At 59.0% G+C, this 41,970-nt stretch carries 32 protein-coding genes and 1 rRNA gene; 29 read left to right on the top strand and 4 right to left on the bottom strand.

Going from position 1 to position 41,970, the window contains the following annotated elements; translation table 11 throughout:
* Positions 1–199: 199 nt before the first annotated feature.
* From rrf to uvrB, 4 genes are all read left to right on the top strand, one after another.
* Positions 200–315, top strand: a 5S ribosomal RNA gene (gene rrf, locus ABCP74_RS07965).
* Positions 316–506: 191 nt separating this feature from the next.
* Entirely contained in the window at positions 507–1,148 is a 642-nt protein-coding gene (gene coaE, locus ABCP74_RS07960; protein WP_343001480.1) for a dephospho-CoA kinase, read from the top strand.
* Positions 1,141–1,722: a lytic transglycosylase domain-containing protein gene (locus ABCP74_RS07955; RefSeq protein WP_343001479.1), complete on the top strand. Its 582-nt coding sequence runs from the start codon at positions 1,141–1,143 to the stop codon at positions 1,720–1,722. The genes coaE and ABCP74_RS07955 overlap by 8 nt, the downstream gene beginning before the upstream one ends.
* Positions 1,723–1,773: 51 nt before the next feature.
* Positions 1,774–4,014 (top strand): excinuclease ABC subunit UvrB, encoded by a 2,241-nt coding sequence (uvrB, locus tag ABCP74_RS07950; RefSeq protein ID WP_343001478.1) that lies wholly within the window; start codon positions 1,774–1,776, stop codon positions 4,012–4,014.
* A gap of 65 nt (positions 4,015–4,079) precedes the next feature.
* On the opposite strand, the gene ABCP74_RS07945 is transcribed toward uvrB, so the two are convergent.
* The 4 genes from ABCP74_RS07945 to ABCP74_RS07930 all read right to left on the bottom strand — a co-directional run bounded on the left by ABCP74_RS07945 (position 4,080) and on the right by ABCP74_RS07930 (position 10,202).
* The gene (locus ABCP74_RS07945) at positions 4,080–5,720 is read right to left on the bottom strand and encodes an NAD(P)/FAD-dependent oxidoreductase (RefSeq protein WP_343001477.1); all 1,641 of its coding nucleotides are present in this window, start codon (positions 5,718–5,720) and stop codon (positions 4,080–4,082) included.
* A gap of 80 nt (positions 5,721–5,800) precedes the next feature.
* Complete coding sequence (locus ABCP74_RS07940) at positions 5,801–7,072, bottom strand: NAD(P)/FAD-dependent oxidoreductase (RefSeq protein WP_343001476.1); 1,272 nt, start codon at positions 7,070–7,072, stop codon at positions 5,801–5,803.
* Positions 7,073–7,903: an Mrp/NBP35 family ATP-binding protein gene (locus ABCP74_RS07935; protein ID WP_022094864.1), complete on the bottom strand. Its 831-nt coding sequence runs from the start codon at positions 7,901–7,903 to the stop codon at positions 7,073–7,075.
* Positions 7,904–8,048: 145 nt separating this feature from the next.
* Positions 8,049–10,202, bottom strand: coding sequence for an LTA synthase family protein (locus ABCP74_RS07930; RefSeq protein ID WP_343001475.1), 2,154 nt, complete (start codon positions 10,200–10,202; stop codon positions 8,049–8,051).
* Positions 10,203–10,395: 193 nt separating this feature from the next.
* Between ABCP74_RS07930 and uvrA the strand changes: the two genes are divergently transcribed.
* The 25 genes from uvrA to ABCP74_RS07805 all read left to right on the top strand — a co-directional run bounded on the left by uvrA (position 10,396) and on the right by ABCP74_RS07805 (position 41,813).
* Positions 10,396–13,275 (top strand): excinuclease ABC subunit UvrA, encoded by a 2,880-nt coding sequence (gene uvrA / locus ABCP74_RS07925; RefSeq protein WP_343001474.1) that lies wholly within the window; start codon positions 10,396–10,398, stop codon positions 13,273–13,275.
* Between the two features lie 132 nt (positions 13,276–13,407).
* Entirely contained in the window at positions 13,408–13,908 is a 501-nt protein-coding gene (gene ybaK / locus ABCP74_RS07920) for a Cys-tRNA(Pro) deacylase (RefSeq protein ID WP_006236166.1), read from the top strand.
* 105 nt (positions 13,909–14,013) lie between these two features.
* Entirely contained in the window at positions 14,014–15,594 is a 1,581-nt protein-coding gene (gene murJ, locus ABCP74_RS07915) for a murein biosynthesis integral membrane protein MurJ (RefSeq protein ID WP_117766040.1), read from the top strand.
* 6 nt (positions 15,595–15,600) lie between these two features.
* The gene (gene uvrC, locus ABCP74_RS07910) at positions 15,601–17,541 is read left to right on the top strand and encodes an excinuclease ABC subunit UvrC (protein ID WP_343001473.1); all 1,941 of its coding nucleotides are present in this window, start codon (positions 15,601–15,603) and stop codon (positions 17,539–17,541) included.
* Positions 17,542–17,905: 364 nt separating this feature from the next.
* On the top strand, positions 17,906–19,519 hold the full coding sequence (locus ABCP74_RS07905; protein ID WP_035138897.1) for an ABC transporter substrate-binding protein: 1,614 nt from the start codon (positions 17,906–17,908) through the stop codon (positions 19,517–19,519).
* A gap of 157 nt (positions 19,520–19,676) precedes the next feature.
* The gene (locus tag ABCP74_RS07900) at positions 19,677–20,633 is read left to right on the top strand and encodes an ABC transporter permease (protein WP_035138896.1); all 957 of its coding nucleotides are present in this window, start codon (positions 19,677–19,679) and stop codon (positions 20,631–20,633) included.
* 3 nt (positions 20,634–20,636) lie between these two features.
* Positions 20,637–22,652, top strand: coding sequence for a dipeptide/oligopeptide/nickel ABC transporter permease/ATP-binding protein (locus ABCP74_RS07895; protein WP_343001471.1), 2,016 nt, complete (start codon positions 20,637–20,639; stop codon positions 22,650–22,652).
* Complete coding sequence (locus ABCP74_RS07890; protein ID WP_006236159.1) at positions 22,653–23,480, top strand: ABC transporter ATP-binding protein; 828 nt, start codon at positions 22,653–22,655, stop codon at positions 23,478–23,480.
* A gap of 80 nt (positions 23,481–23,560) precedes the next feature.
* Positions 23,561–24,538 (top strand): acetylxylan esterase, encoded by a 978-nt coding sequence (locus tag ABCP74_RS07885; protein WP_343001470.1) that lies wholly within the window; start codon positions 23,561–23,563, stop codon positions 24,536–24,538.
* Positions 24,539–24,593: 55 nt separating this feature from the next.
* Positions 24,594–25,382 (top strand): acetylxylan esterase, encoded by a 789-nt coding sequence (locus tag ABCP74_RS07880; protein WP_343001469.1) that lies wholly within the window; start codon positions 24,594–24,596, stop codon positions 25,380–25,382.
* Between the two features lie 68 nt (positions 25,383–25,450).
* The gene (locus ABCP74_RS07875; RefSeq protein WP_196025586.1) at positions 25,451–26,371 is read left to right on the top strand and encodes a dihydrodipicolinate synthase family protein; all 921 of its coding nucleotides are present in this window, start codon (positions 25,451–25,453) and stop codon (positions 26,369–26,371) included.
* Positions 26,372–26,543: 172 nt separating this feature from the next.
* Positions 26,544–27,509 (top strand): ROK family protein, encoded by a 966-nt coding sequence (locus ABCP74_RS07870; protein WP_006236155.1) that lies wholly within the window; start codon positions 26,544–26,546, stop codon positions 27,507–27,509.
* A 140-nt stretch (positions 27,510–27,649) separates the two neighbouring features.
* A complete protein-coding gene (locus ABCP74_RS07865) occupies positions 27,650–28,336 on the top strand; it encodes an N-acetylmannosamine-6-phosphate 2-epimerase (protein ID WP_022094877.1) in 687 nt (228 codons plus the stop codon).
* Between the two features lie 98 nt (positions 28,337–28,434).
* The gene (gene rapZ, locus ABCP74_RS07860) at positions 28,435–29,355 is read left to right on the top strand and encodes an RNase adapter RapZ (RefSeq protein WP_022094878.1); all 921 of its coding nucleotides are present in this window, start codon (positions 28,435–28,437) and stop codon (positions 29,353–29,355) included.
* A 6-nt stretch (positions 29,356–29,361) separates the two neighbouring features.
* Positions 29,362–30,291, top strand: coding sequence for a DNA-binding protein WhiA (whiA, locus tag ABCP74_RS07855; protein ID WP_343001467.1), 930 nt, complete (start codon positions 29,362–29,364; stop codon positions 30,289–30,291).
* Between the two features lie 193 nt (positions 30,292–30,484).
* On the top strand, positions 30,485–31,510 hold the full coding sequence (gap, locus tag ABCP74_RS07850; protein WP_006236151.1) for a type I glyceraldehyde-3-phosphate dehydrogenase: 1,026 nt from the start codon (positions 30,485–30,487) through the stop codon (positions 31,508–31,510).
* 138 nt (positions 31,511–31,648) lie between these two features.
* Positions 31,649–32,839 (top strand): phosphoglycerate kinase, encoded by a 1,191-nt coding sequence (locus ABCP74_RS07845; protein ID WP_343001466.1) that lies wholly within the window; start codon positions 31,649–31,651, stop codon positions 32,837–32,839.
* Positions 32,832–33,599: a triose-phosphate isomerase gene (tpiA, locus tag ABCP74_RS07840; RefSeq protein ID WP_022094882.1), complete on the top strand. Its 768-nt coding sequence runs from the start codon at positions 32,832–32,834 to the stop codon at positions 33,597–33,599. Before ABCP74_RS07845 ends, tpiA begins: the two co-directional genes overlap by 8 nt.
* Before the next feature lie 5 nt (positions 33,600–33,604).
* A complete protein-coding gene (gpmI, locus tag ABCP74_RS07835; protein WP_055251837.1) occupies positions 33,605–35,158 on the top strand; it encodes a 2,3-bisphosphoglycerate-independent phosphoglycerate mutase in 1,554 nt (517 codons plus the stop codon).
* A gap of 162 nt (positions 35,159–35,320) precedes the next feature.
* Complete coding sequence (secG, locus tag ABCP74_RS07830) at positions 35,321–35,575, top strand: preprotein translocase subunit SecG (protein WP_343001464.1); 255 nt, start codon at positions 35,321–35,323, stop codon at positions 35,573–35,575.
* 294 nt (positions 35,576–35,869) lie between these two features.
* The gene (locus tag ABCP74_RS07825) at positions 35,870–37,546 is read left to right on the top strand and encodes a peptide ABC transporter substrate-binding protein (protein ID WP_343001463.1); all 1,677 of its coding nucleotides are present in this window, start codon (positions 35,870–35,872) and stop codon (positions 37,544–37,546) included.
* Positions 37,547–37,702: 156 nt separating this feature from the next.
* Entirely contained in the window at positions 37,703–38,740 is a 1,038-nt protein-coding gene (locus ABCP74_RS07820; protein ID WP_022094885.1) for an ABC transporter permease, read from the top strand.
* Positions 38,741–38,754: 14 nt separating this feature from the next.
* Positions 38,755–39,690: an ABC transporter permease gene (locus ABCP74_RS07815; RefSeq protein WP_343001462.1), complete on the top strand. Its 936-nt coding sequence runs from the start codon at positions 38,755–38,757 to the stop codon at positions 39,688–39,690.
* 2 nt (positions 39,691–39,692) lie between these two features.
* A complete protein-coding gene (locus tag ABCP74_RS07810; protein ID WP_117564867.1) occupies positions 39,693–40,784 on the top strand; it encodes an ABC transporter ATP-binding protein in 1,092 nt (363 codons plus the stop codon).
* Complete coding sequence (locus ABCP74_RS07805; RefSeq protein ID WP_006236139.1) at positions 40,785–41,813, top strand: ABC transporter ATP-binding protein; 1,029 nt, start codon at positions 40,785–40,787, stop codon at positions 41,811–41,813.
* Positions 41,814–41,970: the final 157 nt, after the last annotated feature.

The following is a 41,970-nucleotide window of genomic DNA, read 5'->3' as shown; positions in this document are numbered from 1 at the left end:
AAGGGCGGCGACGTCCTCAGCCGAGCCGCACTAATCGCCCGAGCTCTTCCGGAACCGCACCTCGCGGCCCGCGGGACATGCGCTCTGAAGCGCGGTCCGGGCACGAGGATGCCCCCGAGTCATCTCCCCTATGCGCCATGCGGCCCCCAGGGCACGTAGATGTGACACCGGACACCGTAACGGTGGGCGCCGCCCACCGGTCAGCGGCCAGAGCATGGGGGGCACGCCCGGTCCCGTTCCGAACCCGGAAGCTAAGCCCCATCGCGCCGAGAGTACTGCGGGGTCAGCCCGTGGGAGGCCAGGGCGCCGCTGACCGGTGGACGGCACCGAGCCGTCATCGAACTGAGAAGGGGGAGGCCTCGCGGCCTCCCCCTTTTTTGCGTTTGATAGAGAGTTGTAATACAAGAACTCGCCTTCGTTTAGCTTGTCTTACTGTTTGGCTGTATTTTGAGTCCTTCTTTTGTATTTGCGCGATAATAACTCCCATTGGCGTTAGGGAGGACTTGATGTTTACCGTTTTTGTCTTGGGCAATATTGCTTCGGGAAAGTCGACTGCCTGCCGCTATCTCGAATCTCATGGCGCCATGCTTATCGATCTGGATGAGCTTGCCAAATCGCTGTATGTGCCAGGCTCCGATATCGTCAATGCCCTCGCCGAAGAATTCGGTTGGGACATTCTGGACGGGGAGGGCGGCATTCGCCGCAATGTTCTCGCTGCTCGAGCTTTCGCCTCTCCTGATACAGTTGCGCGGCTCAACGACATCGTTCATCCGGTTCTCATCGAACAGCTGTCATTGAGGATTCTTGATCCGGTTTGCTGCACGGTTTCGTCCCCCCGTTTCCCCTTTGCGGTTGTTGAGGTTTCTGCCCCGACTGGTTTTGAGGATGCTTTTGGCCTGGCAGATGAAATCCTGGTTATCAGCGCTCCTTTAGCAGTTCGTCGCGAGCGTGCCATTCATCGTGGTATGGAGTCCTCTGATTTTGATGCGCGCTCTGCATGCCAGCCTGATGAGGCTTCGCTTTGCAATCTCGCTACAACGGTGATTGATAATGCGGCAGGCGATAACTCGCTCTTTGAACAACTTGACGCATGGCTTGCGCGCCATGGCTTCGGGGATGTCGTGGATAAGGAGGAGGCCGATGCCTAAGACACGTTTCTTTACGTGGTATCGCGTGGCGCCACTTGCCGTTGTGTTCGTCTTCGGCCTTATTTCGCTCGTCTACTCGTGTGCTCCTGCCGCTTTCTTTAAGCCGCTGTATCCGATTGACTACGAGGCGTATGTAAAACAATCCAGTATTTCGCATAATCTGGATCCGTATCTGGTGTGCGCTGTCATTAAGTCGGAATCGAATTGGGATTCCGAGGCCGAGTCGAATCAGGGTGCTCAGGGATTGATGCAGCTGATGCCCGAGACTGCCCAGGATATGATCGCCAAGGGTCTTGTCGACGGAGGGGAGTATTCGGCCGACAATCTTAACGATCCGGCTACGAATATCGAGTTTGGCTGCGCATACCTCTCGTATCTTCTAACCTATTTCAACGGGTCGACGGATAGTGCCATTGCCGCCTATAACGCCGGTATGGGCAATGTCGACGGATGGGCGCAGCAGAACACGTCACTCCATAATGCGATTACCTTCCCTGAAACTCAGGCTTATCTGATTCGCGTCAATAATGCCTGGGTTCGATATAAGACTCTCTATCCCGATCGGTTCGTATAGGACTAAGCCCACCGCCTGCGTATACTGCAGATGTATGAGTTAGGAGTATCCATGGCGGAATTTGAAGTAGAACGCGTTGGTGGTGAACTTAAGCGCTTTGGCGTTGAGGGCGTTGAGGTGCCGTTTGAAGTCGTCTCTCCCTATGAGCCTGCCGGTTCCCAGCCTAAGGCCATTGAGTCGCTTGTGCAGGGCGTGAGGGACGGAGACCGCTATCAGGTTTTGCTGGGTGTGACTGGTTCGGGCAAGACCTTCACGATGGCAAAGACTATTGAGGCCCTGGGAAAGCCGACGCTGGTCATGGCTCCGAATAAAACGCTCGCCGCTCAGCTTGCGAGCGAGCTCAAAGAGTTTTTTCCCAATAATGCTGTGGTCTACTTCGTCTCGTACTACGACTACTATCAGCCCGAGGCGTATGTGCCGCAAAGCGATACATATATCGAGAAAGACTCCTCGATTAACGAAGAGGTCGAGATGCTGCGCCATCAAGCGACCGCGTCACTGCTCTCTCGACGCGATGTGATCGTTGTCGCATCGGTCTCGTGTATCTATGGCATTGGCTCTCCTGAGGACTATGCGGGTCTGGCTCCAAACGTCGACAAGAAGGTGCCGCTCGAGCGCGATGACTTTATCCATGCACTTATCGACATTCAATATGATCGCAATGACTATGACCTGGCACGTGGCACGTTCCGCGTGCGCGGCGATGTTGTCGACGTGTATCCGCCTTATGCCGAGCATCCGTTGCGGTTTGAGTTCTTTGGCGACGAGGTCGAGCTGATTGCCGAGATCGATGAGGTCACCGGTGAGATGCTTCGTGAGTACGAGGCCATCCCCGTATGGCCGGCATCGCACTACGTGACCGAGAAGCCGAAAGTCAAGGCAGCTCTGAAATCGATCAGCGAAGAGTGCGAGAAGCGCGTGGCGGAGCTCAAGGCGACCGACAAGTTGCTCGAGGCGCAGCGTCTGCAGCAGCGCACCGATTATGATCTTGAGATGCTCGAGACGATGGGCTTTTGCAACGGCATCGAGAACTACTCGCGTCATCTGGACGGTCGCAAGCCGGGTGAGCCGCCGTTTACCCTAATCGATTACTTTCCCAAGGATATGCTCTGCATCATCGATGAGAGCCATGTGACGGTGCCGCAGATTCGCGGCATGCACGAAGGTGACCGCTCGCGTAAGGTGACGCTGGTGGAACACGGTTTTCGCCTGCCCTCGGCGCTCGATAACCGTCCGCTTCGTTTCGATGAGTTTGAGGCGAGGATACCCCAGTTTATCTATGTTTCGGCCACTCCGGGCGACTACGAGCTGCGGGTGAGCCAAAACGACGTGGAGCAGATTATTCGTCCGACCGGCCTGCTCGACCCCAAGATTGACGTGCGTCCAGTTCGCGGCCAGATTGACGATCTTGAGGACGAGATTCGCGAGCGCGTTGCCCGCAAGGAGCGCGTGCTGGTGACCACGCTGACCAAACGCATGGCTGAGGACCTGACCGACCATCTACTCGACGCCGGCATTAAGGTCAACTACATGCACTCTGATACGGCGACAATGGACCGTGTCGAGATCCTGCGAACGCTGCGCGAGGGCAAGATCGATGTTCTCGTTGGCATCAACCTGCTTCGCGAGGGCTTGGATCTTCCCGAGGTCTCACTGGTGGCAATTCTCGATGCCGATAAGGAAGGCTTCTTGCGCAACCGCCGTTCGCTGATTCAGACGATTGGCCGTGCGGCCCGTAACGCCGATGGCGAAGTCATCATGTATGCAGACGTTGTGACCGATTCGATGAAAGAAGCCATCGAGGAGACGCAGCGCCGTCGTGAGATTCAGATGGCATATAACGAAGAGCATGGCATTGTGCCCAAGACGGTCCGCAAGGCCATCAACGACATCTCAAGTTTTATTGCCGAGGCTGAAAAAACTGTGGGTTCCAAGGGGCGCTCGAAGGGCGACTCTCTTGGCCATGGCGCATTCTATACGCCCGATGAGTCGGGTGAGGGCGGCGTGCCGGAAACGGTGGCGCCCGAGCAGACACTTGCGGAGCAGCTGGAAGAACTGCCGCATGACGAGCTTGTGCGGATCGTCGAAACCATGGAAGAGGACATGCGTAACGCTTCTGCCGCCATGGACTTTGAGGAGGCGGCGCGCCTGCGCGATGCCGTCGTTCAGATTCGGGCGATGCTCGAGGGTGCGTCTGAGGACGAGACGATCGAGCGCTTACGTTCGCAGGCCCGCAAGGGTTCCACGTTCGCATCGGGCAGAAAACGCCAGGGTGCACGGTTTAAGAAATAGCGAACAGGCCCCGAGTTCCCTGTGGAGCTCGGGGCCTATGTCTTTTGCGTGCTGGAATTCGTGCGTTAGAGGTCTGCGATCAGGGCTTCGGCACAACGGATGCCGTCGGTGGCCGCGCTCATGATGCCGCCGGCATATCCAGCTCCCTCACCACAAGGGTAGAGGCCCGGGGTCGACACGGCATGGCACGTTCGGTCTCGGGTGACAGTGACCGGTGAGCTCGAACGAGTCTCCACGCCGGTAAGAACGGCATCGGGACGGTCGTAGCCTCGTAGCTTTTTTCCGAGTAGGGGAAGTCCCAGGCGGAGCGACTCGACGATATGCTGCGGTAGGGCTTCGTCAATTGCCGTCCAGGTCACACCGAGCGGATAGGTGGGCTTTACCTTTCCGGGCGCCTTGCTGGCGCGTCCTGCGAGGAAATCTCCGACGAGTTGTGCCGGTGCGTTCCAGTTGGAACCGCCCAGGCGATAGGCGGCCGCCTCGCAGGCACGCTGGAGCTCGATGCCGGCGAGCGGGTCATCGTTGGGAAGGTCCTCAGGCGTGACGTTAACGAGCAGGGCGGCATTTGCGTTACGGCCGTCGCGGGCATTGAGGCTGGCGCCGTTGACGCACAGGTGGCCCTGCTCGGAAGAGGCGGCGACAACCTGCCCGCCGGGGCACATGCAAAACGAGAACACGCTGCGGCCGTTGGGAAGATGGGCAACAAGTTTGTAGGGGGCCGCCCCGAGCGCTGGATGTCCCGCCGAGGCTCCATATTGGGCTCGGTCGATGTCGCGTTGCGGATGCTCGATGCGAACGCCCATGGCAAAGGTCTTTTGTGCGAGGGCCACGTTGTGGTCCTTAAGGAGCTCAAAAATATCGCGAGCAGAATGCCCGCAGGCGAGGATGAGGTGCTTTGTCTCGATTGGCTCGTAAGCGGCGTCTTGGGACGATTGGACATCAATACCGGTGATGGCGCCAGACGCGTCGATGCGAATGTCGATGAGCTTCGTTCGATAGAGGACGACACCTCCGAGCTGCTCGATGCGCTGGGATATAGCGTTGACAACCGTGGGAAGGATGTCGGAGCCAATGTGCGGCTTGGCATCCCACAGAATATCGCGGGGCGCACCCGCCTCGACGAAGGTTTCGAGGATAAGGCGATGGGCGGGATTTTTTGTTCCCGTATTGAGCTTGCCGTCCGAGAAGGTCCCCGCGCCGCCCAGACCAAACTGGATATTGCTCTCGGGGTCGAGGATGCGCTCCTTTAGAAAGAGGTCGATCGCATGCGAGCGGCGAAATGCCGGGTCGCCGCGCTCGATGAGCAAGGGCTTAAGACCTGCTTCGGCGAGCGTGAGCGCAGCGAAAAGGCCGGCGCATCCGGCGCCGACAACGACAGGGCGTTCTTGAGGTGCGTCGGAGACGGGGGAGGGGAATGAAGGCTCATAGTCTTCTATCGCGCGTACGCGCGAGCGGTCACGCTCGGCAACGCTGTCGACCGCTTCTCGCTCGAGGTGGGGACTAGTCAGCTCAACACGAAAGCTCAGGATAAAATGGACGTCTCGTTTTTTGCGAGCGTCGATTGACTTGCGGTGGAGCTCGATGGACTTGATCTCGGAGTCCTTGCAACGTAGGACGCGCTTGGCGACTCGCTTGCCAACAACGAGGCAGGCATTTTCATCGCCGGCTTCATCGAGCGATGCGTTGACTTGGGTGATTTCGATCATCGAGGTCTCCTTAGAGGCAAGAAAGAGGCCGTCCGGTATCCCAGACGGCCCGAATGCGTTTTTGATTATAGACTGCGCGGCTACAGGCTGCTTGCAGCGCGAATGCCCGAGAGCCAGGCCCACGCAAGGTTAAAGCCCCCGCAATCGGCGTCGATGTCGAGCGCTTCGCCGCAGACGTAAAGCGGGGCGTCGACAGCGCTGCGCGCGCGCAGACTGGGTGTTGAGATGCTCTCGACAGATACGCCACCACGCGTGACCTGCGCCGAGCGCTCCTCGGCTGTTCCCTCGACGAGTAACTTAAAGTGCTTGAGGATCGAGACCAGGTGGATGACATCGTTGGAACCTGGATGGCACTGCTCGAACGCTGTGCAGACGACGCGGGAGAGTTGCGGGGCGAGCATGCCGTCGAGCCAACGGGGATCGCGGGGCGAAAAGCCGCCGAGTAGCTCAACGCGCCGATTAAGCATATCGAGCAACTCGTCTTTGGAGAGGTCGGGGAAAACGTCGAGCAGGATCGTATCGCCGTGCTGGATACGACGAGAGAGGTTGAAGACAGCGACGCCCGAGATACCGAAGGGTCGAAACAGCACTTCACCGTCTTCGTGCCAGAGCTCATTATGATTACGGGCGAGCGTCAAGCGGGCGTGGACGCGCAGACCATCCAAGGTCTTGAGGGCCGTCTGGTCGCCAACGACCGATGCCGACACGGGGCAGAGGACGGGGCGCTGCGAAGTGAGGGGGAGGCGAAACGTATCGGCGATACCGGTGGGGTTGCCGCCCGTGGCGATAATTACGGTATGTGCCTGCGGGGCCTCGTTCTTGCGAGGAACATCGGCGAGCGCTTTCCGAAGCGAGCGGAGCTCCGATTTTCGGTCGTCGTGCTTTTTTGCCTTGAGCGCCCGCGCTGGACGGTCTATTTGGAGTGCCCAGCCTCCGGAAGCTTTGTGCGCCGAGACAACGTTGGCTCCGCAGATTAAGGTGATATCTAGGCGGTCGCAAACGTTGAGAAGCGCGTTGCGCACCGATTCGGCGCGAAGGGAGCGCGGGTACAGCCGGCCTTCCTCGGAGGTTGTCATGATGCCCAGCGAGGAGAAGAAACTCATAAGCTCTTGTTCGGGCTGGGGCCCGATGACGGATTCGACGAATGCAGGGTGGTTATACCGCTGAGCATCAATCGATTCGTTGGAGAGGTTGCAGCGGCCGTTGCCGGTCGCAAGGAGCTTAAGGCCGCAGGCGACATCGCGCTCAACGATGCAGACGCTTTTGCCAGCGCGCGCGGCCGTAATGGCGGCGGCGAGGCCTGAAGCCCCGCCGCCGATTACCAGGACGTCATAGAAGGCGCTCGTGTTCACTTAGGCCTCGTCGGTCTCGTGCGGGGTAATGGCCTCGACGGCAGAGACTGCCTTGGGCAACATGCCATCGGGCAGCGCGGTCTCGACCTCGCCCTTATCGCAGGCCTCGGCGAGTGCCGGATTAATGGGAAGCTGGCCCAAGATGTCGAGGTTATAGCGCTCTGCGACCTCGGGGAGCTTGCTCTTGCCAAAGACCTCGATCTTCTTGCCGCAGTCGGGGCACTCAATATAGCTCATGTTCTCGACAATGCCCAGAATGGGGACGTTCATCTTCTCGGCCATGTTGACCGCCTTGGCGACGATCATCGAGACTAGATCCTGCGGGCTCGTGACGATGACGATGCCATCGACGGGCAGCGACTGGAAGACGGTGAGCGCGACGTCGCCTGTTCCCGGAGGCATGTCGACCAGCAGGTAGTCGATGGGGCCCCACGAGGTCTCGCTCCAGAACTGCCTAATGGCGCCTGCGATGACCGGACCGCGCCAAAGGACGGGGTCGGTCTCGTTTTGGAGCAGCAGGTTGGAGCTCATGACCTTGACACCGTGCTCGGAGATTTCGGGCAGCATAAGGTTGCCAAGGGCATGGACGTGGCGTCCGCTCATACCGAACATCTTGGGGATAGAGGGACCGGTGATGTCGGCATCGAGGACGCCGACCTTGTGGCCGTGACGGGCGAGCTCGGTGGCGATGGCGCCGGTGACAAACGACTTGCCGACGCCGCCCTTGCCGGAAAGCACGGCAATGACGCGCTTGACCTCGGACAACGTATTTTCCTCAAATTGCGACGGCGACGTTTGTCCGCCGGCGGCCTGTGCGTGCTCGCAACCCATGTATGACTCCTTTGTATATGTTGGGGCCGGGGCCCCGCGATGTGACACGAGCGTCATTGTACCCTCGTTTGCGAGCGGGAGTCATTTGCGATGCATTTGGGCCGAGCGTGCTTGCAATACGATGGGCCCAAGCGAATGGGCGGGCTTACTGAACTTTGCTGGCGAACTCGAGGTATTGCATGCGCTGCAGCTTGTCGATCGTCGAGGTGTATGGGCTGTCTTCAGATTCCAAGTCGTAGCGCAGCCCGTCGGCACCAAGATAGCCGGCGACATTGATGGTGGGCACATCTGACCTTGTTGCAAGCAGAGCCTTTTGATAGTCGGTGAGCGGGGCGCCGATCTTATTAAGGGTAATGGCTGCAATCTCGTTTGCCCCGACGGTGTCGTAGACGTTGAGCTCGGTATTGCCGGCGATTTCATAGTTGGCCCAGACGAAATAGGTCGACTGATGGATACGGAAAGCGTGGCTTGCCGTATCTTCCTGAGGGTACAGCTCGTCGTTGAGAGTCGTTGCGGCGCTCGGCTGATGGTCGCCAAAAAAGACAAGAACAACCGGTCTGCCGATATTGCGGAGCTCGTTGATAAAGTACTCGAGGTCCCGGTCGGATGCGTTGATGCAGGTGAGATAGGTGTTGAGCGCGCTATTGGCGCCCTCGCTGGCTCCCTCGACCCAATAGTTTGTCAGCTCTTCGGCGGGAACGGTGCCGACATCGTATCCGCCATGGTTTTGCATCGTGACATCGAAGATGAACTGCGGAGCGTCGTCGGTCCTCAGCAGGTCGAGTATCTTGTCATAGGTGGCGTAGTCGCATACGCCGGCATGGTAATAGGGTGCACCTTCGAAATCGGCGATAGATAGGAAATCTCCAAAGCCCAGCTGCTGATAGATTTTATCTCGATGGTAGTTAACGGGGTTTTGCGGGTGCATGGCAGTGGCGGTGTATCCAAGTTCTTTAAGGTCCTTTGCCAAGCTGCTGACATCATTCATCTGATAAAGCTGATAGGGAATCTTGCCCACTCCGACAAAGGCGGTCGTAGCTCCGGTCAAAAACTCAAATTCGGAGTTCGCTGTTCCGCCGCCTGCGACCGAGGCGAGCATAGTGCCGCGTACGAGCGTGTCGGGAAGCGAGTTATAAAACGCAGGGCCGGTATACCCGGCCGCCTGGAGCTGCTCAAAGCACGAAAGGTCGCTAAAGCTTTCGTTCATGACGGCGACGATTGTCGGCTTGATTTCATTGAATTGAGCAACGGCGGCGGCACGCTGCTCGCTCGAGCCATACGTGCTGTCATAGGCGGCGGCGAGCTCCCGCTCGATGTCCTGGGCTTCATCAGACGTATAGCCTGCGGGCTTTTCTATGGGCAGTTCGTTGACCATTTCGGTGAACGAGGTGAGAAAGCCCTGAGACACATACGTCGTAATAGGCTGCCAACGGTCAAATCCAAAGTCGAGCGCCTGTTCCAAGTCGATGCTGGAAAAGCTAGAGAGACCCACGGCAGTCACCAGCAGGAAGGCACAGAGATTGCCGGCAATGACGGGAAAGACGCGAGAGGGCGTACGGAGTTTTCGCGGCCGGATGAGCGAAAGAAGCCCAAAGGAGATTTCGAGCAGCGCGAGCGATGTGACGATACCGGCGGTAAAGGCGAACTCGTATCCTTCGCTTACCTCCGCTGCGGTGCCCAGGGCCAAAATATCGCTCGGCAGGATGGCTTCGCCTTTAAATGTCACGACGAAGTGCTCGGCAATGCCAAGGATGCAGCAGACGATGGGCACAAGGGTCATGACCCCTCCGTGCCGTTGTCCTAGCAAATAAAGAGAGAGCAGGATCGTCGCGAGCAGCCCGACGGAAAAACCAAATGAGTTTGCTGGAATGCGATAGAACGTGTCGTTGCAGGCGATTTCGAGCGAAACGAACGAGAGCACCGAAACCGCGGCGATGACGAGAACGTCGCGACAGGTGCAAGCAATCGTTCCCGTTGCGAAATCGGATTGGTCGATGAATCTCGATACCAAGGGCTCGACAAGGAGCATGACGGCAGCGGCACTGAGCGCTGAATAGGAAAGGATCCATAGGGAACTGTCCTCGTTTACAAGCACTTGATTCGTAATCCAGGCAGCCACCACACCGAGCGGAATGAGGAGCGTCGCGCACCAAAAGGCGCGGGCAATGGGCGGCTTTTCATTGCGTTTGATTGAAAAATACACGCGCACGACGACGGCGGCTACGATAAGGGCGGCGATGAATATGGGCAGATTGGCCATGTCACTCGAAGTGATTTCAAGGGGGATATCTTCGGTCATGGACGTTCCTCTGTTACAGCAAATTAAGTTCAGTATTAGATTACTGTAACCTTTCCACGGCATTTCGAGAAACAAAGCGCCCGATACGCAAAGCTAAAGGTCTGCGAATCTTGTATTACGAACATCTGTGCGCGTCGAGTGCGCTAAACTCATCGGCAGTATGATTCGATACAATAGGAGGCAAGGAGCTTCCATGTCTGATTCTTCTATCGTTATTCGCGGCGCTCGTGAGCACAACCTCCGCGATATCGATGTTTCCATTCCGCGTGACCAACTCGTGGTCATTACCGGTCTTTCTGGCTCGGGCAAGAGCTCGCTGGCATTTGACACTATCTATGCCGAGGGCCAGCGTCGATACGTCGAGAGCCTTTCGAGCTATGCGCGCCAGTTCTTGGGCCAGATGGACAAACCCGACTTGGATTCAATCGACGGCCTTTCGCCGGCGGTGTCGATCGACCAAAAGACGACGTCTAAAAACCCTCGCTCGACGGTTGGCACCGTAACCGAGATTTATGACTATCTGCGCCTGCTGTTCGCCCGTGTGGGCACCCCGCACTGTCCCGAATGCGGCCGCGTCATTGAGCGCCAGACGACCGACCAGGTTGCCGACAAGGTCTTGGCGGCGGGGGAGGGCCGTCGCGCGTTTGTGCTGGCACCGGTGGTGCGCGGGCGAAAAGGCGAGTACACCAAGCTGTTTGAGGACCTTCGCGCCGAGGGCTTTAGCCGCGTGCGTGTCGACGGTGAAGTGCGCTCGCTCGACGATCCGATCGATCTGGATAAGAAATTCAAGCACGATATCGAGGTCGTGGTCGACCGCATCGTGATTCGCGAGAACTCGCTGGGCCGTATCGCCGAGTCCGTTGAACAGGCGACTGCGCTGGCGCACGGCAATGTGAACGTATACTTGCTGCCCGACCGCGACGCTCCCGAGGGGACCGAAGGCGAGTTGCTGGAGTATTCGCTGGCGTTAGCGTGCCCGGAGCATGGACACTCCATCGATGACCTGCAGCCGCGTGATTTTTCGTTCAACGCTCCCTATGGCGCATGTCCTGAGTGCGACGGCCTGGGCTTTAAGAAAACCGTTGATGCCGAGGCGCTGATCGAGGACCCCTCGAAGTCCATTGCCGACGGAGTCTTTGGTAGCCTGTTTGGCAATTCGAACTACTATCCGCAGATTTTTGCTGCGGTCTGCAAACACTTTAAGGTGAGCACCGATACGCCGTGGGAGGACTTGTCCCCTCGCGTGCGTCGTGCATTCTTGGATGGCCTGGGCGATACGAAGATCTCGGTCGACTACCAAAAGCTCGACGGACGTCGCAGCCAGTGGGATACCAAGTTTTCGGGCGTTCGCAACATCCTGTACGAACGCTATACCGAGACGACGAACGAGAACACCAAGGCGCGCTTGGAGAAGTACATTCGCGAGGAACCGTGCTCGAGCTGCCACGGCGCTCGTTTGCGCCCTGAGATGCTCGCCGTCACCGTGGGCGGCAAGTCCATTTACGAGGTTTGTTGCCTGTCGTGCCGTGAGTCGCTCGAGTTTTTTGAGGGCCTGGAGCTCACCGAGCGCCAACAGTTTATCGGCGGGCGCATCGTCAAGGAAATCCTGGAGCGCTTGCGTTTTCTGGTCGATGTTGGACTCGACTATCTGACGCTCGATCGTGCCTCGGCGACGCTTTCCGGTGGCGAGGCGCAGCGTATTCGCCTGGCAACGCAGATCGGCGCGGGTCTCATGGGCGTGCTCTATATTCTGGATGAGCCCTCGATCGGTCTTCATCAGCGTGACAACGAGCGCCTGATCAAGACGCTCGAGCGCCTGCGCGATATCGGCAATACCGTTATCGTCGTCGAACACGACGAGGATACAATCCGTGCCGCCGACTACGTGATCGACATGGGGCCCGGCGCCGGCGTCAACGGCGGACACGTAGTCGCGGCGGGAACGCCTGCCGATATCATGGCTTGTCCTGAGTCGATGACGGGCGCTTATCTGACCGGCAAACGAATGATCCGGGTGCCTGATGAACGGCGCAAGCCCGGTCGCGGCTGCCTTAAAATTACGGGCGCTCGAGCCAACAACCTCAAAAACGTTACCGCCAAGATCGAGTTTGGTACGCTTACGGTTGTTACCGGCGTGTCGGGATCGGGCAAGAGCTCCCTGGTTACCGACACCATTGCGCCTGCCCTTACGAATGCCATTCACCGTTCGACGCGCCCTGTGGGTCCGTATAAGAAAATCGAGGGCATCGAGTGTATCGATAAGGTTATCGATATCGACCAGTCGCCGATTGGCCGCACGCCGCGTTCCAACCCTGCTACCTATATCGGCCTGTGGGATGATCTTCGCGCGCTGTTTGCGAGTACGCCGGAGTCGAAGGCGCGCGGCTACTCGCCGGGTCGTTTCTCCTTTAATGTGAGTGGCGGGCGCTGTGAGGCGTGCAAGGGCGACGGACAGATCAAGATCGAGATGCACTTCCTTCCCGATATCTACGTTCCTTGCGAAGTTTGCGGCGGTAAACGCTACAACCGCGAGACACTCGAGGTCACCTACCGTGGCAAGACCATCTCGGACGTGCTAGACATGAGCGTCACCGAGGCGCTGGCCTTCTTTGGGAATATCCCGCAGATTAAGCGCAAACTCCAGACGCTGTACGATGTAGGCTTGGGCTACGTGAGCCTAGGCCAGCCCGCCACGACGCTCTCGGGCGGCGAGGCGCAGCGTGTGAAGCTCGCTAAGGAGCTTCATCGACGCCAGACGGGCAAGACGTTCTATATTTTGGACGAGCCGACGACCGGCCTTCATTTTGAGGACGTCCGCCAGCTGCTCGATGTGCTACAGCGCTTGGTCGATGCGGGCAACACGGTGCTGGTGATTGAACACAACCTTGATGTCATCAAGGTTGCCGACCGCCTGATCGATATGGGTCCCGAGGGCGGTAACGGCGGCGGAACCGTCGTGGTTTCGGGCACACCGGAGCAGGTTGCGGACTGTCCGCAGAGTTATACGGGCAAGTTTTTGGCGCCGTTGCTCAGGCGCGACCGGGAGCGTCAGGCTCAACTTGATGCTCAATAAATAGGCGATTCAGTTTATGGGCGCCATCGACTCCTTGTGATTCGATGGCGCTTGCTGTGCCGAAGTGACGTATGCAGCCGAATTGGACATATACTTAATCTTTGCGTCCGAATGCGAGGGAAAGGATATGTCATGGCAAAGGCTGTAAAGACGCCAAAAACCAATGCGATGCGCGAGCTGGAAAGCGCCGGCATTTCCTATGTTCTACATACGTACGAAGACGATGGCGATGAGTCGGTGGGCCTGGGTGTCGCGATTTCGGAGCAGCTTGGCGAGGAGCCCGGTCAAGGATTTAAGACTTTGGTCTGTGTGACACCGTCCAACGACTATGTCGTGTGCTGCATCCCTGTTGCCGACGAGCTCGATCTAAAGTCCGCCGCGCGTGCCGCGGGGGAGAAGTCCTTGGCCATGATGCATGTGAAGGATTTGCTTGCGGCGACTGGCTACGTTCGCGGCGGCTGCAGCCCGGTCGGTATGAAAAAACGCTACCGGACGCTCATTGATGAGACGTGTGTCCTTTGGGATACCATTTTTATTTCGGGAGGCAAGCGTGGTTATCAGCTCGAGCTTGCACCCGATGATTTAATTGCATTTTGCGGGGCGACGGTTGCCGCGATTACGAGAGAGGACTGAGCGATGCCGCAGGAAGAATTGAAGCGCGGAGCTCATTTTGCAAGAAAATCTGCGCCTCAGACACCCTCGTCCGAAGCTTCTTCGTCGCGAGATGACACTGACGACATGGGCTCGTCGGACTACTCCACGGTTGGTCGTTCCGCCGGGCTTATGACCATCCTGACCATCGTGTCTCGCGTCACCGGTTTTATCCGCACGTGGGCAATGGCGGCCGCTATCGGCATGTCGCTACTCTCGTCCTCCTATCAGGTCGCCAACAACCTGCCCAATATGCTCTACGAACTCGTGATGGGCGGCATGCTCGTGACGGCGTTTTTGCCCGTGTACATGGGCGTGAGGCGTGAGCAGGGTCGCGAGGCCTCGAACGAGTACGTGGGCAACCTGCTTGGCATTCTGCTTTTGGTGCTGGGTGGCATTTCGTTGCTGGGGACCGTGTTCGCCCCGGGCTTTATCTGGACGCAATCGTTCCTTTCGGGTGACGGCGGCAGCATGGATACCGCTGCGTTCATGTTCCGTTTCTTTGCCATCCAGATTCTGTTTTATGGTTTGGGTTCGGTGTTCTCGGGCGTTCTCAACGCGCATCGCGACTACTTCTGGTCGACGTTTGCCCCGGTCCTCAACAATGTGATCGTCATTGCGAGCTTTATGGGTTTTGCGCCCGTGTCCGCACAGTTTGGCGAACGTGCCGGCATCATCTTGATTGCGGCCGGTACGACCCTCGGTGTCTTTGTTCAGATGGCATGTCAGATCCCCGCGCTTGGCAAGCACGGCGTGCATCCCCATATCCATATCGACTTTAAGGACCCCGCGCTGCGCCAGACGATTGCGCTCGGTATCCCGACGCTGCTCGCCACGGTGTGCATGTTTGTCTCGACTTCTATCACCAACGCTGCCGCGCTGGTGGTCCAGCCCGAGACTGGCCCTTCCGTCATCGCCTATGCGCGCCTGTGGTACACGCTGCCCTACGCGCTGATTGCCGCCTCGCTTTCGACGGCGCTCTATACCGAGCTCTCTCACGACGCACAGGAGAAGGATTACGACAGCGTTCGCACGGGCATTTCGCGTGGCGTCGCCCAGATGCTGTTCTTCCTGATTCCGTTCGCGCTGTACCTGATTGTCTTCGCGCGTCCGCTCAACATGATTTACTGTGCCGGCAAGTTCGATGAATCCGGCGTGGCGCTGGTGTCCGAGTTCCTTGTCTACCTGGCGTTCTCGCTGCCGCTCTACGGTGTGGTCGTGTTGATGCAGAAGAGCTTCTCTGCCTTGCTCGACATGAAGCCCTATAGCCGCTATTGCCTGTATTCTGCCATCGGCCAGGCCGGCTCGGTTCTGCTGTTTGGCGTTGTGCTGGGCTTCGGCATGCCGGCAATCGCGCTTTCGTATGTCGTCGACTACGTGATCTTGGTCGGTTGTTCGCTGTGGTGGCTGCGTCGTCGTCTGCGTGGCCTTCAGGTCAAATCTATCCTGCATGGCGGTTTCTTTGGCCTTTTGCTCGGTGGCCTGGGTGCTGCCGCAGGCGCCGGCGTCATGTGGGCGCTTGAGCACTTTGTCGGGGCACTTGGCGGCTCGATTCTGATTACTCTTGGCTATGTTTGCGTTGCGGGTGTCGTCTCGCTTGCTGTTACCTTTGGCCTTGCCGCCGTCCTTAAGATGCCCGAGGTCTCGGCGCTGCTTCGTCGCAAGTAGGTGCGCGTGGCCGGTCACGACAACATTCCAACGCTTGCCGAACAGGTTTCGCGCGTTCCCACACAACCCGGTTGCTACCTTTGGAAGGATGCCAAGGGCGATGTCATCTACGTGGGCAAGGCGAAAAACCTGCGCGCCCGTATGCGCCAATACGTGACACTGCAGGATGAGCGTCAAAAGATCCCGCTGATGATGCAGCTGGTGGCGAGCTTTGACTATATCGTGGTGGAGACCGAGCATGAGGCGTTGGTGCTCGAGCGCAATTTGATTGGTCAGTACCATCCGTACTTTAACGTCGACCTCAAGGATGACAAGAGCTACCCCTTTATCGCCATTACAAAGGGCGACCTGTATCCCGCTATCAAATATACGCGTGAGCGTCATAAGCCGGGAACGCGCTATTTTGGACCCTATACCGATAGCCGTGCGGCACGTGAGACGATAGATACGCTGCGCAAGGTTATCCCCATCTGCTCCGTATCCTGTGCGGAGTGGCGTCGTTGTCGTCGTATCGTCGAGTCCCACAAGGGCGAGGAAGACATCGTCAATATGATTTGCGCGCAAAACGGGCGTCCCTGCTTTGACTACCATGTCGGGCGCGGCCCGGGTGCATGTGTCGGCGCGATTTCCCCGGCAGACTATGCCAAGAACGTCAAGCGTGTCGAGCGCTTTTTGTCGGGCCATCGCAAGGATGTCGTCGATGAGCTGACCTCCGAGATGACGGATGCCGCCGAGGCGCTCGACTTTGAGCGCGCGGCACGCGTCAAACGTCGTTTGGAGGTCATCAGGGGTCTGGACGATCGTCAGCAAGTCGTTTTTCCCTCCAGTGTCGATATCGATGTCATCGGGTTCTATCGCGAGGAGACCATCTCCGCCGCTTGCGTCTTCGTCGTTCGCGAGGGCCGAACAGTTCGCACCTGCGAGTTCATTCTCGACAAGGGTCTTGATGTTGACGAGGAAGAGCTCCAGTCGGGCTTTCTTAAGCGTTATTACGACGAGACGGCTGATATTCCAGCTGAGGTCAACCTTTCCGTCGAGCTTGAGGATGCGGAGGCGCTGGGGGAGTGGCTTGCGGGCAAGCGTGAGCGTTCCTGCCATCTCCATAGGCCGCAGCGTGGCGAAAAGCACCGTCTGCTCGATATGGCATCCAAAAATGCGCGCCATGCCCTCATGCGCTACATGATGCGAACGGGGTACGCTGACGACCGCACCAATCAAGCGCTCCTGGAGCTCGAAAGTGCGTTGGCGCTGCCATCGCCGCCGTTGCGTATCGAGTGCTTCGATATCTCGACGCTGCATGGCACCTTTACGGTCGCCTCGATGGTGGTGTTTACCAACGGGCGCGCCGACAAGAGCCAGTACCGTCGTTTTAAAATTCAGGCCGAATTGGACGAGGCAAACGACTTCGTGTCGATGTCCGAGGTTTTGGGACGACGCTATGCTCCCGAGCGCATGGCCGACGAGCGCTTTGGCTCGCGCCCCGATTTGCTCGTTGTCGATGGCGGTAAGCCGCAATTGACCGCTGCGATCAAGCAACTTGAGGCTCTTGGGCTCGATATACCAGTTTGTGGCTTGGCGAAGGCCGACGAGGAAGTTTTTGTGCCCTGGGACGAGACTCCTGTCGTGCTGCCGACCGGGTCTGCTTCGCTCTATCTAATTAAACAGGTACGCGATGAGTCCCACCGATTTGCCATTACGTTCCACCGCGAGTTGCGCGATAAAGCCATGACGGTTTCGGTACTCGATGACGTTCCAGGCGTGGGACCCACCAGAAAACGTGCCCTTATGCGCCATTTTGGCTCGATGAAGCGTTTGCGCGCGGCGAGCGAGCAAGAGATCGCGGAAGTTCGCGGCATACCTGCCGATGTTGCCAAGGCGGTCCACGAGGCGCTCGTTGCATGGAATGCCGAGCGCGCCGAGGCGGCGGCTGGCCATTCCGATAGCTAAACACGAGTCTAAACAACTGATATACATGATTGCGCGATTTTCAACCATTTATTTCGCCATGATTGCCTGCTGGTTTCGGGTTTTATTAACGCTAAAACGTTTGACTAACCCAAGCGAAAACCCTGCTATCCTGCGGGTTGACGAAGACTGATATCTCACCTCGCCGATACATACTGTCTGGCGAATCGTTTGTCAATGAATTCGGTGAACGGTAGTAAATACCGTTCAAGCGTATGTATGTATCGGTCGCCGAGCGCGGCACCTCAGTTGGGTACGTCGGTAGGTAAGGTATATATCGTCCGCAAGTTGCGCGGGGGCAAGTCTAGGTGCTCCCGAGTAAGATTCTCTATTGATAGGAGAAGACATGGCCATCATCAACAAGGGTATGTCCAGGCGTTCGTTCCTCGGCCTCACCGGCAGCGTCGCTGCTGTCGCAGGGCTTGGTCTCACCGGCTGCGGTGGCAGCTCTAGCGACGAGGGTTCCGCTTCCGGTTCCACCGATTCCGCCAACCGTGGCGGCGGCGTGATCACCGCTGGTTCCGCTTACGCTCCGTCCAGCTTCGATCCCGCCAGCACCGGCTCCGCTGTGGGCCTGGGTGCTAACTGGCACGTCGTCGAGGGCCTCTACGGCATCGATTACCACGACTACAGCACCTTCAACGAGCTCGCCACCGACGATCCCAAGTCTGTGGACGACACCACTTTCGAGGTCACCATCCGCAAGGGCGCCAAGTTCTCCGATGGCACCGAGGTCACCGCTGACGATGTCGTTGCCTCCTACACCGCTTGCGCCGCTTCCGCTACCTATGCTCCGTTCTTCCAGCCCTTCGAGTCCATCGAGGCCAAGGACGCCAGCACCGTGACGGTCAAGACCAAGGTCCCCAACTTCTCCCTGCTCAAGGATCGTCTGGCCATCGTCCGCGTTACCCCGGCCACCCAGACCGAGGAGGATCGCGCCAAGCAGCCGATCGGCTCCGGCCCCTGGATGTACGACTCTATCTCCGATACCGAGATTACCCTGGTTCCCAACCCCGAGTACAACGGTGAGTATGCTGCCGAGGATAAGAAGATCCAGTACAGCATCCTGACCGACCCCACCGCTCGCGTTACCGCTCAGCAGGAGGGCTCCACGCTCGTTATGGAGCTCGTTACCGCTGACGCCGTCGACCAGCTCGAGAGCGCCGGCTGCAAGATCGATAACGTTCAGGGTTTCGGCACCCGCTTCATCATGTTCAACGTCGCCAAGGAGCCTTGGAACAACGTCAAGGTCCGTCAGGCTGTCATGTATGCGCTCGACACCGAGAAGATGGTCAGCAACACCTTCGCCGGCCTTGCCACCGCTGCCAGCTGCTACCTGCCCAAGAGCTTCACCAACTATCATGAGGCTTCCACGGTGTACAAGACCGACGCCAAGAAGGCTAAGAAGCTCATCGAGGAGTCTGGCATCACCCCGGGTGCCATCACCCTGCGCACCACCGACAACGAGCAGATTAAGGGCATGGCCGCCCAGGTCAAGAACGACCTCGACGCTCTCGGCTTCGATGTGACCATCCAGACCGATACCTCGCCGGCTACCTACGCTGCCATCGACGGCGGCGAGGCCTACGATATCCTCCTTGCCCCTGGCGATCCTTCCTGCTTCGGCGCCGACCCCGACCTGCTGCTCAACTGGTGGTACGGCGACAACGTCTGGATGCAGACCCGTTGCCCGTGGAAGGAGTCCGCTGAGTGGCAGAAGCTCCACGGTCTCATGGACGAGGCTCTTGCCGCCGAGGGCGACGAGCAGCAGAAGAAGTGGAACGAGTGCTTCGACATCATTGCCGACAACGCCGTTCTGTACCCCGTTGTCCACGTCAAGACCGTCTCCGCTTCCTGGGACGATCCGTCCACTGCGCCCAACGGCGAGGCCCTCGATGGCTTCAAGGGCATCGGCACGACGAGCATGTCCTTCAGGGGCGTTGCGACCGTCAAGGCGTAAGACTCGCTTGAGTCTGTATGCAGGATGTCGGTCGTTGGGACCGTATCCTCATAGTTGAAACAAAGACCCGGGCGGCAACGATGTCGCTCGGGTCTTGTAATGAGTATCCGTACTCATATACCAGTTGGTCCTACCGACAAAAGAAAGGGGAGAGAACGTGAACAACTTGCTACGTTTGATTGGAAGGCGTCTTGTGGCGCTGCCGATCATGGCATTGGGCGTCACCGTCCTGGTGTTCTTCCTTATGTCGTTCTCCAAGACCGACCCCGCCTACACGGCGTTGGGTGACGGTGCCTCGCCCGAGGCGGTTGCCGAGTACCATGAGAAGTATGGTCTGGACGACCCCTGGCCCGTGCGCTACGTGCGCTATATGGGCGATCTGATCCATGGCGACATGGGCACCTATGGTGCTGCTCGCAACTCCGTTGCCAAGCGCATCTCCACGGCCCTGCCCGTCACGATGCAGCTGACCTTCATCGGTCTTGCCATCGGTGCGGTCGTTTCGTTTTTGCTCGGCGTCATCGCGGCACTGTATCGCGACAAATGGCCGGACCAAGTGATCCGCGTCTTTTCCATCGCCGGCTTGGCAACCCCGTCGTTCTGGCTTGCCGTTCTGTTGATCCTGCTGTTCTCTTCCTACCTTAAGGTGCTCCCGGCATCGGGTGCTCTGCCTCACTTCACCACGAATCCGGTTGGCTATCTGGGACGTATGATCATGCCCGCTATCGCCTTGGCATTTCCGCTGACGGGCCAGATGACTCGTATCGTGCGTACCGCCATGGTCGAGGAGCTCGATAAGGATTATGTCCGTATGGCTCGCGGCGCCGGCGTTCCCGAGAAGGTCGTCGTCGGCATCAACGTTCTTCGCAATGCGCTGATCACCCCGGTCACCACCCTCGGTCTTAAGATCGGTTACCTCATGGGCGGCGCCGTCGTCATCGAGGTTATCTTCAACCTCCCCGGCATGGGCACCGCGATTCTGCAGGGCGTTCAGGGCAACGAGGCGAACCTGGTTCAGGGCGTCGTTATCGTCGTTGCTCTTGCCTTCATCATCATCAACATCGTGGTTGACATGCTCTACCTGCTCATCAACCCGCGCATCAGGACGGTGTAGATTATGGTAAAGATTCGAGAGAAGCAAACCGAGCAGCTCGAGAAGGCTGCCTCTAAGGGGCTCAGGCTCGGTGGCTGGAAGAAGATGACGCTGTCTTCTAAGATTGCAGCCGTCGTGCTGGTGCTGGTCGCCCTGACTGCGATTCTGGCGCCCCTTCTTGCCCCCTATAGCCCGGTCGAGATCTTTACGGCTCGCCAGGCTCCCGGCAACGGATTTATTTTCGGTACCGACGATAAGGGCCGCGACATTCTGTCGCGTATGCTCTACGGTGGTCGTTACTCGCTGATCATCGGCTTTGGCGCCACTGCCATGGCTCTGGTCTGCGGCTCGGTCGTGGGCGCCCTTGCAGCGGTTTCGCGCAAGGCCGTCTCCGAGACGATCATGCGTATCTTAGACATCATCATGTCCATCCCCGGCATCGCCCTCGCGGCCGTCTTCGTCTCCATCCTGGGCAACTCCGTGCCGTCGATCATCTTCGCCATCGGCTTTATGTACACTCCGCAGATTGCCCGTATCGTGCGCGCCAACATCGTGTCCGAGTACGGCGAGGACTATGTCCGCGCGGTCATCGTTTCCGGCGCCAAGGCTCCGTGGATTTTGATCAAGCATGTTCTGCGTAACTGCATCGCCCCGATTATGGTCTTCACCGTTACCCTGGTCGCCGACGCCATCATCTTCGAGGCCTCGCTGACCTTCATCGGCGCTGGTATCCAGGAGCCCACCGCTACCTGGGGCAACATCCTCGCCGACGCCCGCGGCGGCGTGCTCGCTGGCCGTTGGTGGCAGGCGCTGTTCCCGGGCCTGGCCATCATGATCACCTGCCTGGCGCTCAACATCCTCTCCGAGGGCATTACTGACGCCATGGCCGCTGCTCCCTCCGCTGCCCTGGATCCGACCGACTCCTCCAAGCGCCGTGAGGCCGACCTGCTGGTCTCCGACCCCGTTCGCGCTTACAAGGAGCAGGCTCAGTCCCTGTCCGCCCGTCTTGGCGCTCTGCGTGATGTCGAACTCAAGCGTAACGACCGCCATGTGCCCGATGAGTCCGTCGAGCCGATCCTTTCGGTCCGCGATTTCTGCATCCAGTTTGAGCACCACGGTGACATCAACGTCGTCGACCACGTCAACTTTGACGTCCGTCCTGGCCAGACCATGGGCCTGGTCGGTGAGTCCGGCTGCGGTAAGTCCATCACCACGCTGGCCATCATGGGCCTGACCGACGATGACGAGCATCTTTCCGGTGAGGTTCTCTGGGAGGGCCGCGACCTGCTCAAGATGAGCAAGAAGGAGTGGTTCGGCCTGCGCGGTACCGATATCGCCATGGTCTATCAGGACGCCCTGTCCTCGCTCAACCCCTCCATGCTCATTTCCGCTCAGATGAAGCAGCTCACCAAGCGTGGCGGCACCCGTAGCGCCGAGGAGCTCCTGGAGCTCGTGGGCCTCGACCCCAAGCGTACGCTCGAGAGCTATCCGCATGAGCTTTCCGGTGGTCAGCGTCAGCGCGTTCTGATCGCTATGGCCCTTACCCGCGACCCCAAGCTGGTCATCTGCGACGAGCCCACGACCGCTCTGGACGTTACCGTCCAGAAGCAGGTCATCAAGCTGCTTAACGACCTTCAGGCCAAGCTCGGCTTTGCCATGATCTTCGTTTCGCACGACCTGGCACTGGTCGCCGAGGTCGCTCATAACATCACGGTTATGTACGCCGGTCAGGTTATCGAGCAGGCGCCCACCAAGGAGCTGCTCACCAACCCGATTCACGAGTACACCCGCGGCCTTCTGGGTTCCGTCCTGTCCATCGAGAGCGGTTCGGGCCGCCTGCACCAGGTTCCCGGCGCCGTTCCGAGCCCGCGCGATTTCCCCAAGGGCGACCGCTTCGCGCCCCGCTCGAGCCATCCGCGCATCGGCCTGGACACCCGTCCGGTCTTCAAGCGCGTGCCCGGCACCGAGCACTTCTATTCCGAGCTCCCCGACGAGGTGCTCAAGGCAAATGGTTTGACCCCTCACGCGGAGGTGATGTAGATGAGCGAGACCGCAGTCAACGGCGTCGAGCCGATCATCTTCCTTGATGACGTCCACGTCACCTTTAGGACCCGTACCGGCTCGATTCTGCACCCCAACCTGGTTCACGCCGTCCAGGGTGTAACGATTAAGCTCATGCCCGGACAGACCATCGGCATCGTCGGCGAGTCCGGTTGCGGAAAGTCCACCACGGCTAACGTCATGTGCGGCCTGCAAGCCCCCACGAGCGGCAAGGTCTACTTTAAGGGCAAGGACGTCACCAAGCGTACCGCCGAGGACCGTCGTCACATGGGCCGCGTCATCTCGGTCGTGTTCCAGAACCCCGCGACGGCACTCAACCCCCGCATGGTCGTTCGCGAGCAGCTGCTCGATCCCATGCGCGTCCACAACCTGGGCACCGAGGCCGAGCAGGAGAAGCGCGTCAAGGAACTCTTGGAGCTCACCGGTCTGCCCAGTTCTGCCGCCGAGGTTCTTCCCGGCCAGCTTTCGGGCGGCCAGCGCCAGCGCGTCGCAATTGCCCGTGCCCTGTCGTTGAACCCTGACGCCATCATCGCCGACGAGCCCACCTCGGCTTTGGACGTTTCGGTCCGCGCGCAGATCCTCAACCTGCTGACCGATCTTAAGAAGGAGCTCGGCCTGGCCATGGTGTTCATTAGCCATGACATCCAGACGGTCCGCTACATCTCCGACGACATTATCGTCATGAATGGCGGCAAGATCGTCGAGCAGGGCGAGGCCAAGCAGGTCTTCCAGCACCCCCAGGACCCCTACACCAAGATGCTGCTCGGCGCTGCGCCGTCGCTGCTGCATCCCAAGCTCGGCGAGTAGCCTCGCTTTCCCTCCCGTGCGCCCGGTTCCCTTGCCGGGCGCACCTCCGTTGCGATTTCGAAAGGTTGGGTTCACGAGCCATGCCAAGTGCTCAGGAGCTACAACAGCAATTTGGTGAATATCGAGGCGCTATGCCCCGTCCATCGGATTTCGATCTCTTTTGGAAGGACCGCATGGCCGAGGCCGACGCCGTCGAGCTCGACTACGCGATTGAGGCGGCTTCGGTTGCGGATTCCGCGACCTGTCGGTTTTTCGACCTCTGGTATACCGGCATGTGTCGTGCACGCCTGCATGCCAAGTACCTTAAACCCGTCTCGGACGAGCTTGTGCCATTGGTACTTCAGTTCCATGGGTATCCGGGTGCGAGCCGCAGCTGGTTTGAGCAGGCGTCGTTTGCGGGCATGGGCATGGCGCTCATTGCTCTCGATTGTCCTGGCCAAGGAGGCCCCTCCGAGGACATTGGTGGATTTGAGGGCACGACGGTCGCGGGCCATATCGTCGCCGGTATCGACGGCGACCCGGCCAACCTCTACTATGTCCGCCTACACCAGGATATCCGCATTCTGTGCCGTATCGTTCGCGAGCTCGAGGGCATCGATCTTACCCGCGTGTATGTGAATGGCGCATCGCAGGGCGGCGGTTTGGGTATTGCAACCTGCGCGCTTAACAGCGAGCTTATCAATCGCGCCGCCATCCTCTATCCCTTCTTATCGGACTTCCGCCTGGTTTGGGATCTGGACGCCGACGATATTGCCTACGAGGGTCTGCGCTATTGGTCGCGTTGGTTTGACGAGGACTCGACTCGTATCGAGGAAGCCTATGCCAAGCTGGCGTACTTCGATTCCAAGAATTTTGCCCCCATGGTCAAGTGCCCCGTGCTGTTTGGCACGGGCACGGCCGATATCGTCTGCCCTCCGGCGACGCAGTTTGCGGTCTACAACAACCTGACCTGTGAGAAGCGTCATGAGTTCTTTGAAGGCTTTGGCCACGAGGAGATTCAGGATTTTGACGATCTGATCATTCCGTTTTTCTGTGAGGGAGGGGAGGCTCATGTCTAAGTGCGAGAGCAATGTTGACGAGCTGATAGTCCCCGGGCTCGTGGGAATTCCTGGAATGGTTTCGTCAAGGCTCACAGAATATCGGGACTGGCACGGTGATGTCCAAGCAGATGTTTCTGATTTAGAGACATGCGCTTCGAGCCTTGAGATTCAAGGCCTGGCCATTACGGCAATTGACTTTGTTAACCCCTGCGCCCGTTACTCGGAGGTTTCCTTTAAGCTCGGTGACGATGCGGTCCACGCTCGTTTGATTGAGCCTGTCGGTCGTGCCCGAGTATCTGAGCGCGTGCCGCTGTGCCTGATGTTCCATGACATCGATCGGCCTGTGCGCGGCTGGCATCACATGACGAGATTTGCCGCCATGGGGTATGCCGTCCTCGCGCTGGATGACGATGTTGCTGGTACGGACGACCTGCAGCGGGGGATTGCTTCGCCCGCTTTTGTCGAGCGCGTCCGTTGGGGTTGCGCGATGGCGAAGGTTGCGCGCAATCTTGATGGCGTGGACTCCGATCGCATTTTTGCGTGGGGCGAGGGCCTTGGCGGCGGTGTCGCGCTGGCGGTTTCTGCTCTGGACGAGCGGGGCCTCGCTTGCACGGCGGTTGCCAATCCGCTTCCCGGCGGTCTCGAGGTGCTGTCGTCTCGGGTGCGCGGATCGGTGCTCATGGGCACATCGCTTATGGACGCCGTGAGCGATCCCAAGGGTCAGTTTGCCGTATTCAACGGTCTTGAGTGTGACCGGAGGCATATCATCTATGCCAAATACGCTCACGAGCGCATCAATGCGTTCGAAAACGAAGTCGTCGACTTCTTTAACCAAACGTTCTACCCGTGTTCTTTGGCCTAGACGGCCTGGACACTGCTAACAAGAGTGGGCGGCATAGGGCCGCTCGCCAGACAACTAAGGAGATTCTTGTGGCAACTCAGAAATTCACCGGCGTTATCCCTCCCGTCGTTGTTCCCGATACCGAAGACCACCAGCTCGATGTTGCCTCCTTTGAGCGCAGCATCAACCGCATGATCGATGCCGGCGTCGATGGCCTGTTCTTCCTGGGATCCTCGGGCGAGGTCGTCTTCTCCACCGACGAGCGCCGTCGCCAGATTGTCGCCGAGGCCGTGCGCATCGTCGACCACCGCGTGCCTGTTCTGGTCGGCATCATCGACACCGAGACCGAGCGCATGATCGAGCACGGCAAGGTCGCTCAGGAGCTGGGTGCCGATGCGCTTGTCGCCACCTGCCCGTTCTATGCCCTGCAGGGCATGACCGAGGTCGAGGAGCACTTCCGCATCCTGCACGAGGAGCTCGACCTGCCCATCTTTGCCTATGACATTCCCGTGTGTGTTCACACCAAGCTCCCCTGGAAGCTCCTTGCTAAGCTCGGCGCCGAGGGCGTCCTGGCTGGCGTCAAGGATTCCTCGGGCGATGACATCTCGTTCCGCTACCTCATTCAGGAGAACGAGAAGAACGGCCATCCGATGAGCATCCTTACCGGCCATGAGGTCGTCGTCGACGGTGCCTATCTCGGTGGCGCCGACGGCTCTGTCCCGGGTCTCGCCAACGTTGAGCCCGAGGGCTACGTTCGTCAGTGGAAGGCCGCTCAGGCTGGTGACTGGGCTACCGTCAAGGCCGAGCAGGATCGCCTCAACGAGATTTCGCACATCTGGGATGTCACCTCGGGCGTCCAGGGCTATGCCGGTGGCGTCGGCGCCTTCAAGACCGCTATGAACCTCATGGGCATCTTCGACAGCCCGACCATGCCGCGCCCGGTGAAGGCCATGACCGGTGAAAACGTCGAGGCGATTCGCAAGGTCCTCCAGGACAACGGTCTCCTTTAAAGCTTTCCCAGGCACCCGACCTCGCCGTTCAACCGTGCGGCCATGACCCATTAGGTCAATGGCCGCACGGTTTCTCGGCGATCTCGGGCACCTGGAAAACCTTTACCGCGCTGTGACGGCTAGCCTGACGGCGCATTTCCTGTAGTTGTTTTTGTCTCCGAAGGAGAACGACATGGAGAACAAGTACGTCTGCTCTGTCGATATCGGCGGAACTAAGATCGCGACTGCCATCATGGAGTACCCGGCTGACGGCGGTGTGCCCCATCCCGTTTTTGAGGCTGAGGTTCCCACCGAGGCCCAGGAGGGTGGCGAAGCGGTCTTCCAGCGTATCGAGGCGTCCATCAAGGCTGCTCTTGAGGCGAATCCCGATGTCGAGGTCCTCGGAGTTGGCATCGGCGCTGCCGGTGTCGTCGACCCCAAGACGGGCGCCATCGCGTATGCCAACGAGATCATGCCCGGCTGGTCCGGCGTTCAGTTGGGGCCGCGTCTGCGCGAGGACCTCGGCCTTCCCGTTGCCGTTGTAGGCGACGTGCAGGCTCATGCTCTGGGCGAGGCCCACTGGGGCGTCGGCAAGGGCAAGTTCTCCGTCTTGTGTTTGGGCATCGGTACGGGCATCGGCGGCGCATATGTCGAGAACGGCCGCGTGATGCAGGGCTTCCATGGTGCTGCCGGCCATATGGGCCACATCGAGTGCTCGGCTGCCGCCGGCATTCCCTGCGCCTGCGGGCGTTCCGGCCATCTGGAGTCGGTTGCTTCCGGAACATCAATCGGGCGCATGTACGATGAGCGTTTTGGCCGCGTCGACCCCAGCCGTCCTTCGGTCGGCCGTGACGTGAACGACCTGTGCCGCGCAGGCGACGCGAAGGCGACCGAGGTCATTCATGACGCCGGCTTTGCGTTGGGCGCCAGCCTGGGCTCGCTCGCTAACATCCTGGACCCTGAGGTCATCGTGCTTTCGGGCGGCGTGATTCACCAAGGTCCCGATTGGCGTTCACAGACGTGGAAGGACTCGGTGCACGAGGGCTATGCCAGCCAGGCGCTCGACCCGCTTCAGGACACGCCGATTCTCATCGGCTCTCTGGAGGGCGACGCGCCGCTCATCGGTGCCGCCGAACACCTTCTTGCATCGTTGAAGTAAACATAACTACCAAGTGCGCCTTCTGAGGTGCCGCAGATTGACGTGAAAGAGGAGCGAAGCGTACTTCGGTACGTGAGCGACGGTTTGAACGTCAAGGTGCGGTGTCTCAGAAGGCTGTTTTGAGAAAGGTTGAGTCGAACATGACCGTTGATCCTTTGATCCAGTCCCTGAAGGGCAAGCTCGTCGTGAGCGTTCAGGCGTATATGGGCGAGCCGCTTCGTACGCCCGAGACCATGGCTCAAATGTCTCGCGCCTGCGAGCTTGGCGGCGCCGCCGCTATTCGTTGCCAGGGTCTTGCCGACATTGCCGCCATTAAGGGTCGCTGTGAGGTTCCTGTTATCGGCTTGTGGAAGGATGGACACGAGGGCGTCTACATCACGCCGACGCTGCGTCATGCTCGCGCCTGCGTTGCCGCGGGTGCTGACATCGTGGCAATTGATGCCACTGATCGCCCGCGCCCCGATGGCAAGACCGTCGAGGACACCTTCCGCCCGCTGCACGAGGAGGGTGTGCTCCTGATGGCCGACTGTGCCACCATCGAGGACATTCGCCGTGCGGTTGATATGGGCTTTGACCTGGTATCCACTACGCTTTCTCACGGTGTTGCCGCCATCGACTGCACCATGGCCGATGGCCCCGATCTGCCGCTTCTGCGTCAGGCGACCGAGGAATTCCCCGGTCTTCCCATCATCTGCGAGGGCCGCGTGCACACGCCCGAGGAGGCCCGCGCCGCGATCGATGCGGGCGCCTGGGCCGTTGTCGTCGGCACCGCCATCACGCACCCCACGAGTATTACAAGTTGGTTCAAGGCTGCGCTTGAGGCGTAAGACAGGCCTCGTATCCGCTTGGGGCGGTATACTCAATAAAGGCAATTGATCGCGCGGGATCCGCTGGCCGGGTCCCGCGCTTGTTTTAGGAGGCACACATGCAAAAGGGAGATGCCATGGATGCGGCGGAGCGCTCGGAGCGCATCCCCGATATCGTCATCATCACCGGAATGTCCGGATCGGGCCGAACGCAGGCCATGCATGTGTTCGAGGACATGGGCTATTTTTGCATCGACAACTTGCCTCCGCGTCTGATCGCCCAGCTTGCCGAACTCGTCGGCATCAATACGGGCGTGGGCAGGCATCTTGCCGTCACCTGCGACCTGCGCAGCCAGGGCTTGTTCGATGAGCTGCTCGATGCCGTTGCCGCGCTCGAGGAGCGCGAGATGAGCTGTGACATCGTGTTTCTCGAGGCCTCTGACGAGGTGCTGATCCGTCGTTATAGCGAAAACCGCCGCCGCCACCCCATTGCCAAGCCGGGGGAGACTACGGCCGATGCGATTCAGCGCGAGCGCCTGCAGCTGCAGGGCGTGCGCGATCGAGCCGATATGATCATCGACACGAGCCGCCTGCGCACCTCTGCCCTGCGCAACAAATTGCGCATGGCGTTCTCCGAGCTGTCCGACCAGCAGCTCATGGACGTTCACGTGTTCTCGTTTGGCTTTAAGCACGGCATGCCCGTCGAGGCGGACATTATGATCGACGTCCGCTTCCTGCCCAATCCGTTCTACGATCCCGAGATGCGCACCATGACCGGTCTCGATAAAAAGGTCTCCGACTTTGTTCTGGACCATCCCAAGACCCAGGAGTTCTGGAAGGCCTGGACGCAGCTGCTCGATACGGTCATGCCCGGCTATATCGCGGAGGGCAAGCCACAGCTTTCTATTGCCATCGGCTGCACGGGCGGTCAACACCGCAGCGTTGCCATCGCCGAGGCCACGGCACGTTATTTAGAAGGTGCCCAATATCATGTGAGCATTTCCCATCGCGACCTGTCGCGCGCCAACACGAAAGCATAGGCCTGCATGTCGTTTACCGCCGAGGTGCGTGACGAGCTCGCGCGCTGCGAACCCGAATGTGAATACTGCGATTTGTCGACGCTTGCCGCCCTGACGCGTGTGAGCGGTACACTTTCGCTGGCCGGCTCCGGGCGGTATCGTTTGACGGTCGCGACCGAGACGGGCGCCGTCGCGCGCACGATGATCACGCTGACGCATCGCATCCTTAAGCTCAAAACGGAATTCACCGTTCGTAAATCGGTCTTGCATAAGGTCCGTAACTATCTCATTACCCTGCCCGATCAGCCCGACCTGGACAAGGCTCTGGTGCTGCTGGGCATTCTCGACCGCAGGGGAGGGCTCGTCGCTGGTGTTCCCCGGCACATCGTTGCCCGTCCCTGCTGCAGGCTTGCCTACATCCGCGGCGCGCTCATCGCCGGCGGTTTCGTGGCCGATCCCCGCGGCGACTTTCATTTGGAGATCGCGGTGCAGGGCGAGCAGTATGCTCGGGGACTTTGCGATCTATTGGAGCAGATTGGGGTCCATGCGCGCGTTAACGCGCGGCGCGGATCCTTTGCTGTCTACATTAAGAGCGCCGAGGAGATCGAGCAGCTCCTAAAGCTGATTGGTGCCAAGCGCAGCGTTGCCGAGATTGAGGAGGCGCGCGCGGTCAAATTGGTTAAGAACGACGTAAACCGTCGCGTGAATGCCGAACTGGCCAATCAGACCAGAAGTGCGGGTGCCGCCCAGCATCAGCTTGCGTTGATCGATGAGCTCGAACAGCGGGGTTTGCGCGACACGCTTCCGGACGCCTTGGCAGTCTTTTGCGACCTGCGCGAGCGCTATCCCGATCTGTCGCTGCGCGATCTGGGCGAGATGGCTGACCCTCCCTTGTCGAAGTCTGCCCTGTACCATCGCGTTTTGAGGCTTGAAAAGCTCATTGAAGCAAACAAGTAGTTTGAAGTATCGACTTATATACGGATTTAGCTGCTATTTTATTCTTTAAAACGTTTTAACGTAAATTTGATTTTCAATTTCGAGCATTCTCGTGAAATTCAAGTCAAAAAAAAGGTATATTAGGCGAGTGGTTAGTTTGTGGGCCTCAACGGCGGGCGCTGTAGCTTGCGGGGGCCTTACGAAAGGAGACACAATGGCAGTAAAGGTTGCTATTAACGGCTTCGGTCGCATCGGTCGTCTGGCCTTCCGCCAGATGTTCGGTCATGAGGGCTCCGAGATCGTCGCTATCAACGACCTCACCTCTCCCGATATGCTCGCTTACCTGCTGAAGTACGACTCCACGCAGGGCAACTATGCTCGCGATCACGAGGTCGTCGCTGGCGAGGATTCCATCACCGTTGACGGCAAGGAGATCAAGATCTACAAGGAGGCCGACGCCAACAACCTGCCTTGGGGCGACCTCGACGTCGACGTCGTTCTCGAGTGCACCGGCTTCTACACCAGCAAGGCTAAGGCTCAGGCCCACATCAACGCTGGCGCCAAGAAGGTCGTCATCTCCGCTCCGGCCGGCAGCGATCTGCCCACCATCGTGTACAACGTCAACCATGAGACGCTGACCGCTGAGGACAACATCATCTCCGCTGCTTCCTGCACCACCAACTGCCTCGCCCCGATGGCCAAGGGCCTGAACGACTTCGCTCCCATCGTCTCCGGCATCATGACCACCATCCACGCCTTCACCGGCGACCAGATGCCGCTCGACGGCCCGCAGCGCAAGGGCAACTTCCGTCGCTCCCGCGCCTGCTCCGAGAACATCGTCCCGAACACCACGGGCGCTGCCAAGGCCATCGGCCTGGTTCTCCCCGAGCTCAACGGCAAGCTCATCGGTGCCGCCCAGCGCGTCCCGACGCCGACCGGCTCGCTGACCAACCTCTACGCCGTCGTTGACAAGAAGGTCACCGTCGACGAGGTCAACGCTGCCATGAAGGCCTACGCCGAGACCATCCCCGATACCTTCGCTTACAACGAGGACCAGATCGTCTCCCGCGACATCGTCGGCGAGACCCACGGCTCCATCTTCGACGCCACTCAGACCATGTGCTCTGATCTCGGCAACGGCCAGACCCTCGTTCAGGTCACCTCTTGGTACGACAACGAGAACTCCTACACCTCTCAGATGGTCCGCACCATCAAGTACTTCGAGAAGTTCGTTGCTTAATTTAGCTTTTAGCGAATAGCTCGTTGAGCGTCTAAAGAAGGGCGCGGCCTTTAAGGGCTTATGCTCTGGGGTCGCGTCCTTTTTTATTGGAAACCGTGCGCACATACGTGCACACATGTACGAAAGGTAGAAGCAAACATGGCCTTTACCAAGAAGACCGTCCGCGACATCGATGTCGACGGCAAGCGCGTTCTCGTTCGCGTTGACTTCAATGTGCCTATCAAGGACGGCGTCGTGGGCGATACCACCCGCATCAAGGCTGCCCTTCCCACCATCAAGTATCTCGTCGAGCACAACGCTCGCGTCATCCTCATGAGCCACCTTGGCCGTCCTGCCGGCACTGGTTTCGAGCCCGAGCTTTCGCTCAAGCCGGTTGCCGCCAAGCTCGCCGAGCTTTCCGGTCTCGACGTCAGCTTCGTCCAGGACACCTACGGCGAGGAGGCCGCCAAGGCCGTCGAGGCTGTCGAGCCGGGCAAGGTCCTCGTTCTCGAGAACGTCCGTTTCGATAAGCGCGAGAAGAAGAACGATCCCGAGATCGCCAAGAAGCTCGCTTCCTACGGCGACATCTTCGTTCTCGACGCCTTCGGCACCGCTCACCGCGCCCAGGGTTCCGTCGTGGGCCCCGCCGCTTACCTGCCTGCCGTCGCTGGCTTCCTGCTCGAGAAGGAGGTCGACACGCTGACCGGCATCTTCGCCGAGCCCGAGCGCCCCTTCGTCGCCATCGTCGGCGGTTCCAAGGTTTCCTCCAAGATCGGCGTTCTCGATCACCTTATCGACTCTGCTGACACCCTGATCATCGGTGGCGGTATGGCCTACACCTTCTTCCTGGCTCAGGGCCTGTCCGTCGGTCAGTCTCTCAAGGAAGAGGACTGGGTCGAGCGCGCTGGCGAAATGCTCAAGAAGGCCGAGGAGAAGGGCGTCAAGATCCTGCTCCCCATCGACAACCGTGTTGCCGATCACTTTGGTGAGGACGCTGTCCCCGAGGTTGTCGCTTCCGACGCTATCCCTGACGACCGTGAGGGCATGGACATCGGTCCTAAGACCGAGGAACTTTACGCCGAGGCTGTCAAGGGCGCCAAGACTGTGTTCTGGAACGGCCCCATGGGCGTCTTCGAGTTCGATAACTTCGCTCACGGCACCCAGGCTATCGCCGAGGCTGTCGCCGAGGCCGACTGCACCTCGATTATCGGCGGTGGCGACTCCGTCGCAGCTGTCAACAAGTTCAACCTGGCCGACAAGATGAGCTGGATCTCCACCGGTGGTGGCGCTTCCATGGAGCTCGTCGAGGGTAAGGCCCTGCCCGGAGTGGAGGCGCTTCTCGATGCCTAATCGCACCCTTCTTATCGCTGGTAACTGGAAGATGAACAACGACGTCGCCGAGGCTGCCAAGCTCGCCGACGAGCTGGCCCAGGCTCTGCCCGAGGTTCCGGCTGGCGTCGAGGTGCTCGTCTGCCCTCCGACCATCGACATCACTACGGTCCATGACCGTATTCAGGCTGCCCCCATCGCCCTCGGTGCACAGAACGTGTACTGGGAGGCCAAGGGTGCCTTCACCGGTGAGTCCTCTTGCGACATGCTCAAGTCCGCTGGCTGCACCTACTGCATCATCGGTCACTCCGAGCGTCGCGACTACTTCCACGAGACCGACGAGGACCAAAACAAGAAGGCCAAGGCCCTCGTTGCCGCCGGTCTTGTTCCCGTCTTCTGCTGCGGCGAGTCCCTTGAGGTTCGCGAGGCCGGCACCTATGTCGAGCACGTCGTGAACCAGGTCAAGGCTGGCCTTGCTGGTCTTGAGATCACCTGCCCCAAGCAGGTCGTCGTCGCCTACGAGCCCATCTGGGCCATCGGCACCGGCAAGACCGCTACCGCCGAGGACGCTCAGGAGGTCTGCGGCGCTATCCGTGAGACCCTCAAGGAGATGTTCGGCGAGGAGCTCGCTAACGGCATCCGTGTCCTGTACGGTGGTTCCGCTAAGCCCGGCAACATTGCCGAGCTCGTCGCCAAGCCCGACGTTGACGGCGCCCTCGTGGGCGGCGCTTCGCTCAAGGCTGCCGACTTCGCCTCTATGGTCGTCAAGGCAGGCGAGTAGGACATATGGCACAGCGTCATCTTCCTGCACTCCTGATCATCATGGATGGTTGCGGCCTGGCTCCGGCCGATGGCGAGAACGCCGTCGCCGCTGCCAAGACGCCCTTCCTCGATAGCCTGTACGAGAAGTACCCCCACACCACGCTCGGCGCTTCGGGCGAGGACGTGGGTCTTCCCGATGGCCAGATGGGCAACTCCGAGGTGGGTCACCTCAACATCGGTGCCGGCCGCATCGTGTTCCAGGAGCTTTCGCGCATCAACAATGCCATCAAGGACGGCTCCATCGCCAAGAACGAGGTCTTCGTCAAGGCTATGGACGACGTCAAGGCTGACGGCAAGACTCTCCACCTCATGGGCCTTATGAGCCCTGGCGGTGTTCATTCTCATATGAGCCACGTCGAGGCTCTGGTCAAGATGGCTGCCGAGCACGGTGTCAAGACCGTTCGCGTCCACGCCTTCATGGATGGTCGCGACGTTGACCCGCAGTCCGGTGCCGGTTACATGAGTGAGTTCTGCGCCTTCCTGGCTAAGATCTCCGAGGAGACCGGTTGCGACGCTCGCGTTGCCACCGTCTCGGGCCGTTATTGGGCCATGGACCGCGACAACCGTTGGGAGCGCATCCAGCGCGCCTACGACGTCATGGTCAACGCATCCGATGCCGATACCGACCCTGTTGCCGGTATCAAGGCCTACTACGAGAAGGATCCGCGCGGCGACGAGTTCGTCGAGCCCTTCGCTGCCCACAACGAGGGCATCCACGAGGGCGACGCGGCCATCTTCTTCAACTTCCGTCCCGACCGCGCCCGTCAGATGACCCGCGTGTTCACGGACAAGGAGTTCGACGGCTTTGAGCGCGAGCAGATCAAGCTTTCGCACTTTGTGACGATGACCGAGTACGATCCGACGTTTGACGTCGAGGTCGCCTTCCCCAAGACGTTCCCCGAGAACGTCCTGGCCGACGTTATCGCCGCCAACGGCCTGAAGCAGCTGCACACCGCCGAGACCGAGAAGTACGCCCACGTGACGTTCTTCCTCAACGGCGGCATCGAGGAGCCCAAGGAGGGTGAGGAGCGCGTGCTCGTCGCTTCCCCCAAGGTCGCTACCTACGACCTGCAACCTGAGATGAGCGCTCCCGAGGTTACCGAGAAGCTTGTCGCCGCCATCAACGAGGATCGCGCTGATTTCTACATCGTGAACTTCGCAAACTGCGACATGGTTGGTCACACCGGTGTCTTCGACGCTGCCGTTAAGGCCGTCGAGGCTGTTGACGATGCCCTGTCCAAGGTTGTCCCGGCGATTCTCGCTAAGGGCGGCTTTGCGCTGATTACCGCCGATCACGGCAACGCCGATCACATGTTTGACGTTGCTTCCGACGGTTCCAAGCATCCGTTCACGGCTCACACCACCAACCGCGTGCCGTTCATCATCGTTGATGAGAAGGCACAGCTCACCGGTATCGAGGACGGCCGTCTTTCCGATATCGCTCCGACCATGCTCACCATGGCTGGTATTGAGCCTTCCGCCGAGATGACGGGTCGCGTGCTCGCCACCGAGGCCTAAGAGAAAACTCCAAGCGTTTTCTTGCAGGGGGTTGCCCATATTTGGGCAACCCCTTTTTGGTATTTCTGCCATTTCTACCCCGTCCCCGAGTGGCAGGTAGGGGAGAGCGGGGGATTGTGGTACAGTACTGGAGTTTGAATTGTTCTATTAAGGAGCTTATCTATGGGTCCGTTCCAGATTCTTCTGTTTGTCGTTTGGGCTGTTTCTGCCGTGGCGCTGACGATTCTCGTTCTGATGCACTCCGGTAAGGGCACCGGCGTTTCGGATATGATCGCTAGCTCGCTGTATAACTCCAGCTCTGCCACGGGCGTCATGGAGCAGAACCTCGATCGCCTGACGGTAATTATGGCCGTCGTTTTTGCCGCGTGCGTCGTCCTGTGCATGTTCTTCTTCCCGCAGGGTATCGTCGGCTACTAAGCACGAGCCGTATAAATACTTGAAAAGGGTTCCGCAAGTGCGGGACCCTTTTTGTTTACATATTTGTAACAGAGCCAAAATATCCCCACATACTTCGCCCAACTAAAGAAATTCTCGACCGTTGACCGGAATTAGCCCCAAATCGTGCATAAAATGCGCTACTGTATTGCGAAACGTTGGTCCGCTGTGCATAACCAGCCATAGCGGCGGACGGCGTTTTGATGGTTCGGATCGGATTGTCTCGACATGTGTCCGACTGAACATTTCTTTGTCCTATCTCATAAGGAGGATGGCATGGCTGATTCTATGTTCCACCAGCCCGTTATGGGTCGTCGCGCCTTTGTTGGCGGCACCCTCGCTGCGAGCTCCATGGCTTTTCTTGCCGCATGCGGCAAGAAGGGCGGCGACGCTTCCGGTTCTGAGTCCGGTTCGACGCTGAACTTCTACATCAACAACCCGGTTTGCATCGACCCCTACAATGTCCAGGAGGACCAGGGCACTCAGGTCGAGTACCAGCTCTTTGACGCTCTGACCTCTTATGACGCCGAGAAGGGCGAGATCGTTCCGCTGGCTTGCGAGTCCTTCGAGGCCAACGACGACGCCACCGAGTTTACCTTCAAGATCAAGAAGGCCAAGTTCCACAACGGTGACGACGTTACCTCCAAGTCCTTCAAGCTCGGTTGGGAGCGTCTGGTCAACACCAAGTCGGCCATCGCTACCGAGTACGGCCCTTCCGAGGTCTCCTATCACCTTTCCATGGTCGAGGGCTATGACGACCTGCTTGCCGGTAACGCTACCGAGCTCAGCGGTGTTACTTGCCCCGACGATGAGACCCTCGTCGTCAAGCTGACTTCCGCTTACGCCGACTTCCCCTTCGTCGCCTCTCACCCGGCTCTGGCCCCGGTTCCCGAGTGCGCCGAGTCCGATGCCAAGAGCTTCTATCTTGCGCCGATTGGTAACGGCCCGTTCATGATGGACGGCAAGTGGGAGGATGGTCAGGAGATCAACCTCAAGAAGTTCGACGATTACTATGGCGATAAGGCCAAGATCGATGGCATCCACTTCCAGGTCATCAAGGATATGGAGACCGCTTACAAGGAGTTCCAGGCCGGTAACCTCGATGTCTGCGACGTTCCCGTTGCTCAGATCGATGCTGCCAAGAAGGATCGTGGCGTGTCCAAGGACGGCTACACCATGGGCGACGGCGAGCGCATGCTGCTCGGTGCCGAGCCTTCCACCTACTACCTGACCTGCAACAACACGGCCGAGCCGTTCAACAACGCCGACCTGCGTAGGGGCATCTCCCTGGCCATCAACCGTGAGGCTATCTGCAAGACCATCTACAAGGGTACCCGTACCCCCGCCGACGGCATTGTTCCTCCGGGCATCGATGGCTACAAGGAGGGCGCATGGGAGTTCTGCGCCTACGACGTCGACAAGGCTAACGAGTACCTCGATAAGGTTGCTCCTGCCGATGCCAACGGTGACCGTGGCATTAACGTGACCCTTTCCTACAACCAGGATGGTGGTCACAAGGAGATCATGGAGTCCATCATCGGCGACCTCGCCAAGGTTGGCGTTACCGCTGTCTCCGATACCCCCGAGTGGTCTGCCCTGCTCGAGCAGTACCAGAACTTCGACTATCAGTTCGGTCGTCTGGGCTGGATTGCCGACTACCCGATCATGGATAACTTCCTGTATCCGCTGTTCCACTCCGACTCCCTCGGTGGCGACAACCGCTCCGGTTACAACAACCCCGAGTTCGACGCCAAGGTCGACGAGGCTCGCACCACGGTTGACGACGAAGAGCGCGTCGCTAAGATGCAGGAGGCCGACGCAATGGTCGCTGCCGACTGCCCGGTCATCCCGGTGATGTTCTACACGCACACCATCGTTGGCTCCGATCGCATCAAGCACCTCTATGTCGATCCGCAGAAGCACGCCGAGCTGGGTACCGCTGAGCTCGCCTAAGAGTTTGCAGCTTCCGTGAGGGTCAAGTATTTACGTAGACCTCATGGGAAACATACAGTTCTCCCTAACCTGGGGTAAACTGGCTGATGGTAATTTTGGGATGCCGGTCTGGCGATCGGCATCCCATTTAGGTTAATCCCTAGATAGGGGAGTGGTATGGGTAAGTACATCGTTAAACGTGTGCTTCAGTTCATCCCGGTATTTTTGGGCGTTACGCTGATTCTGTTCGCCCTCCAGAATATCGTGCCGGGAGATCCGATCAAGCTGATCGGTGGAGACAAGGCTCTGTCCCCCGAGGTGGAGCTTCAGCTTCGCGTTCGCTATCACCTGGTCCAGTCGGACGAGGACGGCAACGCGATCCTTGACGAGAACGGCGACCCCGTTCAAACGTCGCTCGTGGACCGTTACTTGTATTACATGAACGGCCTGCTTCATGGCGATCTGGGCAATTCGTATCAGCGCAAACTGCCGGTTACGGAAATCTTTGCCCAGAAGTATCCGTATACGGTCAAACTTGCCGCGTGCGCCATCGTGCTCGAGGCGATCATGGGTATCGGTGCGGGTATCATTTCGGCGGTAAAGCGTTATTCCTTCTGGGATATTTTGGTAACGCTCACCACGTCGATCCTCGTTGCCGTACCGGCCTTCTGGCTCGGTATGTTGCTGCAACTGTTCTTTGGCGTCATTCTCAAGGACGCCACGGGCGGTGCAATCTCCATGCCGATCTCGGGTGCCGGCGGTTCCAGCTCTCAGTATCAGGATTGGATGCACTATGTGCTTCCGACCATTACGCTGGCTTCGGTTTCGACCGCTTATGCTGCCCGCATTATGCGCTCGCAGCTGCTTGACGTCATGAACCAGGATTACATCCGTACGGCAAAGGCGAAGGGTCTCTCCAATCGCGCGATCATCGTCAAGCATGCGCTTAAGAATGCACTCATCCCCGTCGTTACCTATATTGGTGTCGACTTTGGTGGCATGCTTTCGGGCGCCATCCTGACCGAGACGGTCTTTAACTGGCCCGGTATCGGCTATGAGGTCTATCGCGCCATTAGCATGCGTGACTGGCCCATCGTTATGGGCGGCGTTACGCTCATCGTCGTCGTCGTTATGGTGATCAACCTGCTCGTCGACATTAGCTATGCATTCCTCGACCCGCGCATCCGCCTTGGCGGTCCGTCGGATAAGGCCTAAGGGAGGTACGTCTCATGCAGGAAACTGATTCTCAGTCTCAGGAGCAGGCTACCGCCACCAAGGCCGCATCTGCTCCCGCCAAGTCCCGCACGCTGTGGGGCGACGCTTTTAAGCGTCTTCGTAAGAACAAGCTCGCCGTTATCGGTGTCTGCTGGATCATCATCGTCGTTGTGGTTGCCCTGACCGCAGATCTGTGGGCTAAGCCCTGGCTCGGTTCGCCGACGGCTTCCGACTCGACCACCATGGCCGAGACGTCGCTGCTGGCTCCGTGTGCAGAGCACCCGTTTGGCACCGACGCCCTTGGTCGTGACATTCTCGTCCGCGTTATCTACGGTGCGCGCGTTTCGCTGTCCGTCGGCATTATGGCCACCGCGATCTCCACGATGATCGGTCTGGTCATGGGTGCTCTGGCGGGTTTCTACGGCGGCATCTGGGATACGATCATCATGCGCTGTGCGGACATCTTCCTGGCGTTCCCGTACGTGCTGTTCGTTGTTGCCATGATCGCCGTTATCGGCCGTGGCCTTCAGAACGTCTTTATCGCCATCGGTATTCTCGGCTGGCCTTCGATTGCGCGCGTCTTCCGCTCTGCAATCTTGACGGTCAAGGAAAACGACTATGTTGACGCTGCGCGCGCGATGGGTGCATCCGATGCTCGTATCGTCGTGCGTCACATCTTCCCGAACTCCGTCGCCTCTATCGTGGTCTACGCAACCATGAACATTGGTGGCGCCATTCTGACCGAGTCCGCTCTGTCCTTCCTCGGCATGGGCGTTATTCCGCCTACGCCTTCGTGGGGCTCCATGATTCAGGACGGTCAGCAGTATCTTCTGACCGCTCCCTGGATGATGATCATGCCCGGTCTGGCAATTCTCTCGACGGTGCTCGCCTTCACCCTGCTGGGTGACGGTCTGCGCGACGCCCTCGACGTCAAGATGAAGGACGCATAAGGATGAAGAAGAACAAGAACTATGTGGACCTGAAGGACCAGCCGGTTCCCGAGGGCCAGCATCTGCTCGAGGTCGATGACCTTAAGATGTATTTCCATACCGAGGATGGCGTCGTTCGCGCTGTCGACGGTGTGTCCTACACGCTCGATCGCGGCGAGACCCTTGGCGTCGTCGGTGAGTCCGGCTCCGGTAAGTCCGTGACCGCCATGACCATCATGGGTCTTATCTCGATGCCTCCGGGAAAGATCGAGGGCGGCGACGTTCGCTATCGCGGTCGCTCCATCCTCGAGATGACCGAGGAAGAGATGCAGCACATTCGCGGTAACGACATCGCGATGATCTTCCAGGATCCTATGACCTCCTTGAACCCGGTCTATAAGATCGGCAAGCAGGTGGGCGAGGGTCTTCGTCTGCACCGTGGTTACTCCAAGCAGGAGGCGCTCAAGCGCGCCACCGAGCTTTTGGACCTCGTTGGCATTCCCGAGCCCGAGAAGCGCGTCAATGAGTATCCACATCAGTTCTCTGGCGGTATGCGTCAGCGCGTCATGATTGCCATGGCCCTTGCCTGCGATCCCGATATTCTGATTGCCGACGAGCCCACGACTGCCCTGGACGTTACCATTCAGGCTCAGATTATTGAGCTTATGCAGGAAATGCAGGAGAAGAACGGCAACGCCATCATCATGATTACCCATGACCTGGGCGTCGTCGCCGATATGGCCGATAAGATCATGGTTATGTACGCCGGCCGTCCCGTCGAGTTCGGTACTGCTGAGGAAATCTTCTACGAGAGCCGCCACCCCTATACCTGGGGCCTTATCCGCTCCATCCCGGAGCAGGCCATCGATGAGAAGAAGCCGCTTACGCCGATTCACGGCAACCCGCCTTCGCTCATGAACCTGCCCGAGGGCTGCGTGTTCTCGCCTCGTTGCCCCTATGCAACCGATAAGTGCCGCAAACAGCGCCCCGAGCGTGTTGTCACCGAGTCCGGCCACTATTCTGCGTGCCATTATTCCGGTGACCCCGAGTTCCTTAAGAACGCTCCCGAGACGTCTCGTACGCGCAAGGATTCCAAGAAGGGAGGCGAGGCGTAAATGGCAGACAATAACGAGCGCACTCCGCTGCTGAAGGTCGAGCACCTCTCCAAGGAGTTCCCCGCAGAGTCCGGCATGTTCGCCAAGCGTTTTTCCAAGCGCGTCGTCTCTGCTGTAAACGACATCTCTTTTGAGATTTATCCTGGCGAGACCTTTGGTCTGGTTGGCGAGTCTGGTTGCGGTAAGTCCACCACGGGCCGCACTATCATGCGTCTGACCAAGCCGACTGCCGGTAAGGTATTTTTCCAGGGCAAAGATGTTGCCGAGATGAGCAAGCATGAGATCAAGGACATGCGTCGCGAGATGCAGTTTATCTTCCAGGATCCTTATGCTTCGCTCAACCCTCGTATGACCATCGGCGAGATTGTCTCCGAGCCCATGACCATTCATGGTGTGGGTACCAAGGAGGAGCGCATTGAGCGCGTCCGTGAGCTTCTCGACGTCGTTGGACTGAACCCCGAGCACATCAACCGCTATCCGCATGAGTTCTCGGGCGGCCAGCGTCAGCGTGTCGGTATTGCCCGCGCTTTTGCGCTGAAGCCCAAGCTGATTATCTGTGACGAGCCGGTATCCGCTCTGGATGTGTCCATTCAGGCCCAGGTTCTGAACCTGCTCAAGGAACTGCAGGACAAGTTCGGTACCGCGTATCTGTTTATCGCACACGACCTGTCCGTCGTACAGCACATCTCCGATCGCGTTGCCGTTATGTATCTGGGTAAGATGGTCGAGGTTTCGGACTGGAAGACGCTCTATAGCGAGCCTCACCATCCGTACACGCAGTCGCTGCTGTCTGCCGTGCCGGTTCCCGATCCGGATATCCAGAAGACCCGTAAGCGCATCATCCTCGCTGGCGATCCGCCGTCGCCGCTGGATCCGCCGACCGGCTGCCGTTTCCACACGCGCTGCCCGATCGCTCAGGGTATCTGCTCCGAGAAGCTGCCCGAGTTTAAGGAAGTTGCACCGGGTCACTGCTGCGCCTGCCACTTCGCGGAGCCGTTCCCGATCAAGGAATCGCACATCGACCTGTAGTCGGTTGTTTTCGTCCGGGCCCGCCCTGGTGTTACTTTTCAGAACGTCCTCGGACATGCAAGAAACCCCCGCTGCGCACTTTGAACTGCACCCCAAAACTTGGACGGCTTAAATAAAAGCTACGCCGCAAGGGACTGTCTCCGGAACTCCTCCGGGG

Source organism: Collinsella aerofaciens, assembly GCF_039062315.1.
In the GTDB taxonomy this organism is placed as follows: Bacteria; Actinomycetota; Coriobacteriia; order Coriobacteriales; family Coriobacteriaceae; genus Collinsella; species Collinsella aerofaciens_BG.
Note: the sequence above shows the minus strand (reverse complement) of the source record. Positions and strands in the feature narration are given on the sequence as shown.

What these genes read in the sequence shown, in the direction of transcription:
- coaE (WP_343001480.1), top strand. Translation starts at nt 507, where the DNA reads ATGTTTACCGTTTTTGTCTTGGGCAATATTGCTTCGGGAAAGTCGACT.
- ABCP74_RS07955 (WP_343001479.1), top strand. Translation starts at nt 1,141, where the DNA reads ATGCCTAAGACACGTTTCTTTACGTGGTATCGCGTGGCGCCACTTGCC.
- uvrB (WP_343001478.1), top strand. Translation starts at nt 1,774, where the DNA reads ATGGCGGAATTTGAAGTAGAACGCGTTGGTGGTGAACTTAAGCGCTTT.
- ABCP74_RS07945 (WP_343001477.1), bottom strand. Translation starts at nt 5,720, where the DNA reads ATGATCGAAATCACCCAAGTCAACGCATCGCTCGATGAAGCCGGCGAT.
- ABCP74_RS07935 (WP_022094864.1), bottom strand. Translation starts at nt 7,903, where the DNA reads ATGGGTTGCGAGCACGCACAGGCCGCCGGCGGACAAACGTCGCCGTCG.
- ABCP74_RS07930 (WP_343001475.1), bottom strand. Translation starts at nt 10,202, where the DNA reads ATGACCGAAGATATCCCCCTTGAAATCACTTCGAGTGACATGGCCAAT.
- uvrA (WP_343001474.1), top strand. Translation starts at nt 10,396, where the DNA reads ATGTCTGATTCTTCTATCGTTATTCGCGGCGCTCGTGAGCACAACCTC.
- ybaK (WP_006236166.1), top strand. Translation starts at nt 13,408, where the DNA reads ATGGCAAAGGCTGTAAAGACGCCAAAAACCAATGCGATGCGCGAGCTG.
- murJ (WP_117766040.1), top strand. Translation starts at nt 14,014, where the DNA reads ATGGGCTCGTCGGACTACTCCACGGTTGGTCGTTCCGCCGGGCTTATG.
- ABCP74_RS07905 (WP_035138897.1), top strand. Translation starts at nt 17,906, where the DNA reads ATGGCCATCATCAACAAGGGTATGTCCAGGCGTTCGTTCCTCGGCCTC.
- ABCP74_RS07895 (WP_343001471.1), top strand. Translation starts at nt 20,637, where the DNA reads ATGGTAAAGATTCGAGAGAAGCAAACCGAGCAGCTCGAGAAGGCTGCC.
- ABCP74_RS07890 (WP_006236159.1), top strand. Translation starts at nt 22,653, where the DNA reads ATGAGCGAGACCGCAGTCAACGGCGTCGAGCCGATCATCTTCCTTGAT.
- ABCP74_RS07885 (WP_343001470.1), top strand. Translation starts at nt 23,561, where the DNA reads ATGCCAAGTGCTCAGGAGCTACAACAGCAATTTGGTGAATATCGAGGC.
- ABCP74_RS07880 (WP_343001469.1), top strand. Translation starts at nt 24,594, where the DNA reads ATGGTTTCGTCAAGGCTCACAGAATATCGGGACTGGCACGGTGATGTC.
- ABCP74_RS07870 (WP_006236155.1), top strand. Translation starts at nt 26,544, where the DNA reads ATGGAGAACAAGTACGTCTGCTCTGTCGATATCGGCGGAACTAAGATC.
- ABCP74_RS07865 (WP_022094877.1), top strand. Translation starts at nt 27,650, where the DNA reads ATGACCGTTGATCCTTTGATCCAGTCCCTGAAGGGCAAGCTCGTCGTG.
- rapZ (WP_022094878.1), top strand. Translation starts at nt 28,435, where the DNA reads ATGCAAAAGGGAGATGCCATGGATGCGGCGGAGCGCTCGGAGCGCATC.
- whiA (WP_343001467.1), top strand. Translation starts at nt 29,362, where the DNA reads ATGTCGTTTACCGCCGAGGTGCGTGACGAGCTCGCGCGCTGCGAACCC.
- gap (WP_006236151.1), top strand. Translation starts at nt 30,485, where the DNA reads ATGGCAGTAAAGGTTGCTATTAACGGCTTCGGTCGCATCGGTCGTCTG.
- ABCP74_RS07845 (WP_343001466.1), top strand. Translation starts at nt 31,649, where the DNA reads ATGGCCTTTACCAAGAAGACCGTCCGCGACATCGATGTCGACGGCAAG.
- tpiA (WP_022094882.1), top strand. Translation starts at nt 32,832, where the DNA reads ATGCCTAATCGCACCCTTCTTATCGCTGGTAACTGGAAGATGAACAAC.
- gpmI (WP_055251837.1), top strand. Translation starts at nt 33,605, where the DNA reads ATGGCACAGCGTCATCTTCCTGCACTCCTGATCATCATGGATGGTTGC.
- secG (WP_343001464.1), top strand. Translation starts at nt 35,321, where the DNA reads ATGGGTCCGTTCCAGATTCTTCTGTTTGTCGTTTGGGCTGTTTCTGCC.
- ABCP74_RS07825 (WP_343001463.1), top strand. Translation starts at nt 35,870, where the DNA reads ATGGCTGATTCTATGTTCCACCAGCCCGTTATGGGTCGTCGCGCCTTT.
- ABCP74_RS07820 (WP_022094885.1), top strand. Translation starts at nt 37,703, where the DNA reads ATGGGTAAGTACATCGTTAAACGTGTGCTTCAGTTCATCCCGGTATTT.
- ABCP74_RS07815 (WP_343001462.1), top strand. Translation starts at nt 38,755, where the DNA reads ATGCAGGAAACTGATTCTCAGTCTCAGGAGCAGGCTACCGCCACCAAG.
- ABCP74_RS07810 (WP_117564867.1), top strand. Translation starts at nt 39,693, where the DNA reads ATGAAGAAGAACAAGAACTATGTGGACCTGAAGGACCAGCCGGTTCCC.
- ABCP74_RS07805 (WP_006236139.1), top strand. Translation starts at nt 40,785, where the DNA reads ATGGCAGACAATAACGAGCGCACTCCGCTGCTGAAGGTCGAGCACCTC.